Source organism: Pseudomonas sp. R11F (assembly GCF_050312575.1).
In the GTDB taxonomy this organism is placed as follows: domain Bacteria; phylum Pseudomonadota; class Gammaproteobacteria; order Pseudomonadales; family Pseudomonadaceae; genus Aquipseudomonas; species Aquipseudomonas palleroniana.
This window is the reverse complement of sequence record NZ_JBNPJU010000070.1, coordinates 55383-104209: the sequence shown is the minus strand read 5'-3', so window position 1 is coordinate 104209 and position 48827 is coordinate 55383. Positions and strand designations below refer to the sequence as shown.

37 protein-coding genes (1 of these 37 only partly in view) are annotated in these 48827 nt (G+C 61.9%); 16 read left to right on the top strand and 21 right to left on the bottom strand.

Annotated features, from left to right (window positions below; all coding sequences use genetic code 11):
- Positions 1–62: 62 nt before the first annotated feature.
- The 7 genes from ACQRBV_RS23340 to ACQRBV_RS23310 form a co-directional block, all read right to left on the bottom strand.
- On the bottom strand, positions 63–1544 hold the full coding sequence (locus ACQRBV_RS23340; protein WP_411983913.1) for a mannitol dehydrogenase family protein: 1482 nt from the start codon (positions 1542–1544) through the stop codon (positions 63–65).
- A 16-nt stretch (positions 1545–1560) separates the two neighbouring features.
- A complete protein-coding gene (locus ACQRBV_RS23335; RefSeq protein ID WP_060757055.1) occupies positions 1561–2664 on the bottom strand; it encodes an ABC transporter ATP-binding protein in 1104 nt (367 codons plus the stop codon).
- A gap of 37 nt (positions 2665–2701) precedes the next feature.
- Positions 2702–3532 (bottom strand): carbohydrate ABC transporter permease, encoded by an 831-nt coding sequence (locus tag ACQRBV_RS23330; protein WP_060757054.1) that lies wholly within the window; start codon positions 3530–3532, stop codon positions 2702–2704.
- A 10-nt stretch (positions 3533–3542) separates the two neighbouring features.
- Entirely contained in the window at positions 3543–4433 is an 891-nt protein-coding gene (locus ACQRBV_RS23325) for a carbohydrate ABC transporter permease (RefSeq protein ID WP_060757053.1), read from the bottom strand.
- Positions 4434–4523: 90 nt separating this feature from the next.
- The gene (locus ACQRBV_RS23320; protein WP_411983914.1) at positions 4524–5834 is read right to left on the bottom strand and encodes an ABC transporter substrate-binding protein; all 1311 of its coding nucleotides are present in this window, start codon (positions 5832–5834) and stop codon (positions 4524–4526) included.
- A 177-nt stretch (positions 5835–6011) separates the two neighbouring features.
- Positions 6012–6917, bottom strand: coding sequence for an AraC family transcriptional regulator (locus ACQRBV_RS23315; protein WP_060757051.1), 906 nt, complete (start codon positions 6915–6917; stop codon positions 6012–6014).
- Positions 6918–6989: 72 nt separating this feature from the next.
- A complete protein-coding gene (locus ACQRBV_RS23310) occupies positions 6990–8279 on the bottom strand; it encodes a glycosyltransferase (protein ID WP_411983915.1) in 1290 nt (429 codons plus the stop codon).
- Between the two features lie 156 nt (positions 8280–8435).
- On the opposite strand from ACQRBV_RS23310, the gene tpx reads away from it, so the two are divergent.
- The 7 genes from tpx to ACQRBV_RS23275 all read left to right on the top strand — a co-directional run bounded on the left by tpx (position 8436) and on the right by ACQRBV_RS23275 (position 21333).
- Positions 8436–8936 carry a thiol peroxidase gene (gene tpx / locus ACQRBV_RS23305; RefSeq protein ID WP_090371392.1) on the top strand — a complete coding sequence of 167 codons (501 nt, stop codon included), beginning with the start codon at positions 8436–8438 and terminating at the stop codon, positions 8934–8936.
- A 231-nt stretch (positions 8937–9167) separates the two neighbouring features.
- On the top strand, positions 9168–10475 hold the full coding sequence (locus ACQRBV_RS23300) for an MdtA/MuxA family multidrug efflux RND transporter periplasmic adaptor subunit (RefSeq protein WP_411983916.1): 1308 nt from the start codon (positions 9168–9170) through the stop codon (positions 10473–10475).
- Complete coding sequence (locus ACQRBV_RS23295; RefSeq protein ID WP_060757047.1) at positions 10472–13573, top strand: MdtB/MuxB family multidrug efflux RND transporter permease subunit; 3102 nt, start codon at positions 10472–10474, stop codon at positions 13571–13573. The genes ACQRBV_RS23300 and ACQRBV_RS23295 overlap by 4 nt, the downstream gene beginning before the upstream one ends.
- Positions 13570–16677 carry an efflux RND transporter permease subunit gene (locus ACQRBV_RS23290; protein ID WP_244383685.1) on the top strand — a complete coding sequence of 1036 codons (3108 nt, stop codon included), beginning with the start codon at positions 13570–13572 and terminating at the stop codon, positions 16675–16677. The genes ACQRBV_RS23295 and ACQRBV_RS23290 overlap by 4 nt, the downstream gene beginning before the upstream one ends.
- Positions 16674–18149 carry an efflux transporter outer membrane subunit gene (locus ACQRBV_RS23285; RefSeq protein WP_060757045.1) on the top strand — a complete coding sequence of 492 codons (1476 nt, stop codon included), beginning with the start codon at positions 16674–16676 and terminating at the stop codon, positions 18147–18149. Before ACQRBV_RS23290 ends, ACQRBV_RS23285 begins: the two co-directional genes overlap by 4 nt.
- Before the next feature lie 287 nt (positions 18150–18436).
- Positions 18437–20533 carry a putative bifunctional diguanylate cyclase/phosphodiesterase gene (locus ACQRBV_RS23280; protein ID WP_244383684.1) on the top strand — a complete coding sequence of 699 codons (2097 nt, stop codon included), beginning with the start codon at positions 18437–18439 and terminating at the stop codon, positions 20531–20533.
- Between the two features lie 53 nt (positions 20534–20586).
- Positions 20587–21333 carry an SDR family oxidoreductase gene (locus tag ACQRBV_RS23275; RefSeq protein WP_060757043.1) on the top strand — a complete coding sequence of 249 codons (747 nt, stop codon included), beginning with the start codon at positions 20587–20589 and terminating at the stop codon, positions 21331–21333.
- Here the strand turns inward: ACQRBV_RS23275 and mapR are convergent.
- From mapR to ACQRBV_RS23260, 3 genes are all read right to left on the bottom strand, one after another.
- On the bottom strand, positions 21330–22739 hold the full coding sequence (gene mapR, locus ACQRBV_RS23270) for a GntR family transcriptional regulator MpaR (RefSeq protein WP_161550227.1): 1410 nt from the start codon (positions 22737–22739) through the stop codon (positions 21330–21332). The two genes, ACQRBV_RS23275 and mapR, sit on opposite strands and share 4 nt — an antisense overlap.
- 282 nt (positions 22740–23021) lie before the next feature.
- The gene (gene ccoG, locus ACQRBV_RS23265) at positions 23022–24431 is read right to left on the bottom strand and encodes a cytochrome c oxidase accessory protein CcoG (protein WP_411983917.1); all 1410 of its coding nucleotides are present in this window, start codon (positions 24429–24431) and stop codon (positions 23022–23024) included.
- A gap of 185 nt (positions 24432–24616) precedes the next feature.
- Positions 24617–24856 (bottom strand): DUF3203 family protein, encoded by a 240-nt coding sequence (locus tag ACQRBV_RS23260; protein WP_090371374.1) that lies wholly within the window; start codon positions 24854–24856, stop codon positions 24617–24619.
- A gap of 123 nt (positions 24857–24979) precedes the next feature.
- On the opposite strand from ACQRBV_RS23260, the gene ACQRBV_RS23255 reads away from it, so the two are divergent.
- Positions 24980–25474 (top strand): MgtC/SapB family protein, encoded by a 495-nt coding sequence (locus tag ACQRBV_RS23255; RefSeq protein WP_090371370.1) that lies wholly within the window; start codon positions 24980–24982, stop codon positions 25472–25474.
- On the opposite strand, the gene ACQRBV_RS23250 is transcribed toward ACQRBV_RS23255, so the two are convergent.
- Positions 25452–25628, bottom strand: a complete 177-nt coding sequence (locus tag ACQRBV_RS23250; protein ID WP_411983918.1) for a hypothetical protein — start codon at positions 25626–25628, stop codon at positions 25452–25454. The two genes, ACQRBV_RS23255 and ACQRBV_RS23250, sit on opposite strands and share 23 nt — an antisense overlap.
- Before the next feature lie 207 nt (positions 25629–25835).
- Here ACQRBV_RS23250 and ACQRBV_RS23245 point away from each other — a divergent pair, with 207 nt between their 5' ends.
- From ACQRBV_RS23245 to ACQRBV_RS23230, 4 genes are read left to right on the top strand one after another with little or no spacing between them, the layout of a single operon-like run.
- Positions 25836–27824 (top strand): alpha-1,4-glucan--maltose-1-phosphate maltosyltransferase, encoded by a 1989-nt coding sequence (locus tag ACQRBV_RS23245; RefSeq protein WP_060757038.1) that lies wholly within the window; start codon positions 25836–25838, stop codon positions 27822–27824.
- A gap of 47 nt (positions 27825–27871) precedes the next feature.
- Positions 27872–31225: a maltose alpha-D-glucosyltransferase gene (treS, locus tag ACQRBV_RS23240; RefSeq protein ID WP_411983919.1), complete on the top strand. Its 3354-nt coding sequence runs from the start codon at positions 27872–27874 to the stop codon at positions 31223–31225.
- Positions 31222–33459 carry a 1,4-alpha-glucan branching protein GlgB gene (gene glgB, locus ACQRBV_RS23235; RefSeq protein WP_104993507.1) on the top strand — a complete coding sequence of 746 codons (2238 nt, stop codon included), beginning with the start codon at positions 31222–31224 and terminating at the stop codon, positions 33457–33459. Before treS ends, glgB begins: the two co-directional genes overlap by 4 nt.
- A 51-nt stretch (positions 33460–33510) precedes the next feature.
- Entirely contained in the window at positions 33511–34692 is a 1182-nt protein-coding gene (locus tag ACQRBV_RS23230) for a GGDEF domain-containing protein (protein ID WP_104993508.1), read from the top strand.
- A 3-nt stretch (positions 34693–34695) separates the two neighbouring features.
- Here the strand turns inward: ACQRBV_RS23230 and ACQRBV_RS23225 are convergent, their stop codons facing one another.
- The 6 genes from ACQRBV_RS23225 to ACQRBV_RS23200 form a co-directional block, all read right to left on the bottom strand.
- Positions 34696–36882, bottom strand: a complete 2187-nt coding sequence (locus tag ACQRBV_RS23225) for an ATP-binding protein (protein ID WP_411983920.1) — start codon at positions 36880–36882, stop codon at positions 34696–34698.
- 167 nt (positions 36883–37049) lie between these two features.
- On the bottom strand, positions 37050–37904 hold the full coding sequence (locus tag ACQRBV_RS23220) for a CAP domain-containing protein (protein ID WP_060757033.1): 855 nt from the start codon (positions 37902–37904) through the stop codon (positions 37050–37052).
- Between the two features lie 81 nt (positions 37905–37985).
- Complete coding sequence (locus ACQRBV_RS23215) at positions 37986–39311, bottom strand: MFS transporter (protein WP_411983921.1); 1326 nt, start codon at positions 39309–39311, stop codon at positions 37986–37988.
- A gap of 58 nt (positions 39312–39369) precedes the next feature.
- Complete coding sequence (gene lhgO, locus ACQRBV_RS23210; RefSeq protein ID WP_411983922.1) at positions 39370–40563, bottom strand: L-2-hydroxyglutarate oxidase; 1194 nt, start codon at positions 40561–40563, stop codon at positions 39370–39372.
- Positions 40564–40666: 103 nt separating this feature from the next.
- A complete protein-coding gene (locus ACQRBV_RS23205; protein WP_060757030.1) occupies positions 40667–41377 on the bottom strand; it encodes a FadR/GntR family transcriptional regulator in 711 nt (236 codons plus the stop codon).
- A gap of 54 nt (positions 41378–41431) precedes the next feature.
- Positions 41432–42613, bottom strand: a complete 1182-nt coding sequence (locus tag ACQRBV_RS23200; protein WP_411983923.1) for an MFS transporter — start codon at positions 42611–42613, stop codon at positions 41432–41434.
- 113 nt (positions 42614–42726) lie between these two features.
- Between ACQRBV_RS23200 and ACQRBV_RS23195 the strand changes: the two genes are divergently transcribed.
- Together ACQRBV_RS23195 and ACQRBV_RS23190 are read left to right on the top strand one after the other, a co-directional pair.
- A complete protein-coding gene (locus tag ACQRBV_RS23195; protein ID WP_411983924.1) occupies positions 42727–43632 on the top strand; it encodes a LysR family transcriptional regulator in 906 nt (301 codons plus the stop codon).
- Positions 43633–43653: 21 nt separating this feature from the next.
- On the top strand, positions 43654–44322 hold the full coding sequence (locus ACQRBV_RS23190; RefSeq protein ID WP_411983925.1) for a GNAT family N-acetyltransferase: 669 nt from the start codon (positions 43654–43656) through the stop codon (positions 44320–44322).
- Between the two features lie 28 nt (positions 44323–44350).
- Here the strand turns inward: ACQRBV_RS23190 and ACQRBV_RS23185 are convergent, their stop codons facing one another.
- Positions 44351–44947 (bottom strand): TetR/AcrR family transcriptional regulator, encoded by a 597-nt coding sequence (locus tag ACQRBV_RS23185; protein WP_104993515.1) that lies wholly within the window; start codon positions 44945–44947, stop codon positions 44351–44353.
- Between the two features lie 83 nt (positions 44948–45030).
- Between ACQRBV_RS23185 and ACQRBV_RS23180 the strand changes: the two genes are divergently transcribed.
- Positions 45031–45630, top strand: a complete 600-nt coding sequence (locus ACQRBV_RS23180; protein WP_090371346.1) for an NAD(P)H-dependent oxidoreductase — start codon at positions 45031–45033, stop codon at positions 45628–45630.
- Between the two features lies 1 nt (position 45631).
- Here the strand turns inward: ACQRBV_RS23180 and ACQRBV_RS23175 are convergent, their stop codons facing one another.
- Both ACQRBV_RS23175 and aroA read right to left on the bottom strand, forming a co-directional pair.
- Entirely contained in the window at positions 45632–46021 is a 390-nt protein-coding gene (locus tag ACQRBV_RS23175; RefSeq protein WP_060757024.1) for a hypothetical protein, read from the bottom strand.
- A 33-nt stretch (positions 46022–46054) separates the two neighbouring features.
- Positions 46055–47311 (bottom strand): 3-phosphoshikimate 1-carboxyvinyltransferase, encoded by a 1257-nt coding sequence (aroA, locus tag ACQRBV_RS23170; protein ID WP_411983926.1) that lies wholly within the window; start codon positions 47309–47311, stop codon positions 46055–46057.
- 358 nt (positions 47312–47669) lie between these two features.
- On the opposite strand from aroA, the gene ACQRBV_RS23165 reads away from it, so the two are divergent.
- Positions 47670–48299, top strand: coding sequence for a lytic polysaccharide monooxygenase auxiliary activity family 9 protein (locus ACQRBV_RS23165; RefSeq protein ID WP_060757022.1), 630 nt, complete (start codon positions 47670–47672; stop codon positions 48297–48299).
- Between the two features lie 6 nt (positions 48300–48305).
- Here ACQRBV_RS23165 and ACQRBV_RS23160 read toward each other — a convergent pair whose 3' ends face one another.
- Positions 48306–48827, bottom strand: partial view of a UPF0149 family protein gene (locus tag ACQRBV_RS23160; protein ID WP_411983927.1) — the 3' portion only. The gene runs 33 nt beyond the window's last position; 522 of the gene's 555 nt are visible here — the last part of the coding sequence; the start codon falls outside the window, past its right edge; it ends in the stop codon at positions 48306–48308.

Here is a 48827-nt window from a genome sequence, read left to right as displayed (position 1 = left end):
GCACCAGTCAATACAGACTTAACTGACCCACCGCTATCGGGAGCAAGCCCCCTCCCACAGTTTCAAGCCGGTTTCTTCAGCAGGTGCTCCAGGGTTCGGGTGACGCCGTGATCGCGCAAGCTGGAAAAGCACCGCTCAAACGCTGCCACAAACTCAGGCGAATTGGGAATAGCCGTGCCGAAAATCTCTTCAACCGCGAGCAGGCGCCGGCTGATCGAGGCGTCATCGCTTACCAGCCCCTGGCAGAATTCGGCACGCGGGTCGGGGATCTTGTAGCTCACGCCATTCTCATCCACACCCTTCAAATACAGCGCCCAGGCGGCGACTACCAGTGCTGCGCGTTCAGTCTCCCGGCCGTCGGCAATCAGGCGATTGATCGTCGGTACGGTGAACTTGGGAAACTTCGACGAGCCGTCGGAACACACGCGCTCCAGCTGGTCGGCGATCGCCCGGTTGGAAAAGCGCTCCACCAGGCTCTGTTTATAGTCGCTCAGGTTGATGCCCGGCACCGGTGCCAGGTTCGGCGTGACGTCCAGGTCCATGTAGGCACGCATATAGGCCACAAACAGCGGGTCGTTCATGGTCTCGTGCACAAATCGGTAGCCCTTGAGAAAACCCAGGTAGGTCAGCGCCAGGTGGCTGCCATTGAGCAGGCCGATCTTCATTTCTTCATACGGTGTGACGTCGTCGGTGAACTGCACGCCGACCTTCTCCCACGCCGGGCGGCCGTTGACGAAGCGGTCTTCGAGTACCCACTGCACAAAGGGTTCGCACACCGCTGGCCAGGCGTCATCGATGCCATGCTCATCATGCAGTTGCAGGCGATGGGCGGTGCTGGTCATCGGGGTGATGCGGTCGACCATGGCGTTGGGAAAACTCACGTTGGCCTTGATCCAGTCGTGCAGCTCGGCGTCGTGCAAGGCGGCAAACGCCAGCAGTGCTTTGCGGGTGACGGCGCCGTTGTGCGGCAGGTTATCGCAGGACATCACGGTAAATGCCGGAATGCCCGCCGCACGGCGTTGGGTCAACGCCGCGCAGATGAACCCGAACACCGTTTTAGGTGCGTTCGGGTGGGCCAGGTCGTGCTGGATCTGCGGCAGATGGGCCATGAAATCGCCAGTGCTGTCGTCGATGCAGTAGCCGCCTTCGGTGATGGTCAGCGAAACAATGCGAATCTCGGGGCTGGCCAGTTTGTCGATCAGCGCCCGGGCACCGTCTTCGGCCAGCAGCATGTCGCTGATCGAGCCGATCACGCGCACTTCGGTGTCGTCGGTATCCCCCAGTTCATACAGGGTGAACAGGTAGTCCTGGCCGGCCAGGTCGTCGCGGGCCTTGCGATCCTCGCTGCGCAGGCCGACGCCGCAGATGCTCCAGTCCAGGCCCTCGCCGGTATTCATCAGGGCATCGGTGTAATACGCCTGATGCGCACGGTGGAAACCGCCGACGCCAATATGGGCGATGCCGTGGGTGGTGTCGGCAATCGCATACGCCGGCAGTTTCACCTGCGGCGCCAGTTGAGTGAGGTGCTGTTTATTCAGTTTCATCACAAGTCTCGCGAAATCAGGCGGCGGCGCGCAGTGGGCGGGCCACGGCGACACCCTCGGTATCGAACAGATGGCAGTGCGCCGGGTCCAGGTGCAGGTGCAGCGTTTCGCCGTACTGGCTGGCCATGTCGCCGCGAATGCGCAGGGTCAAGGGCTCGCCGCTGGCGGTCACGACATGGCAGAAGGTGTCACTGCCCAGGCGTTCGCCGACGTCGGCGGTGACGGTCAGCGTGGTCTGGCCGGGTGCGGCGATTTCCAGGTGCTCCGGGCGAATCCCCAGGGTCACGGCACTGCCTACGCTCAAGCTGGCGCTGCTCAAGGGCAGGTTGATCAGGGTGCCGGCGTCCAGCTGCACGGCGCAGCCTTGGCTGTCGACGCGGGTGACCTGGCCTTTGAGGAAGCCCATTTTCGGCGTGCCGAGAAACCCTGCCACAAACAGGTTGGCCGGCCGGTGATACAGCTCCAGCGGCGAGCCGACTTGCTCGATGCGGCCGCTGTTGAGCACCACCACCTTATCGGCCAGGGTCATGGCTTCGACCTGGTCATGGGTCACGTAGATCATGGTCGCTTGCAGTTCCTTGTGCAGGCGTGCCAGTTCCAGGCGCATCTGCACGCGCAGCGCGGCGTCGAGGTTGGACAGCGGCTCGTCGAACAGGAAGATCTTCGGGTTGCGCACAATCGCGCGTCCAATCGCCACGCGTTGGCGTTGGCCGCCGGACAGTTGCTTGGGCTTGCGCTCCAGCAACGGGCCCAGTTCGAGAATGCGCGCCGCTTCGCTGACTTTGCTTTCAACCAGTTTTTTGTCGACACCGGCCAGGTCCAGGGCAAACGACATGTTCTTGCGCACACTCATGTGCGGGTACAGCGCATAGGTCTGGAACACCATCGCCAGGTCGCGCTTGGCCGGGGTCACTTCGGTGATGTCGCGGCCATCCAGTTCGATGGTGCCTTCGGTCACTTCCTCCAGGCCGGCGATCAGGCGCAGCAGGGTCGATTTACCGCAGCCCGATGGGCCGACGAACACCACGAATTCCTTGTCATTCACTTCCAGGTCGACGCCCTTGATGATCGAGAAGCCTTCGAAGCCTTTTTGCAGATTGTTGATTTTCAGGTTGGCCATGATGGGCCTCCATCTTCAAATTATTATCAGGAAACCGTTACTTCACGGCGCCGAAGGACAAACCGCGCACCAGCTGTTTCTGGCTGATCCAGCCAAAGATCAGGATCGGCGCACAGGCCAGCGTCGACACGGCCGACAGCTTGGCCCAGAACAAGCCTTCGGGGCTGGAGTACGAGGCGATCAGCGCGGTCAGCGGGGCGGCGCTGGACGAGGTCAGGTTCAGCGACCAGAACGCCTCGTTCCAGCACAGGATCAGCGACAGCAACACGGTGGAGGCCAGGCCGCCCTTGGCGATCGGCAGCAGCACGCGGACCATTTCCTGCCACAGGGTGGCGCCATCCAGGCGGGCGGCTTCGAGGATGTCCTTGGGGATGTCCTTGAAGTAGGTGTAAACCATCCAGACCACGATCGGCAGGTTGATCAGGGTGTAGATGATGATCAGCGCAATCCGCGTATCCAACAGGCCAAAGCTCTTGGCCAGCAGGTAGATCGGCATCAATACCCCCACCGGCGGCAGCATCTTGGTGGACAGCATCCACAGCAGCGTGCCTTTGGTGCGCTGGGTTTCGTAGAACGCCATGGAGTAGGCGGCCGGCACCGAGATCAGCAGGCACAGGGCGGTAGCGCTGAAGGAAATCACCACGGAGTTCCAGGCGTACGCAAAGTAATTGCTGCGCTCGTTGATGTGCAGGTAGTTCTCCAGCGTCGGCGTGAAGATGAACTGCGGCGGCGTGGCAAAGGCATCGATTTCAGTCTTGAAGCTGGTCAACACCATCCAAAAGATCGGGAAGAAAATCAGGATCGCGATGGCCCAGGCCAGCGTGCCGAGCAACACACTTTGCAGGCGGCGGGATTGTTGAAGCGTCATGGCGCGGCCCTCAAGGCTTGTCAGTCAGGTTTTTGCCGATCATCCGCACCAGGATGATCGCCGCGATATTGGCGATGACCACGGCGATCAAGCCGCCGGCCGAGGCCATGCCCACGTCGAACTGCACCAGCGCCTGGTTGTAGATCAGGTAGGCGAGGTTGGTCGAGGCGTAGCCCGGGCCACCGTTGGTGGTGGTGAAGATTTCGGCGAACACCGAGAGCAGGAAGATGGTTTCGATCATCACCACCACGGCAATCGGGCGCGCCAGGTGGGGCAGGGTCAGGTGCCAGAAGATCGCAATGGCGCCGGCACCGTCCAGGCGCGCCGCCTCCTTTTGTTCCTGGTCGAGGGATTGCATGGCGGTCATCAGCAGCAAAATGGCGAAGGGCAGCCATTGCCACGACACGATGATGATGATCGACAGCAACGGGTAGTGCGCCAGCCAGTCCACCGGCTCGGCTCCGAACAGCTTCCACACGGCGGCGAGAATCCCCGAGACCGGGTGGAAAATCAGGTTCTTCCAGATCAGTGCACCGACGGTGGGCATGATGAAGAACGGCGAGATCAGCATCACCCGCACCAGGCCGCGACCGAAGAACTCACTGGCTTCCAGCAGGGCACTGATCAGCACGCCGAACACCACGCTGATCAGCAGTACGCTGCCCACCAGTAGCAGGGTGTTGGTCGCGCCGGGCAGGAAGCCCGAGTCGGTGATGAAGTAGGTGAAGTTTTCCAACCCCACGAATGAGTTTTCGCCGGGGTAGAGCAGGTTGTAGCGGATCAGCGAAAAGTACAGGGTCATGCCCAGCGGTACGATCATCCACAACAGCAGCAAGGCCACCGAAGGGCTGACGAGGAACCAGCCGGGGTTGGCCAGGCGATTTTTGGCGGGTGTATTCATGGTATTCAAGGCCAGTACAGAGCGAGAATCGGAGTGCGGTCAGGGTGGGAGGGGCAAACCCCCTCCCACATTGACGGTGAGATGCCTGGGTTACTTGGGGTAACCGGCCCGCTTCATTTCACGCTCGGTGGTGGTCTGCGCTGCGGTCAAGGCCTGGTCCACCGTCTGCTGGCCCGTCAGCGCACCGGAGAAGAACTTGCCGACCTGGGTACCAATCGCCTGGAACTCAGGAATGGTCACCAACTGGATACCGATATACGGCACCGGCTTGAGCGTCGGTTTGGTCGGGTCGGCGACTTTCAGCGATTCCAGCGTCACCTTGGCGAACGGCGCGGCCTTCATGTATTCGTCGCTGTAGGTCGACTTGCGCGTGCCTGGCGGCACATTGGCGATGCCGTCGGTCTTGGCCACCAGTTGGCTGTATTCCTTGGAGGTGGCCCAACTGGTGAACACCTTGGCGGCGTCCTTGGCTTTGGAACTGGTCGGGATCGCCAGGCTCCACGAGTACAGCCAGGACGTGCCTTTATCGGTTTTCTCGTGGGGGGCGAAGGTGAAGCCGACGTGGTCAGCCACCTTGCTCTGGGTTTTGTCGGTGACGAATGAGCCGGCCACGCTGGCGTCGACCCAGATCGCGCATTTGCCACTGTTGAACAGCGCCAGGTTTTCGTTGAAACCGTTGCTGGACGCACCGGGCGGACCGGATTTCTTCATGTTGTCGACGTAGAAGGTCAGCGCGTCCTTCCACTCAGGCCCGTTGAATTCCGGCTGCCACTTCTCATCGAACCAGCGTGCGCCGTAGCCGTTGGCCAGGGTGGTGATCAGCGCCATGTTCTCGCCCCAACCGGCTTTGCCACGCAGGCACAGGCCGTACTGCTCTTTGGTCTTGTCGGTGAGTTTGGCGGCGAATTCGCCGATCTGGGTCCAGGTGGGGTGTTCGGGCATCGTCAGCCCGGCGTCCTTGAACAGGTCGGTGCGATAATAGGTGATCGAGCTTTCGGCGTAGAAAGGCAACGCGTACAGCGAGCCTTTGACCGACAGGCCGTCACGCACCGAAGGGAATACGTCGTCGAGGTCGTAGGACGCCGGCAGATCCTTCATCGGCTCCAGCCAGCCTTTGGCGCCCCAGAGTGCGGCTTCGTACATGCCGATGGTCAACACGTCGAACTGCCCGCCCTGGGTGGCGATGTCGGTGGTCAGGCGTTGGCGCAATACGTTTTCTTCGAGCACCACCCAGTTCAGCTTGATCTCCGGATGCTCGGTCTCGAAGGTTTTCGAGAGCTTTTGCATGCGGATCATGTCGCTGTTGTTGACGGTGGCGATGGTCAGGGTTTGCGCGCCAAGGCTGACGGCGCTGAGGGTCATGCAGGTAAAGGCAAGCAGAGATTTTGCTGTGAACTTCATCGCGCACTCCATTTCCGCGCCCAGAGGGCTACAGAAGGACAGTTATTGTTGTTGTGTCTTCCCACAGAGAGTCAGGAAGAGTGTGCGTTGATTACAGCCTTGAAATGGGGAGGTGACAAATCCTTGGGAGCACTTCGACTGATACTTTTTTGCACTCGCTGCCGGTGACTGAAAGCTTCAGGCCAGGTTCTGCTCAGTCAACCGCTGCACCGCCAAACGCCGATAGTGGGATGGGGTCATGCCCTTGAGCTGCTGAAAGCGTCGGTTGAAGTTGGAGATGTTGTTGAAGCCGGATTCAAAACACACATCCGTCACCGCTTTATCGCCGTCGGCCAACAGTTCGCAGGATTTGCTGATGCGCAGTCGATTGACGAATTCGATAAATGTGCGCCCGGTGGCCTGTTTGAAGACCCGTGAAAAATAGGTCGGCTTCATTCCCAGGTAGTCCGCCACTTCCTCCAGCGGCAGCTCGCGTGCGTAGTGGGCAAAGATATAGTCCACCGCGCGGTTGGTGCGGTCGATGCTGTGTTCATCCGCCAGTTGTGGGGTGGTGACGCCCGAGAGCAACTGGTAGTCCTCGCAGGCGCTGAGCACCTCCAGCAGGATAAAGAAGTGCCCCAGGCGCGCCATGCCTTGGGCGTCTTCGATACGTTGCATCAAGGTCATGGCTTGGGCGATGGTCTTTTTGCAGCGAAATTCGATGCCGTACTGTGCCCGCTCCAATAGCGGCGCCAAGGTCTTGAGTTCGGTAAAGATCTGGCTGCCGTTCTCCAGCAACTCATCGGTGAAATTCACCAGCATGTCGCGCTTGGGCACCACCTCGTCTTCCTCCACCTGGCTGATCCAGTTGTGGGGCAGGTTAGGGCCGGTGAGGAACAGGCTTTCCGGGTAGAAATTGCCGATATAGTCCCCGATAAACACCTTGCCGGAGCTGGCGACGATCAGGTGCAGCTCGTATTCCTTGTGGAAGTGCCAGCGCACCAGGGGGCAGGGGAAGCCATGCTGGCGATAGATGATGGACAGGCCGTTGTGGTCGTCCATCAGCTCGTAGGAAGGGTCGGTGATTCGCGTTGCTCGGGTCATGCTGCCGTCGCTTTATTGTGGTTGCTGCGTAGGATAATGCCCCGTTGCATGCAACCTCGCCAGCCTCGGCGTTTAAGGCAGGCGGTTTTTTGCCTCGATCCACTGGGACATGTACTGGGTGCTTTTATGGGCATGGTGACGCAGCATGCTGCCGGTGAAGTTATCCCGGCGATGGGCCGCAAGCCGGCTGCGGCACTCCTCCAGGCACGCCACCAACGCCGGGCCGTGGACGTTCTGATCATAGCGCCGGGCCAGTAGCTGGCGGCCGTTTTCCTGGGCCTGGGTCCAGCGCTCGCGGTCTTGATACAACGCCACGGCCGCCGCAGCCAGGGCGGATGCACTCTGCTCGATCATGCCGGGCCAGGGCTGCTCGTCGCCCATGGCTTCGGCGCCGACCGGCGTGGTGATGTTCGGGGTGCCGCAGAGCATGGCATCCGCCAGTTTGCCTTTGATGCCGGCACCGAAGCGCAAGGGCGCCAGGCAGATACGCGCTGCGGTCATCACTTGCAAGGCATCTTCGGCCCAGTTCATCACATGGAAACCCTGGGCTGGGTTGTGCAGGGCCGTGGCTTTGGGCGGGGTGTAGGCGCCGTAGATATGCAGCTGGGCGCCGGGCAATTGCTGGCGGATCAGCGACCAGAGGCTGTTTTTCATCCAGAGCACCGCATCCCAGTTCGGGGCGTGGCGGAAGTTGCCGATGCTGAGGAAGTGCGCACGGTCTTCAAAGGGCGCAAAGGGCTCGGTAGGGGGTGCCATCATCAGCGGGCACCAATGGAGCAGGGCCGCCGGCACCTTGAACTGCTCGGTGAGCAGGCGGATTTCCAGGTCGGAGATCATCAGGCTGATGTCACAGCGGTAAATCGCGGCGATCTCGCGCTTGGCCAGGTCGGTGTCGGCCATGCCTTGGAATGCCGGTTGCAAATCGGCGCAGAACAGGGCGCTGAAGTCATCACCGTCGGGGTCAGCCTTGAGGTGCTCCTTGAGACGCTGATGGCGCGCGTCGCGCAGGCTTTGCAGGTCTGAGGTTTCCAGTACGCGCAGGGCATCCGGGCAGCATTTTTCCACGCGCCAGCCGAACTGTTCTTCCATCATGAAACGGTCGAACAGCACGATATCCGGGGCCAGTTCGCGGATAAAGTCATCGAAACTGCTGTTATTGAGTTCGATGTTGCGTTCGGCAATGCCCAGTGCCGGCAGGTCGGCCTTATGTTCGCCAATGGTGGCAGGGCTACTGAAGGTAATGTCCCAACCTTGCGTAAGAAAACTCTCCAGGATCTGCATCATGTGCCCGCCTGCGGCAGAAGAACGGGGTTCCGGCCAGACGTAACCAATGACCAGGACTTTGGTGGCGGGCTGATTCATCAACGACGAGTTCCTTGAGGGGCGGGCGAAAGCGCGCAATTAAACCACAACGGCACGACATGACAATTTGTGTACGGCGGTAGGTAGCGACGGGACTTTGTGGTTAACTTCCGCCTCTCGAATTCGTTTCAATAAACCAGCATAAGGATTCTGTTCATGGCTCAAGTCACCCTTCGTGGTAACCCTGTGCAAGTTGAAGGCGAACTGCCGCAAGTCGGCTCCCAGGCCCCAGACTTCACCCTGACTGCCGCTGACCTGTCGGACGCCACCCTGGCGACCTTCGCCGGCAAGCGTAAAGTGCTGAATATCTTCCCAAGCGTCGACACGCCGACCTGCGCGACTTCGGTGCGCAAGTTCAACGCCCAGGCCAATGACCTGAGCAACGCTGTCGTGCTGTGCATCTCCTCGGACCTGCCATTCGCCCAAGCGCGCTTTTGCGGTTCCGAAGGCCTGGAAAACGTGAAGAACCTGTCGGACTTCCGCAGCGCTGCGTTCTCCGAAGACTACGGCGTGAACATCGTTGATGGCCCGCTGCGCAGCCTGACCGCGCGTGCCGTGGTGGTACTGGACGAAAACAACAATGTGCTGCACAGCGAGCTGGTTTCCGAAATCGGCCAGGAACCGAACTACGAAGCAGCCCTGGCTGTTTTGAAGTAACTGTTTCTGCGCGTGACTGTCGTTTTGCAGTAACACGCGTGATGCATGCTTGCGGCCTGGCCTAGTCCAGGCCGTTTTTATTTGCGTCTCAGATGCTTAGCGAAATAGCGGGCCGACTAAGCTCAGAAGTTAAAACTTGTAAGTCCAAGGTAAATAGCCGGTAAAGGCGCTTTTCTTAATGCGCCCCAGTGCTTATCTTTCAGCCTCCCAAAGAAGAAGCTCTCGCGCCCAATGGTTGATCAATCCATGCAATCCTCCCCCCGTAAGTCCCGCCGCTGGTTGTTCGGCCTGTTTGTGCTGCTGGTCATCGCCGGCCTGTGCTGGAAGTTCTGGCCTGGCAGCAGCCACAAGGACGCCGCCGCACCGAAGTCGGAAGGCCGCGCCGGCAAGTCGGGGATGATGCGGCCGGGCTTTGGCGGCTCCACCGGCCCGATTCCGGTGCGCGTGGCGCCGGCGGTGCAGGGGGAGTTCCCGGTGTACTACAAGGCATTGGGCACGGTCACCGCGCTCAATACCATCAATGTACGCAGCCGGGTGGGCGGTGAGTTGGTGAAGATCGCCTTTGAAGAAGGGCAGATGGTCAAGGCAGGCGACCTGCTGGCGGAAATCGACCCGCGCAGTTACCAGAACGCCTTGCTTCAGGCCCAGGGCACGCTGTTGCAGAACCAGGCCCAGTTGAAAAACGCCCAGGTCGATGTGCAGCGTTATCGCGACTTGTATGCCCAGGACAGTATTGCCAAGCAAACCCTGGACACTGCCGAAGCGCTGGTGCTGCAATACCAGGGCACGGTCAAGACCAACCAGGGCGCGGTAGACGACGCCAAACTCAACCTCGAATTCACCAAGATCCGCGCCCCCATCACTGGGCGAGTGGGCTTGCGTCAGGTCGACGTGGGCAACCTGGTGTCAGCCAATGACACCACCTTCCTTGCAGTGATCACTCAAACCCAGCCGATCAGCGTGGTCTTCACCCTGCCGGAAAACACCCTCGACACCGTGCTCGCCCGCTATCACGCCGGCAACCAGCTGCCCGTGGAAGCCTGGGACCGTGGCGACGTAAAGAAACAGGCCGTCGGTGTGTTGCAGAGCCTCGACAACCAGATCGACGTCACCACCGGCACCCTGAAATTCAAGGCGCGCTTCGATAACAAGGATCAGGCGCTGTTCCCCAACCAGTTCGTCAATGTGCACCTGCTGGCCGACACCCTGCACAACGTGGTGCTGGCTCCGTCCGCCGCGATCCAGTTCGGCAATAACGGCACCTTTGTCTACAAGCTCGACGGCGACAAGAAGGTCAAGATGCAGCCGTTGGTAGTCGGCGATTCCGATGGCGACAACACGGTGGTCAAGGAAGGTCTGGTCGCCGGTGACCGTGTGGTGTTGGAAGGCACCGACCGCTTGAAGGATGGCAGCGAAATCGAAGTGGTCAACGACAGCAGCGAAGTGCCTACGACCCCGACCGAGCACCTGCAAGGCAAACCCGCGGCAAAAGAGAAGACCGGTGCTGACGCCGGCAAGGCGCAAAAGGTCGGTTCATGAACCTGTCGCGGCTGTTTATCCTTCGCCCGGTCGCCACCACCCTGAGCATGCTGGCCATTGTCCTGGCCGGCATCATCGCTTATCGCTTGCTGCCGGTATCGGCATTGCCCCAGGTGGACTACCCGACCATTCGGGTGATGACCCTGTACCCCGGCGCCAGCCCGGACGTGATGACCAGCGCCGTCACCGCGCCCCTGGAGCGCCAGTTCGGCCAGATGCCCGGCCTGACCCAGATGGCATCCACCAGCTCCGGCGGCGCGTCGGTGCTGACCCTGCGTTTCAACCTCGACATCAATATGGATGTCGCCGAGCAACAGGTACAGGCCGCGATCAACGCCGCCACCAACCTGCTGCCCAAGGATCTGCCGGCACCGCCGGTGTACAACAAGGTCAACCCGGCGGACACTCCGGTACTGACCCTGGCCATCACCTCCAAGACCATGTTGCTGCCCAAGCTCAATGACCTGGTCGATACGCGCATGGCGCAGAAAATTGCCCAGATCAGCGGCGTCGGCATGGTCAGCATCGCCGGTGGCCAGCGCCAGGCCGTGCGCATCAAGGTCAACCCTGAAGCGCTGGCGGCCAACGGGTTGAACCTGTCGGACGTGCGCACCCTGATCGCCGCGTCCAACGTCAACCAGCCCAAGGGTAACTTCGACGGGCCGACCCGTGTGTCGATGCTCGACGCCAACGACCAGTTGGTCTCACCGCAGCAATATGCCGAACTGATCCTGGCCTACAACAATGGCGCGCCGCTGCGCCTGAAAGACGTGGCACAGATCGTCGACGGCGCCGAAAACGAGCGTCTGGCCGCCTGGGCCAACGAAAACCAGGCCGTGCTGTTGAATATCCAGCGCCAGCCGGGCGCCAACGTGATCGAAGTGGTGGACCGCATCAAGGCGCTGTTGCCGAGCATCACCGACAACCTGCCGGCCGGTCTCGATGTGACGGTATTGACCGACCGCACCCAGACCATCCGTGCCTCCGTCACCGACGTGCAACATGAACTGCTCATCGCCATTGCCTTGGTGGTAATGGTGACCTTCCTGTTCTTGCGTCGTTTCAGCGCCACGATCATTCCGTCGATCGCCGTGCCGCTGTCGCTGGTCGGCACCTTTGGCGTGATGTACCTGGCGGGCTTCTCCATCAATAACCTGACGCTGATGGCCCTGACCATCGCCACCGGTTTCGTGGTGGATGATGCGATCGTGATGCTCGAGAACATTTCGCGTTACATCGAGGAGGGCGAGACGCCACTGGCGGCGGCACTCAAGGGGGCCAAGCAGATCGGCTTCACCCTGGTCTCCCTGACCCTGTCGCTGATCGCGGTACTGATTCCGCTGCTGTTCATGGCCGATGTGGTCGGGCGGCTGTTCCGTGAATTCGCCATTACCCTGGCGGTGGCGATCCTGATTTCCCTGGTGGTGTCCCTGACCCTCACGCCGATGATGTGCGCACGTCTGCTCAAGCGCGAACCCAAGGAAGCCGAGCAGGGCCGCTTCTACAAGGCCAGCGGCGCCTGGATCGACTGGCTGATCGAAGCCTATGGGCGCAAATTGCAGTGGGTGCTCAAGCATCAACCGCTGACCTTGCTGGTGGCCGTCGCCACCCTGGGCTTGACGGTATTCCTGTACCTGGTGGTGCCCAAGGGTTTCTTCCCGGTGCAGGACACCGGCGTGATCCAGGGGATTTCCGAGGCGCCGCAGTCGATTTCCTTTGCGGCCATGAGCCAGCGCCAGCAGGAATTGGCCAAGATCATCCTGGCTGACCCGGCGGTGCAAAGCCTGTCGTCCTACATTGGCGTGGATGGCGACAACGCCACCCTCAACAGCGGCCGCTTGCTGATCAACCTCAAGCCCCATGGGCAGCGCAACTTGAGCGCGGCCCAGGTGATTACCCGCCTGCAACCGCAAATCGACAAGCTGGTGGGGATCCGCCTGTTCATGCAGCCGGTGCAGGATCTGACTATCGAAGACCGCGTCAGCCGCACGCAATACCAGTTCAGCATGTCCTCACCGGACGCCGAGCTGCTGGCGCTGTGGAGTGACAAACTGGTGCACGCTCTCAGCCAGCTGCCGGAGCTTACCGACGTCGCCAGTGACCTGCAGGATAAGGGCTTGCAGGTGTTCCTGGTGATCGACCGCGATGCGGCCTCGCGCCTGGGCGTCAGCGTGTCGACCATCACCGATGCGCTGTACGATGCGTTCGGCCAGCGGCAGATTTCCACCATCTACACCCAGGCCAGCCAATACCGCGTGGTCCTGCAGGCCCAATCCGGTGAAACCCTGGGCCCGGCGGCGCTGAACCAGATCCACGTGAAAACCACCGACGGCGGCCAGGTGCGGCTGTCGAGCCTGGCCCATGTGGAACAGCGCCAGGCCCAACTGGCGATAGCCCACATCGGCCAGTTCCCGGCGGTGATGATGTCGTTCAACCTGGCCCCTGGCGTCGCGTTGGGCAAAGGCGTGGAGCTGATCAACCAGACCCAGAAGGACATCGGCATGCCGATCGGCGTGCAGACCCAGTTCCAGGGGGCGGCCCAGGCTTTCGAAGCGTCGCTGTCGAGCACCTTGCTGCTGATCCTGGCGGCGGTGGTCACTATGTATATCGTGCTGGGCGTGCTGTACGAGAGCTACATCCACCCGATCACCATCCTGTCGACCTTGCCGTCGGCCGCCGTGGGGGCCTTGCTGGCGTTGCTGCTCAGCGGCAATGACCTGGGCATGATCGCGATCATCGGCATCATTCTGCTGATCGGTATCGTGAAAAAGAACGCGATCATGATGATCGACTTCGCCCTCGACGCCGAACGCAACCAGGGCCTGGACCCACAGACGGCGATCTATCAGGCGGCGCTCTTGCGTTTCCGGCCGATCCTGATGACCACCCTGGCCGCGTTGTTCGGCGCGGTGCCGCTGATGCTGGCCACCGGCTCCGGTGCGGAGTTGCGCCAGCCGCTCGGGCTGGTGATGGTCGGTGGTTTGCTGGTGAGCCAGGTCCTGACCCTGTTCACCACGCCGGTGATCTACCTGTACTTCGACCGCCTTGGCCGTCGCTGGCGCAAAGAGCCGCAAAGCCTGGAGCCGGTTGAGTCATGAACCTGTCCGGACCTTTCATCCTCAGGCCGGTCGCTACCATGCTGCTGAGCCTGGCGATCCTGTTGCTGGGCGGCGTGAGTTTCAACCTGTTACCGGTGTCGCCGCTGCCGCAGATCGACTTCCCGGTGATCGTGGTGTCGGCCAGCTTGCCCGGTGCCAGCCCCGAGGTGATGGCATCGACCGTGGCGACGCCGCTGGAGCGTTCGTTCGGCGCGATTGCCGGCATTACCACCATGAGCAGTTCGTCGAGCCAGGGCTCTACGCGGGTGATCCTCGCGTTCGACTCCGGGCGTGATATCAACGGCGCCGCACGGGAAGTCCAGGCGGCGATCAACGCCTCGCGCAACCTGCTGCCCAGCGGCATGCGCAGCATGCCGACCTACAAGAAGATCAACCCGTCGCAGGCACCCATCATGGTGCTGTCGCTGACCTCCGATGTGCTGCAAAAGGGCGAGCTGTACGACCTGGCTTCGACCATCCTGTCCCAGAGCCTGTCCCAGGTGCCGGGTGTGGGCGAAGTGCAGATCGGTGGCAGCTCCCTGCCTGCGGTGCGTATCGAGCTTGAGCCCAAGGCCCTCGACCAGTATGGCGTGGCCCTGGATGACGTGCGCAACACCATCGCCAATGCCAACCAGCGCCGGCCCAAGGGCTCCCTGGAAGACAGCGAACGCAACTGGCAGATCCAGGCCAACGACCAGTTGGAAAAGGCCAAGGACTACGAGCCGCTGCTGATCCGCTACCAGAACGGCGCTGCCCTGCGCCTGGGCGATGTGGCCAAGATCAGCGATGGCGTGGAAGACCGCTACAACAGCGGCTTCTTCAACAATGATGCGGCGGTGCTGTTGGTGATCAACCGCCAGTCCGGCGCGAACATCATCGAGACGGTGCGCCAGATCAAGGCCCAGTTGCCGGCCTTGCAAGCGGTGCTGCCGTCCAGCGTCAAGCTCAACCTGGCCATGGACCGCTCGCCGGTGATCACCGCCACCCTGCATGAAGCCGAGATGACCTTGCTGATTGCGGTGGCCCTGGTGGTGCTGGTGGTGTACCTGTTCCTGGGTAACTTCCGCGCCTCGCTGATCCCGACCCTGGCGGTGCCGGTGTCGTTGGTGGGGACCTTTGCGGTGATGTACCTGTTCGGCTTTTCGCTGAACAATTTCTCGCTGATGGCGCTGATCCTGGCCACCGGGCTGGTGGTGGACGATGCCATTGTGGTGCTGGAGAACATCTCCCGGCATATCGACGACGGCGTGCCGCCGATGAAGGCGGCCTACCTGGGCGCCCAGGAAGTCGGCTTTACGTTATTGTCGATGAACGTATCGCTGGTGGCGGTGTTCCTGTCCATCCTGTTTATGGGCGGTATCGTCACCAGCCTGTTCCGTGAGTTTTCCATCACCTTGTCCTCGGCGATCATCGTCTCGCTGGTTGTGTCGCTGACCTTGACCCCGATGCTCTGCGCCCGTTGGCTCAAGCCCCATGTCAAAGGGCACATGACCGGTTTGCAGCGCTGGAGCCAGCGGGTCAACGACCGCATGGTCGCGGCGTATGCCACCAGCCTGGACTGGGTGTTGCGTCATCGGCGCCTCACACTGCTGAGCCTGTTGATCACCGTCGGGGTCAACATTGCGCTGTACGTGGTCGTGCCCAAGACCTTCATGCCGCAGCAGGACACCGGCCAGTTGATCGGGTTTGTGCGCGGTGACGACGGGCTGTCGTTCGGCGTGATGCAGCCGAAGATGGAAACCTTCCGCAAGGCGATCCTCAAGGACCCGGCCGTGCTCAGCGTGGCCGGGTTTATCGGCGGCAACAACGGTACCAATAACGCGGTGATGCTGGTGCGCCTCAAGCCCATTGCCGAACGCAAGATTTCGGCCCAGGCAGTCATCGAGCGTTTGCGCAAGGATGTACCGTTGGTGCCGGGCGGGCGCCTGTTCCTGATGGCCGACCAGGACCTGCAATTTGGCGGCAGCCGTGACCAGAGCAGTGCGCAGTATTCCTACATCCTGCAAAGCGGGGATCTGGCCGCGTTGCGCGAGTGGTTCCCGAAAGTGGTGGCGGCGTTCCACTCACTGCCGGAACTGACGGCCATCGACGCCCGTGAAGGCCGTGGCGCCGCACAGGTGACGTTGATCGTCGACCGCGACCAGGCCAAGCGCCTGGGTATCGACATGAGCATGGTCACGGCGGTGCTGAATAATGCTTACAGCCAGCGGCAGATTTCCACCATCTACGACAGCCTCAACCAGTATCAGGTGGTGATGGAGGTCAACCCGAAATATGCCCAGGACCCGATCACCCTCAATCAGATGCAGGTGATCACCTCCACGGGCGCGCGGGTGCCGTTGTCCACCATCGCTCATTACGAAAACAGCCTGGCCGCCGATACCGTGCGGCACGAGGGCCAGTTCGCTTCGGAAAACATCGCCTTCGACCTGGCGCCTGGCGTGACGGTGGAGCAGGGCACTGCCGCCATCGAACGAGCGGTGGCCAAGGTCGGTTTGCCGGAAGATGTGATCGCCAAGATGGCCGGCACGGCCGATGCGTTTGCGGCGACCCAGAAGGGCCAGCCGTTCATGATCCTCGGCGCGTTGGTAGCGGTGTACCTGGTGTTGGGCATTCTGTATGAAAGCTACATTCACCCCCTGACGATCCTGTCGACCTTGCCGTCGGCGGGGGTGGGCGCATTGCTCTCCATCTATTTGCTGGGCGGCGAATTCAGCCTGATCTCCTTGCTGGGGCTGTTCCTGTTGATCGGGGTGGTGAAGAAAAACGCGATCCTGATGATCGACCTGGCCCTGCAACTGGAACGTCATGACGGCATGAGCCCGCTGGAATCTATTCGCAGCGCCTGCCTGTTGCGCCTACGGCCGATCCTGATGACCACGCTGGCCGCCATCCTCGGTGCCTTGCCGTTGCTGCTCGGCGCCGGCGATGGCGCGGAAATGCGCCAGCCTCTGGGCCTGACGATCATCGGCGGGCTGGTGTTCAGCCAGATCCTGACCCTTTACACCACTCCGGTGGTCTACCTCTATCTCGACCGCGCGCGCCACCGTTTCAACGCCTGGCGCGGCGTGCGTACCGATGCTGCCTTGGACACTGCGCTATGACCGATTCAACCTTTGCCCAATTGGCCATGAGCATGCCCCGTGGTTCCCGCCTGGCCGGCCTGGTGCTCTGCGGCGCTTTGCTCAGCGCCTGTGCCATCGGCCCGGACTACAAGCGCCCGGACGTTGCCGAGCCCGCGCAATTCAAGCAAGCCCAGGGCTGGCGCCAGGCGACCCCCAGCGACGCCCTGGCCCGTGGGGCCTGGTGGGAGTTGTACGGTGATCGCCAACTGAATGAGCTGGTGGAACGCCTGAATAATTCCAACCAGACCGTGGCCCAGGCCGAAGCGCGTTTTCGCCAGGCCCAGGCCCAGGTGCGCAGCGCCCGCGGTGCGTTTTTCCCCACGGTTGACTTGAGCGTCGGGAAAACCCGCGCCAGCCAGGGCACCGGCAGCAGCAGCGCCAGCCTCAGCAGCTCCAGCAGCGGCATCCGCGACACCCTCAACGCCCAACTGGGGGTGAGCTGGGAGGCGGATGTGTGGGGCAAGCTGCGCCGTGGCCTGGAGGCCAACGAAGCCACCGCCGAGGCCAGCTCGGCGGACCTGGCGGCGATGCGTTTGAGCCAGCAGTCAGAGCTGGTGCAGGACTACCTGCAACTGCGCGTCATGGATGAACAGACCCGTCTGTTGCAAGCCACGCTGGAGACTTACCAGCGCTCGCTGAAAATGACCGAAAACCAATACCGCGCCGGTGTGTCGGACAAGGCGGCCATCGCCCAGGCGCAAACCCAGCTCAAGACCACCCAGGCCAGCCTGATCGATCTGATCTGGCAGCGCGCGCAGCTGGAAAATGCCATCGCCGTATTGATCGGCGAAGCTCCGGCCAACTTCAACCTGGCTGTGAGCAAGAGCATTCCGACGCTGCCGCAGGTGCCGGTCAGCGTGCCTTCACAGTTGCTTGAGCGTCGCCCGGACATTGCCTCCGCTGAACGTTCGGTAATCGCCGCCAACGCCAATATCGGTGTGGCCAAAGCCGCTTACTACCCGGATTTGACGCTGAGTCTGGCGGGCGGTTATTCCAGCAGCACCTATGCTGACTGGATCAGCCTGCCTAACCGCTTCTGGTCGGTGGGGCCGAAACTGGCCATGACCCTGTTCGATGGCGGCCAGCGCTCGGCGGAAGTCGACCGTACCGTGGCTTCTTATGATGAGACTGTGGCCAAGTACCGCCAGACGGTGCTCGATGGTTTCCGTGAAGTCGAAAACTACATGGTGCAGTTGAAGGTGCTGGAAGACGAGGCGGTGGTCAGCAACGAAGCGCTGCAATCGGCCCGCGAATCGCTGCGCTTGACCGAGAACCAGTACAAGGCAGGGCTGATTGGTTATCTGGATGTGGTCACGGTGCAGGCGACAGCCTTGAGTAATGAACGCACCGTGTTGACCTTGCTGCAGACTCGGTTGGTGGCGAGTGTGCAGTTGATAGCGGCGTTGGGCGGGGGATGGGATGGGCATACGTCGGCAGAGGGCAAGGACTGATAGGGGCCGAACCGTTGTTGCGGTAACGGGGCCCCGGCGGCCGGCTTTTTGGAGCGACTGGAATGTAGAAGCGAGCTTGCTCGCGAAAAACCTCAACGATAACGCGGGTTGCCTGAATGAACGCGGTGCCTGTGAATTCTTCGCGAGCAAGCTCGCTCCTACAGGGGCAAATGCCACTAGTGGCATTTTGACGATTAAGCGAGCCGCCGATAATTTTTCTCGCTACAATCGCCGCCTTTTCCATCTGGTACGGGTTTTTTTCAGCCCCGTCGGTTCTGAGAAAACCCATGCTCATCGGTAGTTATTCTCCCTCTTTGGTGGTGATCTCCCTGTTCGTGGCGATCCTGGCGTCCTATACCGCACTGGACATGGCCGGCCGCATCGCGACCACCCAGGGCCGTGCGGTGTATTTATGGATGACCGGCGGCGCATTGGCGATGGGCGTGGGGGTGTGGTCCATGCATTTTATCGGCATGCTGGCTTTGCGCCTGCCGTTTGCATTGGGATTCGACGTCGAGATCACCGCGCTATCGTTGCTGATTGCGGTCTTGTCCAGCGGCTTTGCCCTGTGGCTGGTCAGCCAGCAACGCCTGCCTGTTTGGCAACTGGGGTTCGGTGCGTTGGTGATGGGCGCGGGCATCAGCAGCATGCACTACACCGGGATGGCGGCCATGCGCATGACCCCGGGTATCGACTACGACCCCAGCCTGTTTGGCGCGTCTTTGCTGATCGCCGTGGTGGCCTCGGGCGCTGCGTTGTGGATCGCCTTCAACCTGCGGCGCAATACGCCCTATGTCCGCTTGGCCCGCGCAGGCGCGGCGGTGGTCATGGGGGTGGCCATCGTCGGCATGCACTACACCGGAATGGCGGCCGCCCAGTTTCCCGAAGACAGTTATTGCGGCGCCGCATTGTCGGGGTTGAGTGGCAAAGGCCTGGATAATCTGGTGCTGGTCACCAGCCTCTCGGTACTGATCATCGCCTTGTTGACCTCCTTGCTAGATGCTCGCCTGGAGGCACGTACCGCCGTGCTGGCCGACTCCCTGACGCAGGCCAACCAGGAACTGACCCACCTGGCCTTGCACGACATGCTCACCGGGTTGCCCAACCGCATGTTGCTTTCCGACCGCATCCAGCAAGCGATGCAGACGGTGAACGAGCAAGGTGGCTGCTTCGCGTTGATGTTTATCGACCTGGACGGTTTCAAACCGGTCAACGATGCCTTCGGCCACCACATGGGGGACCAGTTGCTGCGCGAAGTGGGTGTACGCTTGCGCGAAGACCTGCGCAGCCAGGACACCCTGGCCCGTATCGGTGGCGATGAGTTCGTGCTGCTGGTGCAACTGATGCAACCGGACGACGCCATGAGCCTGGCCGCGCGCCAGGTCGACCTGATCAACCGGACGTTCAGGGTGGCCGAGCATGACCTGCAGATTTCCGCCAGCGTCGGTATCGCGTTGTTCCCGGGCAATGGCAATAGCCCCGAAGACCTGTTGATGAACGCCGATGCCGCCATGTATCACGCCAAGGGCATGGGCAAGAATGGCTACAGCTTCTTCGATGTCTCGATGAACACCAATGCGCGCAAACAACTGCAGTTGTTGCAGGACTTGCGCAACGCAATCGAACAGCAGCAGTTGCGCCTGCATTACCAGCCCAAATTCGATGCGCTCAGTGGTCGGGCGGTGGGTGCCGAAGCCTTGCTGCGTTGGGAGCATCCGCAACAGGGCTTGTTGTTGCCCGCCACCTTTATCGAATTGGCGGAAAAGACCGGCTTGATCATTCCCATCGGTGACTGGGTGCTCAATGAAGCCTGTCGGCAGATGGCCCTCTGGCGCGCCGAGGGCTATCAGGATTGGCGGATCGCGGTGAACCTGTCGGCATTGCAGTTCTGCCATGCCGGGTTGGTCAAGAGTGTGGCCGCCGCCCTGGCCCGTCACCAATTGCCGGCCAACAGCCTGACCCTGGAAATCACCGAGACCACCGCGATGAGCGACGCCGATGCCAGTATGGCGGTATTGCAGCAGCTCTCGGACATGGGCGTCGACCTGTCCATCGATGACTTCGGCACCGGCTATTCCAGCCTGATGTACCTCAAGCGCCTGCCGGCCAACGAGTTGAAGATCGACCGTGGGTTCGTGCGTGACCTGGAGCACGACAGCGACGATGCGGCGATCGTCTCGGCGATCGTCGCGCTGGGCCAGGCCCTGGGGCTGCGAATCGTTGCCGAAGGCGTGGAAACGGATGTTCAGCAAAGCTTTCTGACGCGCCTGGGCTGCAACGCTCTGCAGGGCTACTTTTTGGGCCACCCGTTACCGGCCGACAGGTTCATGGCGGATATCCGGCGGGCCGAAGACGCGGCAGCGCCTGACAAGAACGAGGTGTGACAGGTATTCTGGATTCAACCCTAAACGTTTGGTTGAATCAGGAGGCAGCACCCATGGATAAAGTCGTCATTATCACCGGAGGTAGCCGAGGGATCGGCGCCGAGACGGCACTGTTGGCTGCCCGGCAGGGTTATCGCATCTGCATCAACTATCAGTCGGATGAAGCCGCGGCCCTGCGCGTGCTGGAACAGGTCCGCGCGCTAGGGGCACAGGCGATCGCCGTGCGGGCGGATGTCAGCATTGAAGATGAGGTGATCGCGCTGTTTCATCGCGTGGATACCGAGCTGGGCCGTGTCACCGCGCTGGTCAACAACGCCGGTACCGTGGGGCACAAGTCGCGGGTCGATGAGATGTCCGAATTCCGCATCCTGAAAATCATGAAAACCAACGTGCTGGGCCCGATCCTGTGTGCCAAGCACGCGCTGCTGCGCATGTCGCCAAGGCACGGAGGGCAGGGCGGCAGTATCGTCAACGTGTCGTCGGTGGCGGCGCGGCTGGGTTCGCCGGGTGAGTATGTCGACTATGCGGCGTCCAAGGGCGCTCTGGATACCTTCACCATTGGCCTGTCAAAGGAAGTGGCGGGCGAGGGCATTCGCGTCAATGCGGTGCGCCCCGGCTACATTTTCACCGACTTCCATGCCCTCAGTGGCGACCCGGACCGCGTCAGCAAGCTGGAGTCCGGTATCCCGATGGCCCGTGGCGGGCGCCCGGATGAGGTGGCGGAGGCGATTATCTGGCTGCTGTCGGACAAGGCTTCCTATACCACGGGGACGTTCCTCGACTTGGGCGGCGGGCGTTAGAACGAGCGCACAATCCGCCCCAACGTCTCCATGGCCTTTTCTGAAGCCTCGGTCCAGGGGCTGCCGTAATTCAAGCGGATACAATTTCTGAACCGCTGGGTTGCCGAAAAAATCGGCCCCGGCGCAATGCTGATGCCTTGGGCCAAGGCCATCTGGAACAGCTTGAGCGAATCGGTCTGCTCCGGCAGTTCCAGCCACAGGAAATACCCGCCGGCCGGTTGGCTGACCCGCGTCTGTGCGGGGAAGTAACGGGCGATGGCGGCCAGCATGGCACTCTGCTGTTCTTCCAGGGCGTAGCGCAATTTACGTAAGTGTCGGTCATAGCCACCGTGTTGCAGGTAGTCGGCAATCGCCGCCTGCGCCGGCATGGAGGGGCACAGCGAGGTCATCAGCTTCAAGCGCTCGACCTTCTGTGCAAAGCGCCCGGCTGCCACCCAGCCGACGCGGTAGCCCGGCGCCAGGCTCTTGGCAAACGAGCCGCAGTGCATCACCAAGCCTTCGGTGTCGAAGGCTTTCGCCGGTTTGGGCGGCTGTTGCCCGTAGTACAACTCGGCGTAGACATCGTCTTCGATCAACGGCACCTGGTGGCTGCGCAACAGTTCCACCAACGCCTGTTTCTTGGCTTGCGGCAGTGTCGCGCCCATGGGGTTCTGAAAGCTGGTCATGGTCCAGCAGGCTTTGATCGGGTAGCGCTCCAGGGTTTGTGACAAGGCATTGAGGTCGATGCCGTCGCGCGGGTGCACGGGGATTTCCACGGCCTTGAGTTTCAAGCGTTCCAGCACTTGCAGGCAGGCATAGAACGCGGGCGCCTCGATGGCTACCAGGTCGCCCGGTTCGGTCACGGCTTGCAGGCAGAGGTTCAGGGCTTCGAGGGCACCGTTGGTGATCAGCAACTCCTCCATGGGCAGCATCAGGCCGCCGACCATGTAGCGCAGGGCAATTTGCCGACGCAGTTGCGGGTTGCCCGGCGACATGTCGGTGACCACCAGGCGCGGGTCCATCGCACGGCTGGCGCTGGTCAGGGAGCGCGCCAGGCGTGGCAATGGGAACAGCATGGGGCTGGGGAAGGCCGAGCCGAAGGGCACGGTATTCGGGTCCTTGATGGAGTCGAGTACCGAAAATACCAGTTCGCTCACATCCACTTCGGTGGACTCGTGCACGTGTTCGCTCACGACCGGTTCGGAAAACGGGCGGGGGGCATGGGTGTTGACGAAGTAGCCCGAACGCGGCCGTGCGCGGATCAGCCCGCGGCGCTCCAACAGGTAGTAGGCCTGGAACACGGTGGATGGGCTGACGCCGTAGGTCTGGCTGGCATAGCGCACCGATGGGACGCGCTGGCCGGGGCCGAGGACGCCGGTGCGGATCAGTTCTGCGATGTCGTCGGCGAATTTTTCGTAGCGTTTCATGGGGGCCTTGGGTGGTTTTTTAGAATGAGCACGGCTAAAGGTGTGGGACGGGGCTTGCTCCCGGTGCCAAGTTGAAACCTGTGGCGAGGGAGCTTGCTCCCGTGGCGGTCTGTCAGCCGACCGGGATGTGGGTCGTGTACATATCCATTGCTGCGGTAACGGCGGCTTAGGGTTCCGCCCTTACGGCGGGTCACTTTTGGAAGAGCGCCAAAAGTAACCAAAAACGCTTTGCCCCACCACTCGGCACCTCGCTCAGGCTCGGTGTGCCCGAACACTGGGTTTTCATCGGTTCATCGGCGCCACAAAGCGGCTATCGGCGGCGCTATGGATCCAGGGCTCGTCGATGTCCGTCACCTTGAAGCGCAGGGTCTGCGAGCTGGTTGTCGGTTTGTCCGCCAGCAGGACCACCGACACCGGTATATCGCTGATTTCCCCCGGTGCCAGGCTGATCTCGGTCTTGCCTTGCAGCTGGAAGCCTGCGGCGTCTTCCAGTTCCAGGCGGTAGTCCTGGCGCTGCTGGGTCTTGTTGATGACCTTGAGGCTGTAGATGTTCTCGATCAAGCCCTGGCTGTTCTCGCGGAACATGCCACGGTCCTTGGTGACATCCAGCGACACCATCGGCCGCCCCACCAGGGCCACCACCAGTGCGGCGATCATCACCAGCAGCACGGCACTGTAGCCGATCAGGCGCGGCCTGAGCAGGTGGGTTTTGCCGCCTTGCAGTTGATGTTCAGAGGTGTAGCTGACCAGGCCACGGGCATAGCCCATTTTGTCCATGATCGAGTCGCAGGCGTCGATGCACGCCGCGCAGCCGATGCATTCCATTTGCAAGCCGTCGCGGATGTCGATGCCGGTGGGGCAGACCTGTACGCACAGCTGGCAGTCGATGCAATCGCCCAGCCCGACGTCGGAGGGTTTGACCTCGCGTTTGCGCGGGCCACGGTGTTCACCACGGGCCGAATCGTAGGAAATGGTCAGGGTGTCCTTATCGAACATCACACTCTGGAACCGCGCATAGGGGCACATGTGCATGCACACCGCTTCGCGCAGCCAGCCCGCGTTGAGGTAGGTCGCGCCGGTAAAGAACAACACCCAGAACAGACTGACCCCGCCCATTTGCAGACTCAGCAGTTCGGCGGCCAGGGGGCGGATCGGTGTGAAATAGCCGACAAAGGTCAACCCGGTCAGCACACTGATGCCCAGCCATAAGGTGTGCTTGGCCGAGCGCCGCGCCAGTTTGTTGAGACTCCAGGGCGCCGCCTGCAGCTTGATGCGCTGGTTGCGTTCGCCTTCGGTGACCTTCTCGCACCACATGAACAGCCAGGTGAACGAACTCTGTGGGCAGGTATAGCCGCACCACACACGACCGGCGAATACGGTGATGGCAAACAGCCCAAAGGCGCAGATGATCAGCAACGCCGACAGCAGGATGAAGTCCTGGGGCCAGAAGGTCGCACCAAAAATGTGGAATTTACTCTCCGCCAAGTCCCACAGCACCGCCTGGCGCCCGCCCCAGTTCAGCCACACGGTGCCGAAAAACGCCAGGAACAGAAAGCCCGCACCGGCCATGCGCAAGGTGCGGAACAGGCCGGTGAAGCTGCGGGTATGGATCAGGTTGTCGCTGGATTTGGCCTTCACCTTCTTTGGGTGGATGGGCTCAAAGGTTTCCACGGTAGGGATTCTTTCGTTCATGGTCGTTCGCTCATCAGCCTCCATCAGGCCAATGAACTATGCGCATGGCGCTGTTTGCATAACAGACTCAGCTATGGCGATAAAAAGCGGATCAGATGGGCTGTGATGCAACGTCTGCGACAATCTGCTGCACCCAGTGCCATGCACAGTGCAGCGGTGATTCAGTGCAGCTGGATGCAGATCAGTCAAATCACCGAATCATCATCCGTCGCCTTCACATGCTTGCGACCATCCTGGGCGCCTGCAACGGTCAAGGCATCCGCCTCAGCTTCGGTGATGTAGAGGCGCCGGTCATCGAGTTGCACATAGGACATGGACTTTGCGCTGTCTGTGCTCACGGTCACGTCGGTGGCGTCGAGACGTTGCTCCTGGCCGCTTTCGTCGATCTTGAAGTAACAGGTCTGGTGTTCGATACGGACGGGCATGCTGATTTCCTTTTGATTACCCCGGATGACTTTTAGGACTCGCGGTTTGCCTGGGGTTCAAGGCAACTGACTGGCGGTCGCTGCTGTCCATCCGGTAACCATCATAAAAAAAGGACAAGCTTAATGGACACGTGGTTGCACGAAGTGTGGCGCACCCTGTTGGCCGAGTTCGCCGATATCGGCGATGCCAGGCAGCTCACCCAAGTCACTGTACGGCTGGTGATTGCCGCGATCCTGGGGGGCATCCTCGGCTTTGAACGGGAACAAAAAGGCAAGGCGGCCGGGGTCCGCACTCATATGCTGGTGGCCTTGGGCGCGGCCTTGTTCGTGCTGGTGCCGCAGATGTCCGGCAGCCAGGCGGACGCCATGAGCCGGGTACTGCAGGGGGTCATTGCGGGGATTGGCTTTCTGGGGGCCGGCACCATTCTCAAGGGCAAGGAAGATGAGGAGGGCCAGCACGTCAAAGGGCTGACCACCGCCGCAGGCCTGTGGATGACCGCCGCGATTGGCGTGGCGGCGGGAATGGGGCGTGAGTCCACGGCGGTGCTCAGTACGCTGTTGGCCCTGGCGGTGTTCAGCATCATGCCGCGGATCGTCAAGCTGTTGGAGAAAGACTGACGATTACCGGCGGCATGGTGGTCGGCGGTTCTTCCACCGGCGGCGGCTGGGTTTCCGGTGGTTCTTTCTCCGGGATCGGCTCCGGCTCTGTCGGTGGAAGCGTCGGTTTGTCGATATTCGGGTCCGGGGTTTCCGCCGGGATCGGGATAGTCATCGGTGTGGCCTCCTTTGTGCTTTGCTCTATCGGTGGACAGCCACCCGGGCGAATTGATTCCCCGCCCGATGGCGGCATATCCGCCTGAACTTTTAACACTGGCCCAGGCTCGGACCTATGACGGCCCGATCCAGGTTGAGCACTGGGCGTCTGGCCATTGGATCAAGCACACAAGCGCGTCCACAGGGCGTTAGGGGGAGAGGCTCGATGACTGCTGAAATACAGGCTCCAGAAGATTCCCGATTACCGCTGTCCCAGGCGCTGTTATTGCCCCGGATCGCGATTGAGAGCACCACACCTGTGATCGACGGCGGCGAGTTTGCCGTGAAAGCCGTGGTCGGGCAGCGCGTCAACGTCACCAGCAAGGTGTTTGCCGACGGCCATGACCAGCTTGCGGTGCTGATCCGCTGGCGCGCCCTGGATGAGCAGAGTTGGCACAGCGTGGTGATGACGGATGTCGGCAACAACGGCTGGGAAGGCGCGTTCACCGTCACGACCCAAGGCCCCCACGAATTTTGCATCGAAGCCTGGATCGATACCTTCGCCAGCTTTTGCTATGAGCTGCGCAAGAAGCATGAGGCCGGGGTGCCGGTCAGCCTCGAGTTGCAGGAGGGCCGCAGCCTGGTGCTGCAGGCCGCCGAACGCAGTGACAATGAGCTGCGCGACCGCCTGATGCTGCTGCATCACGAACTCTCCGGCTTGCTGGAAACCGAGCAGGTCGCGCAGTTCCTGCACGAAGACAGTGCACACCTGATGACCCAGGCCGACCATCGCGCCTACCTGAGCATCAGTAAGATCTACCCGATCGACGTGGAGCGCGAGCGGGCTCAATTCGCCAGCTGGTACGAGCTGTTTCCCCGCTCGATCACCGACGACCCGGCGCGTCACGGCACGTTCAACGATGTGCACTCACGCCTGGCGATGATCCAGGACATGGGCTTTGACGTGCTGTACTTCCCGCCGATCCATCCGATTGGTCGCAGCCACCGCAAGGGTCGGAACAACGCGTTGACGGCAGGCCCCGATGACCCTGGCAGCCCCTACGCGATTGGCAGCGAAGATGGCGGCCACGAGGCGATTCACCCGCAATTGGGCAGCCGCGACGACTTCCGCCGCCTGGTCCAGGCGGCTGCCGAGCATGGCCTGGAGATTGCGCTGGACTTCGCCATCCAGTGCTCCCAGGACCATCCGTGGCTCAAGCAGCACCCGGGCTGGTTTAACTGGCGCCCGGACGGCACGATCAAATATGCCGAGAACCCACCGAAAAAATACCAGGACATCGTTAACGTCGACTTCTATGCCGCCGATGCGATCCCTAGCCTCTGGACCGAGCTGCGCGACATTGTGGTGGGCTGGGTGGAAGAGGGCGTGAAGACCTTTCGCGTGGATAACCCGCACACCAAGCCGCTGCCGTTCTGGCAATGGTTGATCAGCGACGTGCGCGCCCAGTACCCCGAGGTGATCTTCCTGGCTGAAGCGTTCACCACGCCGGCGATGATGGCGCGCCTGGGCAAGGTCGGTTATTCCCAGAGCTATACCTATTTCACATGGCGTAATACCAAGGCCGAGCTGAGCGAATACTTCACGCAGTTGGGTCAATCGCCATGGCGCGAGTGCTATCGGCCGAACTTCTTCGTCAACACGCCGGACATCAACCCCGGCTTCCTGCATGAGTCCGGCCGCCCCGGCTTTTTGATCCGCGCCGCGCTGGCCACCATGGGCTCGGGGCTTTGGGGCATGTATTCGGGCTTTGAGCTGTGTGAAGCCGCGCCGGTGCCGGGCAAGGAAGAGTACCTGGACTCCGAGAAGTACGAGATCCGCCCACGGGACTTCACCGCGCCCGGCAACATCATCGCCGAGATCGCCCAGCTCAACCGCATCCGTCGCCAGAACCCGGCATTGCATACGCACTTGGGTTTGAAACTGTACAACGCCTGGAACGACAACATCCTGTACTTCGGCAAGCGCACTGAGGAGGGCGACAACTTCATCCTGGTGGCGGTCAACCTTGACCCCTACAACGCCCAGGAAGCGCACTTCGAACTGCCGTTGTGGGAGCTGGGCCTGCCGGACGACGCCCAGACCCAGGGCGAAGACCTGATGAGCGGCCATCGCTGGACCTGGTATGGCAAGACCCAGTGGACGCGGCTTGAACCGCATATGCCGTTCGGCATCTGGCGCATCAGCGTTGCTTGAGTCCTGTGGGATCCGGCCTGCACAAATAGCCTATTCAGGAGTTTCCAATGGCGAAGAGACCCAGTTCTGCCACGTTCATCAAAGACCCACTGTGGTACAAGGACGCGGTGATCTATCAGGTTCACGTCAAATCCTTTTTCGACGCCAATAACGACGGCATCGGCGACTTTGCCGGGCTGATCGACAAGCTTGACTACATCGCCGACCTGGGCGTCAACACGATCTGGCTGCTGCCGTTCTACCCCTCGCCACGCCGCGACGACGGCTACGATATCGCCGAGTACCAAGGCGTGCACAGTGACTACGGCACCCTGGCCGACGCCAAGCGTTTTATCGCTCAAGCGCATCAACGCGGGTTGCGGGTCATCACCGAGCTGGTGATCAACCACACCTCCGACCAGCATCCCTGGTTCCAGCGTGCGCGCAAGGCCAAGCCGGGTTCGGCGGCGCGGGATTTCTACGTGTGGTCCGATGACGACCAGAAATACGATGGCACCCGAATCATTTTCCTCGACACCGAAAAGTCCAACTGGACCTGGGACCCGGTCGCCGGCCAGTATTTCTGGCACCGTTTTTACTCCCACCAGCCCGACCTGAACTTCGATAACCCGCAAGTCATGAAGGCGGTGCTGTCGGTGATGCGGTACTGGCTCGACATGGGTATCGATGGCTTGCGCTTGGACGCCATTCCCTACCTGATCGAGCGCGATGGCACCAACAACGAGAACCTTCCCGAAACCCACGCGGTGCTCAAGCAGATCCGTGCGGAAATCGACGCCCATTACCCTGACCGCATGCTGCTGGCGGAGGCCAACCAGTGGCCGGAAGACACGCAGCTTTACTTCGGCGAACAAACGGGCGATGACGGCGATGAATGCCATATGGCCTTTCACTTTCCACTGATGCCGCGCATGTACATGGCACTGGCCCAGGAAGACCGCTTCCCCATCACCGATATCCTGCGCCAGACCCCGGAGATCCCCGCCAATTGCCAATGGGCGATTTTCCTGCGCAATCATGATGAGCTGACCCTGGAGATGGTCACCGACAAAGAGCGTGACTACCTGTGGAATTACTACGCGGCCGACCGTCGTGCGCGGATCAACCTGGGGATCCGTCGGCGCCTGGCGCCGCTGATGGAGCGCGACCGCCGCCGGATCGAGTTGCTCAACAGCCTGCTGCTGTCGATGCCCGGCACGCCGACCCTGTATTACGGCGACGAAATTGGCATGGGTGACAATATCTACCTTGGCGACCGCGACGGCGTACGTACGCCCATGCAGTGGTCCATCGACCGTAACGGCGGGTTCTCGCGTGCCGACCCGGCCAGCCTGGTGTTGCCGCCGATCATGGACCCGCAATACGGCTACCTCTCGGTCAACGTCGAAACCCAGACCCAAGACCCGCATTCATTGCTGAACTGGACCCGGCGCATGTTGGCGGTGCGCAAGCAGTCCAAGGCGTTCGGCCGGGGCAGCTTGAAAATGCTCTCGCCGAGCAACCGCCGCATTCTGGCCTACACCCGTGAATACACGGGGGAAGACGGAAGTACCGAAATCATCCTGTGTGTGGCCAACGTGTCACGCAGCGCCCAGGCCGCCGAGCTGGACCTGTCGGCGTTCGCCGGCATGGTGCCGGTGGAGATGCTCGGGGGCAACGCGTTCCCGCCCATCGGCCAACTGCATTTCCTGCTGACCTTGGCGCCCTATGGTTTCTATTGGTTCGTGCTGGCGTCGCAGAACCAGATGCCCAGCTGGCATGTGGAACCTGCGCAAAGCATGCCCGACTTCACCACCCTGGTACTGAAAAAACGCATGGAAGAATTACTCGAAGAACCGTGTCGCACCACCCTGGAACAGACCGCGTTGCCGACCTGGTTGCCCAAGCGGCGTTGGTTTGCCGGCAAGGACGCGACCATCGAGCGTGTGCATATTGCCTATGGCGTACGTTTCGGCGATCCCGCGCACCCTGTACTCCTCAGCGAAATCGACGTGACCAGTGGCGGCCAGGTCAGCCGTTACCAGTTGCCGTTCGGCTTCCTGCCCGAAGACCAGTTCACCAGCGCCTTGCCCCAGCAACTGGCCATGGCCCGCGTACGCCGGGCCCGTCAGGTCGGGCTGGTGACCGACGCGTTCAGCCTTGAGCACTTTGTGCGCGCCGTGATCCAGGGGTTGCAGGCCGGTTCGGTGCTGAATACCGCAGAAGGCGATCTGCGGTTCGAAGCCACCGAGCATCTGGGCAGCCTGGGGCTGACGGAGAGCGCCGAGGTGCGCTATCTCTCGGCCGAGCAGTCCAACAGCTCGGTGGTGGTGGGTGAACACCTGGTGCTCAAGCTGATCCGCAAGGTCAGCAGCGGCGTGCACCCGGAACTGGAGATGAGTGCTTACCTGACGGCCGCCAACTACCCCAATATCTCGCCGCTGTTGGGCTCGGTGATCCGCCGCGATAGCCAAGGCCAGGACAACCTGTTGATGATCGCCCAAGGCTATTTGAGTAACCAGGGCGATGCCTGGGCCTGGACGCAAAACAACCTGGAGCGGGCGCTTCGCGATGAGCTGGCTCAGGCCGTGTCCGAACAGGAGCAGCATTACAACGCCCTCGGCGAACTCAAGGATTTCGCCGGTTTGCTGGGGCAACGCCTGGGTGAAATGCACCAGGTACTGGCCAAGCCGACCGCCAATCAAGACTTCAAGCCTGAAGCCACCACGCTCAAGCACACCCAGGCCTGGGCCAAGGATGTCGGTGCACAAATCGAGCGTGCGCTGCAATTGCTCAAGCTTCATCAACACCAGTTGAACCCCGCCGACCAGGCGTTGGTCAGTGAACTGCTGGCGCAGAAAAAGGCCATTGCCGGGCATGTCCAGGCGCTGGCGAAAGCCACGGCGGGCGGGCTGCGGATTCGCGTGCATGGCGATTTGCATCTGGGCCAGGTGCTGGTGGTCAAGGGGGATGCGTTCCTGATCGATTTTGAAGGGGAACCGGCGCGGCCGTTGCATGAACGGCGTGGCAAGCACAGTCCCTACAAAGATGTGAGCGGCGTGTTGCGCTCCTTTGATTACGCGGCGGCGATGGCCCTGAGTGTGCAGGGGCAAGGCGTGGATAACTCGCCTGAAGCCGAGCAGGCGCGCAAACGCGTGACCGATCGCTACCTCAAGGAGGCCAGGCAAGCGTTCACCGAGGCTTATCAGGTGGCGACGTCTACACTGGCGCATGACTGGCAGGATGCCGGTGGCCAGGATGCAGCGCTGACGTTGTTCAGCCTGGAGAAGGCCGCGTACGAAGTAGCCTACGAAGCGGAAAACCGCCCGAGCTGGTTGCCGGTGCCCTTGCAGGGGCTGCACAGCTTGCTCAATGGGCTTGTACCTATATCGAAAAATGCACGCGGTGGAGAGATGTCATGAGTTATACGCACAAAGAACCGCTGCAGCCCAAGTTGACTGCAATGCCGGCGTCCAGGGACGTCGAAGCGCTGGTGCGCGCCGAGCACCCGGACCCGTTCTCGATCCTGGGACCGCACGATGACGAGCAAGGGGGCCAATTTATCCGCGCATTTTTGCCGCAGGCCCTGAGTGTCCAGGTACTGAGCCGTGATAGCGGCGAGCCGATCGGCAGCCTGGATCAGACCCAGGTGCCGGGGCTGTTTGTCGGGCAGTTCGGCACCCGCCAGGCCTACCTGCTGAAAATCCACTGGGCCGGTGGTGAACAGATCACCGAAGACCCCTACAGTTTCAGCCAGTTGCTCCTCGGGGAAATGGACCTGTACCTGTTTGCCGAAGGCAATCATCGTGACCTGGGCAGTTGCCTGGGCGCCCAGGTCACCACGGTCGATGGTGTGCAGGGCGTGCGTTTTGCCGTGTGGGCACCGAATGCCCGGCGCGTATCGGTGGTGGGCGATTTCAACATCTGGGACGGCCGCCGCCACCCGATGCGCCTGCGCCATCCCTCGGGCGTATGGGAAATCTTTATTCCACGCCTGCAACCGGGCGCGGCGTACAAGTTCGAGATACTCGGCGCCCACGGGATTCTGCCACTCAAGGCCGACCCCATGGCCCTGGCCACCCAGCTGCCGCCGGACACGGCATCCAAAGTCGCCGCCCCCTTGCAGGTGGACTGGCAGGACCAGGCGTGGATGCAGTCACGCAGCGAACGGCAGAAGAGCAGCGCCCCGTTGTCGATCTACGAACTGCATGTGGGCTCCTGGCAATGCGAGCTGGACGAGGCGGGCGAAGTAGCCCGCCAATACGGCTGGCGTGAACTGGCCGAGCGGTTGATTCCCTATGTGCAGTCACTGGGCTTCACCCATGTCGAGTTGATGCCGATCATGGAGCATCCGTTCGGCGGCTCCTGGGGCTATCAGGCGTTGTCGCAGTTCGCACCGAGCGCCCGATTCGGTTCGCCGGAGGATTTCGGCTATTTCGTCAATGCCCTGCACCAGGCGGATATCGGGGTGATCCTGGATTGGGTGCCGGCGCATTTTCCTACCGATACCCATGGCTTGGCGCAATTCGACGGCACGGCGCTGTACGAATACGCCAACCCCCTGGAAGGCTTTCACCAGGACTGGGACACCCTGATCTACAACCTGGGGCGTACCGAGGTCCATGGCTTCATGCTGGCTTCGGCCTTGCATTGGCTCAAGCACTTTCACGTCGATGGCCTGCGGGTGGATGCGGTGGCGTCGATGCTGTACCGCGACTATTCACGCAAGGCCGGCGAATGGGTGCCCAACCGCCATGGTGGACGGGAGAACCTGGAAGCCATCGACTTCCTGCGTCATTTGAACGATGTGGTCGCACTGGAGGCGCCAGGGGCGCTGGTGATCGCCGAGGAGTCCACCGCTTGGCCGGGCGTCAGCCAGCCCACCCAACAGGGCGGCCTGGGTTTCAGCTACAAATGGAACATGGGCTGGATGCACGATTCGCTGCATTACATCCAGCAAGACCCGGTGTACCGCGCTCACCATCACAACGAACTGAGTTTCGGCCTGGTGTATGCCTGGTCCGAGCGCTTTATCCTGCCGATCTCCCACGACGAAGTGGTGCACGGCAAACACTCGCTGATCGACAAGATGCCCGGCGATCGCTGGCAGAAGTTCGCCAACCTGCGGGCCTACCTGAGTTTCATGTGGATGCACCCGGGCAAGAAACTGCTGTTCATGGGCTGTGAGTTCGGCCAGTGGCGCGAGTGGAACCACGACCAGCAACTGGACTGGTACTTGTTGCAGTACGCCGAGCACAAAGGTGTGCAGAAGCTGGTGGGTGACCTGAACCGCCTGTACCGCGAGGAGCCGGCGCTGCACGAACAGGACGATGTACCCCAGGGCTTCCAGTGGCTGATCGGCGACGACGCGATCAACAGCGTCTATGCCTGGCTGCGCTGGAGCAAGGAGGGCCGGCCGGTCCTGGTAGTGGCTAACTTCACCCCCGTGCCGCGCGAAGCTTATAGCGTTGGCGTACCGTTTGCCGGGCGTTGGAGCGAGGTGATCAACAGTGATGCCGACACCTACGCCGGTTCCAACTACGGCAATGGGGGCACCGTGTTCACCCAGGAAGAACCGCGCCATGGGCAACCGGTGTCTCTGTCGTTGAATTTGCCGCCGCTGGGGGTGTTGATTTTGCGTCCTGAAGGGCTTTGAGGGCTCTGGCATCGGAGAGACGGTTGTCCCAGCTGCTGGCCGGATGCCACAATGCTGGCTCTATCATGGCAATCGAAGCAGGCTGACTTCATGAGCAACCTTGGGCATGGGCTGGACCCGGATTGCGTGATCGAAGAGCAGGTGCGAACGGACCGTTTGCACCAGCTGTTTCGCCAATCGTTCGCCGCGATCTTCGGCAGTTTCCTCGGCGCCGCCATGCTCTGCTGGCTGTGTTGGGACCGCTTCAACCACCAGGTCATGCTGATCTGGCTGGTGGCGTTGTCGGTGTCGTCACTGTTGCGCCTGAAAATGTTCATGGACTGGTTTCGTTGCCCTGATATCGACCGTACGCCCGCACGCTGGGAACGACGTTATGCGGTCACGTTGATGTTGTCGGCCGGGATCTGGGGCATGGGCGCGTTGGCGGTCATGCCCCCCGACGACCGTGTGTCCCAGGTGCTGGTGATGTTGTTTACGGTGGGCATGTCGGTCAGTGCGGTTTCGTGTTATTCGGCCTATCGCTACATGACCCTGGGCGCCATGGCCCTGGTGTTATTGCCATGTACGCTGTGGTTGCTGTTTCAGCCGACCCTGATGCAAGTGGGGGTGGCGATCGCAGTGCTGGTGTTTTCAACCTTCGTGGTCAGCGCTACGCGTAAATTTTCCGATGCCCTGGAAAAGGCCTTTCGCCTGACCCGGCAAATGGAACGCGCCCATAACGCCTCCACACGGGCCGCCCAGACTGATGAACTGACCGGGCTGATGAATCGCCGTGCGTTCTTCGAACACGCGCAGCAGCGGTATGCGCAATGTCGCGATAACCAGCAGCCGGTGTGCGCATTGATGATGGACATGGACCATTTCAAGAGCGTCAACGACACCTACGGCCACCAGGCTGGTGATCACGTGCTGCGGCAGATTGGTGGGGTGATCAGTGCATCGTTGCGCCATTCGGATGTGTATGGTCGCCTCGGCGGCGAAGAGTTTGCGGTGTTGCTGCCCAATACGTCGCTGGAAACCGCGCGCGATATCGCTGAGCAATTGGTCAAGACGATTTCCGGCCTGACGGTCGAGCCGGTGCAGGGCCTGACGGCCAGTCTCGGCGTGGCCCTTGTACGCAGCCCTGATCAGGACCTGCACAGCTTGATGAACAGCGCAGACAAGGCGCTGTATCGCGCCAAGGCCATGGGGCGTAACCAGGTGGCTGTGGCGGAGTGGGGCGTGGCGGAGTAGGGCTCAGTCCCGGCGCATCGATTTGGCCAGCGTCCATGCCACCTGATCGGCGGAATAGGGCTTGGCCAGGAATTCGAAGCCCTCATAGCCACTGTCGGCCAGCTCTTCGCTGTAGCCTGAGGTGAGTACCACCGGCAGGTCTGGCCGTCGCTGGCGCAGCAGCTTGGCCATGGCCACGCCGGTCATGCCGGGCATCACCACATCCGAAAAGATGCCGTCGAAGGCCATCGCGTCCTCACCCGCCAGCGCCAGTGCCTGTTCGGCATCGGTAGCCCAGGTGGTCCGGTAGCCCAGGTCCTGGAGGATCTGGTTGGCGAAACGGCCGACTTCGAGGTTGTCTTCGACGATCAGGATATGCCCCATGGCCATGTCCCGCAGTGGGCTGTGTGCCAGCTCCGGCGCCGAGTTCTGGGCGACCGGCGCTTCCACCTCGGGCAGGTAGAGGGTAAACACCGTGCCTTGGCCCAGGGTGCTGGCCACGTCGATGTTACCGCCGGACTGCTTGGCAAACCCGAACACCTGGGACAGGCCCAGCCCGGTGCCTTTGCCGACGGCCTTGGTGGTAAAGAACGGTTCGAAAATACGCTCGAACGTCTCACGCGGGATGCCCGTGCCCGTGTCGGTGAGGGACACCGTCACGAACGGCTGTTGGACTGGGGCATCGCCACGGATGCGCGGCAGCGCTGAGACGCACGCGACGCGCAGGGTCAGGGTGCCTTGGCCACCCATGGCATCGCGTGCGTTGAGGGCAATGTTGATCAGCGCAGTCTCGAACTGGCTGGCGTCGACACACACATGGCAGGGACGCCCAGGCACTTCGACCTGCACATGAATGCGTGAACCGGTGACGCTTTCGAGCATCTCGCCGATATTTTGCACGCGCCGGCTCAGGTCGAAGGCTTCCGGGTTCAGCGGCTGGCGGCGGGCGAACGCAAGCAACTGGCTGGTGAGCTTGCTGGCCCGCTCGACGGTGTCGGAGACGGCGCCGAGGTAGCGCCGGCGGCGTTCCTCGGACAGCCCTGGCTGGCGCAGAAAATCCACGGACGAGCGAATGATCGTCAGTAAATTGTTGAAGTCGTGAGCCACGCCACCGGTCAATTGGCCGATGGCTTCCAGCTTTTGCGATTGGTGCAGCGCGGCTTCAGCCTGGGTGAGTGCGAGGGTGCGCTCTTGCACCCGTTGTTCCAGGGTGGCGTTCAGTTCGGTGATGGCCGCCAACCCCTCGCGCACGGCCGCGTCAGCGCGTACGCGCTCGATATGGGCCCAGGAGCGCTCGGTGACTTCACCCACCAGCGCCAGGTCATACGGCGACCAGACGCGCGGGGTTTTGTGATGCAACGCCATCAGGGCCGTCAGGCGACCCTCCTTGATCAGCGGGAAGCACACCGTCGCCGTGGCGCCCAGGGCCTGGTAGCGGGCCGACTCCTCGGGCGTGAACTCTATCCGGTTGTCGCGAATCACCAGGGGTTCGCCCGAGTGCAGTTTGCGTACTGCGCGTGCCCCAAACGAGGCCAGGCGATAGCGCCCGACAATGCTGGGCGAACCGGGCGCGGCCCAGTTGCCGCGAATGGTGAAGCCGTCTTCATCGGCATCCATATCGGCATAGGCGCAATTGGAGACCTGCAAGTGCTCGGCCAGCAGGCGCGTGGTGAGGCTCATGATCGCCTGCGCGTCGGTGGCGCCGGCCACGGCATTGCCGATGGCATCCAGCGCGGCGAGGCGGCGGGCGAGGAAGACGGTGGTGGTGGTTTCGGTGACGGTGTCGAGCAGGCCCACGACCTTGCCTTGGGAGTCGCGGATCGGGCTGTAGCAAAAGGTGAAATACGCCTGCTCGGGGCCGGCGCCACGCTCGATCACCAGGGGATAGTTTTCGATGTAGGTGGCATGGCCTTGATAGGCCGCGTCGGCGATCGGGCTGATTTCGTGCCAGGCCTCTTGCCATATCTCACTGAACGGGCGTCCGAGGGCAAACGGCTTGTCGCCCAGAATCGGCACAAAGGCGTCATTGTACAGCGTCGTCAGGGACGGCCCCCAGACGATGGCCTGCGGGAAGCTTGAAGCAAAGCACAGCGCGACCGTGGTCTTGAGCACGTCCGGCCATTGCTCCAGTGGCCCCAGTGGGGTACTGGCCCAATCATGGCGGCGCACCTGCTCGGCCATGTCGCTGCTGCTTTGCAGCCAATTCATCATTGCACTAACACCTTGTTTGCCACGTACTGTCGATGCCTGAAAGGCAGCCTGACAAGCAACAGACCGGAATCAACGCGGCCAGTTCAGCGCGATTATCCAGGAGATGGCAATTTGATGTCGTCTTTATTTGAGTCGACACCCGCCCAGCATGCCGGGCGGGTGTGCCGCTACTGTTGTGCGCCGAAATCCGCCGTCCAGTAGATCCCCGCATCACTCTTCGGGTCCATGGCGTAGGCCGCACCCAGCTCGCGGAATTGCGGGTTCATCAGGTTCGCGCAATGCCCTGGGCTGGCGAGCCAACCGTCTACCACCTTGCGTGGCGTATCGAGGCCGGCGGCGATGTTTTCGCCGATGTTCTTCGCGCTGTACCCGGCCAGCTCGGCCCGATCGCCCGGAGTGCGGCCGTCGTGGTCCAGGTGGTCGAAGAAGTTGCCGTTGGCCATGTTGCGGGTATGGCTGTTGGCGGCCCCCGCGAGGTCGTCATTCCACGTCAGTGGCGTGGTCGCGTTGAAGGCCTGGGTGCCGCACTGGCGCGCCTGGGCGCGAGCGGCATTGATCAGGTTGAGCAGTTGCTTGCCTTCGGTCGACCAGTCACCCAGGCCGCTGGTCAGCAGCGGACGGGCCAGCACGATGCGCCAGTCCTGGCCGCTGTTGCTCACGCCGATGTCGACGAATTGCGGGTCCAGCACTACGCGGCAGAAGCTCTCGCGCACGGCTTTCATCGCCGCTTGCGCATCCTTGGGCCCGGACAGGCTGATGGCTTGCACGTTGACCATCGGATACGCCGCCCGCGCCAGCGATTGCTGCAAATCGCCGACATTGGTCGCCGGCAGTACCAGCCGTGTGTCGCTGGTCAGCGGCGGCAGTTCCTGGGAACCCTGGTCACCACAGCGTTGCACCTGGCTGCGGTACTGGTTGATCTGTTGTACCAACTGACTTTCTTCATTCGCCATCGCGCTGGCGCAGAACACCGTAGTGGCGGCCAGCGTCGTCAGGCCCATCATCAATGACAGAACGCGCATGGACGTTACCCTTGAGCTTGAAAGTGCCCATGATGCGCGATCCGGGTGCATCCATGCACCCATTGATCTGAACTTTTTGCCTCAGTTCTTGAATGTCGAGTGTTTGCGACCCTGGTCGCACAAGGCGAACACCACTACCAGCAACGCCGAAACAGCGAGGATGATCACCACGCCATCGGTGGAGTGGGTGGCCGACGCCGCCACCATTGACAGCGCACCCAAGGGTGCCAGGCCGCCGGCGATGGCGGTGCCGATTTCACGTCCGGTGCCGAAGCCCGAGGAGCGCGTCTGGGTCGGGAACTGGCGGCTCAGGAACGAGCCCTGTGGGGCAAACATCATCGGTGCGAGAATGCCGGTGCCAACGCCGATGGCGAGGTAGATCATCAGGCTTTCGCCACTGTTGAGCAGGGCCAGGAACGGGTAGGCGAACAGCAGCGAAAACACCCCGCCGAGCATCAGTACGGTCTTGCTGCTCCACTGGTCGCACAGCCAGCCGAAGCAGGGCACCGCGACGATGGCGATCAGGCTGGCGATCGTCACCGACAATGAGGTGACATGCACATCGACACCTTTGAACTGGGTCAGGTAGGCCAGGGAGAAGGTCTTGAAGATGTAGCTCAGGGCGTTATAGCCAACGGCCACAAAGAACACCACCGCCAGCCCCTTCAGGTCGTTCTTGAACAAGGCCTTGAGCGGCGAAGCCTTGACCTTGACGGCCTCTTGGCTCAGTTCCTTGAACTGCGGGGTTTCCGGAATGCTGTTACGCACCCACAGGCCGATCCCCACCAGCACGATGCTGCACACGAACGGAATGCGCCAGCCTCCGGCCAGCAGGAACTCATTGCCGTTCATGGTGAGCAAGTACACGGTGAGTGACGACAGCAACAGGCCCAGGTTCAGGCCCAGCGCCGGCCACGCCCCCTGGCTGCCGCGTTTGCCTTGGGAGGCATGTTCATAGGACGTCACTGCGGCACCCGACAGCTCGGCACCGGCGCCCAGGCCTTGAATGATGCGGATAAACACCAGCACGATCGGCGCCCAGATACCGATGGAGGCGTAACTGGGGATCAGGCCGATCAGTGTGGTACACACGCCCATCAGGCAGAAGGTCAGCACCAGCACTTGCTTGCGGCCGAACTTGTCGCCTAGGTAACCAAACAGGATGCCGCCGAACGGGCGGGCGATAAAACCGATGGCAAAGGTGGAGAACGCCATCAGCGAAGCGGTCTTCGGGTCGCTGTTATCGAAGAAAATCTTCGAGAACACAATAGCCGCCATGGTGGCGTACAGATAGAAGTCATACCACTCCAGCATGGAGCCGAAGATGGTCGCGGCGGCGACTTTGCGCAGGCGTTTGCGGGTTTGCTCGGGCGTTTCGTGGGTGGCGATAGAGACGGGGGCCGTCATGCTGTACTTCCTTCTGAGTCTTTATAGTTATTGTCAAATGGACGCGTATTGCCGGGTGCTACTGGGGAGTGAACAGGCGGTCGGCGATCATTGCGCCGATGGGCATGGCTGACGTGGCGGCCGGCGAGGGCGCGTTGCAGACGTGCAGCATTCGTGGGGTTTGGGCGAACAGGAAGTCGTGCACCAGGCTACCGTCGCGCATCACCGCCTGGGCGCGAATACCGGCTTCGCAGGGCAACAGGTCGTCGAGGGTCAGCGATGGGCAGTATTTGCGGCACTGCTCCAGATAGCCGGACTTGAACAGTGAGTTCTTCATCTCGGTGGTGCCCGAGCCGAGGTTTTGCCAGAGGGTTTTCCAGAAACCGGGGAAACTGGCGTACTGCGCCACGTCGCGCCAGTTCACCGAGAACTTGCGGTAGTTCTCGCGGCCCAGGCCCAGCACCGCGTTCGGGCCGACGGTCACGCTGCCGTCGATCATGCGGGTCAGGTGCACGCCGAGAAACGGCAACTCCGGGTCAGGAATCGGGTAGATCAGATGGTTGACGAGGGTGTTTTTCGACGCGGGCAGGCGGAAGTACTCGCCACGGAACGGGATGATCTGGTGATTGATCGCTACCCCGGCCAGGGTGGCCAGACGGTCCGACTGCAAGCCGGCGCAGACCACCAGGTGCCGAGCCTGCCAGGTTTCGCCGAGGGTGCTGACGCTGACTTTGTCGGTGTCCTCGTGGATCGCGGTGACGGTGCGTTCCAGGCAGATCTCGCCGCCGCCGCGACGGATCACTTGGGCCATGGTTTCGCACACCTGGCGGTAGTCGACGATGCCCGTGGCGTCGAGAAACAGCGCGCCCAGGCCGACGATGTTCGGTTCACGCTGACGCAACTGGTCGGCGTCCAGGCGTTCGACATGCATGCCGTTGAGCTGGGCGCGGGCGTACAGCGCTTCCATCCGCTGCATTTCCAGGGGGCTTGAGGCCACCAGCATCTTGCCGCACACCTCGAACTTGATGCCGTGCTCGGTGCAGAACTGTTTGGTAGCTGTGGCGCCGCGCTTGCACAGGTCTGCCTTGAGGCTGCCCGGTGCGTAGTAGATGCCGGCGTGGATGACACCACTGTTGTGACCGGTCTGGTGCCTGGCCAGCACCGGTTCTTTTTCCAGGATCACCACCGAAGCGCCCGGTTGGCGCTTGAGCAGCTCCATCGCGGTGGCCAGGCCGACGATGCCGCCACCGATAATGCAAAAGTCGTGAATCATTGCGTGAAATACCTACCGTTATACATTTTGGTCTGCTTATCAGGTTGTCAGACTAATGTTTTTGTTAAAAAAAGGGCGTGTCCAGGACACGCTATTCATAGGATCAGGCGGTAGTCGGCAGTTCCAGGCTCAGGCGCCGGGCTGCGGCTCGCAAATGCGCCTCGGCACTGGCGGCGGCGCGTTGCGCATCACCGTCGACAATCGCCTGGTAGAGCCGTTGGTGTTCCTGCGTCGCATCAGCGGAGCCGGTGGCAAAACGCGACGCCGAGTTTTCCCAGGCGGTTTTGCGGGCGCTGGCCAACTGGCTACGCAGGAAATCGTGAAAGGCCACGAAGTAGTCATTTTTACTGGCGTCGGCAATGGCGCGATGGAACTCCACATCGGCGATGGCGGCGGCTTCGAAGTTATCGCGGTTGTCCTGCATGGCCTGCAAGGCGCCTTTCATGCGCTGCAGGTCAGCCTCATCGCGGCGCCGGGCAGCGATTGAAGCGGCTTGGGTTTCGATCCACAGACGCACCTCGAACATTTGCGCCAGGTCTGGACGGCGGCCATCTTGCTGCGGAAAACGGAACACTGTACCGGCCGGCGTCTGTGAAATGAACGAACCCAGGCCCCTTCGTGCGGTGATGACGCCATCGGCCTTGAGCTGTGCGATGGCTTCGCGCACCACGGAACGGCTGACGTTGAGCTGCTCGGCCAGTTGCTGCTCTGTGGGCATGCGGGACTCCGGCGGCAGTCGGCCGGAATCGATTTCTGCGCGAATGGCGCTGACAACCCGTACGACCAGCGAGTCGGGGCGTTGGAGCTCAAGCATGGGACAGCCTTGTTGATCAGGTTGTCAGACAATAGTCGTTACGATTTTATCTTGTCAATATTTGTGTCGTATTACGACCGCCAACAGGATCAGCCCCAGCGCGACGCTGAAGGTCGCATGCAGGCCGTTGGCGACCGATTGTGCGGGGGCATTCGTAACATCCGGCGTGGCCCAGGCAAACACTGCGCCGAGGGCCGAAGTGCCGATAATCAGGCCCAGGTTGCGCGACAGGTTCAGCAGGCCCGAGACCGTGCCTCGGTGGGTCGCGTGCACGTCGCTCATCACCGCGGTGTTGTTGGCCGCCTGGAACAGGCTGTAGCCGCAGGTCAAAACCACCAGTGCCGTCAGGTACGCCGGCAGGCCGCTGGCGCATGACAACAGCAGGGCGCCACAGAACAACAAGCCCAGGCCGGCAAGGGTCATGCGGCGGCTGCCGAAGTGGTCGGTGAGACGGCCCGCCGGTACGCCGGCGCAGGCCGCCACGCAGGGGCCAACGGCCATGGCCAGGCCCATCCAGGTCGCATCGAGCCCCAGGCCACGGGACAGATAAAACGGGCCGACGACAAAGGTCGCCATGATCACGGCGGCAATCAGCGCGCTCATCGCCAGGCCGGCGCGCAACGGCCCATCGGCCAGTGCGACACGCCAGCCCAGGCCGGTGGCATCCGATCTGCGCAGCCGATCAGCCGGCAGGTAGCGATAGGCGAGGGTGGTCGCCAGCATGCCCAATGGCAGGCCGACCAGAAACAGCGCCCGCCAACCCCACAGGCTGAGCAGTACTCCGCCGATGCTCGGACCCAGGGCGGTACCCAGCGCCGACATTGTGCCGAGCAACCCCATGACACGGCCCGTGTGCGCTTTGGTGACGGTGTCGCCGACCAGCGCCAAGGTCATTGCCATCATGCTCGCCGCCCCCAGCCCCTGCAGTCCCCGTGCGACCACCAGCCATGGCAGCGACGGCGCGGCCGCACACAACCCGCAGGCCAGCGCAAACAGCAGCAGCCCGATCAGCAATAAGCGCCGGCGCCCCACGCGATCACCCAGGCTGCCGGCCGCAACAATCACCGCCGTGATTGCCAGCAGATACACCAGTACCACCCACTGCACGGCATGAAATGACGTCTCGAACACCTGCGCCAACGAGGGTAAGCCGACATTGGCAATGCTGGTGCCGAGCGAGGCCAGCAACATGGACAAACACAGGCTCCAAAGAGCGCCTCGGGAGGAGGTCTGCATGGATGATTCCTTGAATGAAAGCGGATGTCACCAATCTACGACCTCGTTTAACATGGCGGAAGGCGCATGGTTTGCAGTTAATACGTGCGTATAACGCCTTGTCAGGAGTGCCGATGCCCGATCTCAATCTGCTGATTACCCTGGACGTCTTGTTGAGCGAAGGCAGCGTCGCCGGTGCCGCCAAGCGCCTGGGCTTGAGCCCGTCGGCCATGAGCCGGGCACTGGCGCGTCTGCGCGAAACCACCGGCGACCCGTTGCTGGTCCGCGCCGGTCGCCGACTGGTGCCCACGCCACGTGCCCAGGCATTGCGCGAACAGGTCGGCAGCCTGGTGCAGCAGGCCCAAGGCGTGCTGCGCCCCGCACAATCCGTGGATATGCGACGCGTGACGCGCAGCTTTACCCTGCGCACCAGCGAGGAGTTCGTCGAAAGCTTCGGCCCTGCGCTGCTCGCGCGCATCGGCCGGGACGCGCCGGGCGTGCGGCTGCGCTTCATCAATAAAACCGACAAACACACGGACTGGCTCCGCGACGGCAGTGTCGACCTGGAAACCGGCGTGGTCGACGCCGGCGCCGGCCCCGAGGTGCTGACCCAGGCGCTGTTTCGCGACCGGTTGATCGGGGTGGTGCGCAGCGGCCATGCGCTGAGCCAGGGTGAAATCAGCGCTGCGCGTTTTGCCGAAGGCGGCCACGTGTATGTCTCGCGGCGCGGCCAGGACCGTGGCCAGATTGACGATGCCCTTGAAGCGCAGGGCTTGAGCCGGCAGATCTGCACGGTTGTGGCGGGGTTCTCCACCGCTGTCGCCCTGGCCCGCGCCAGCGATCTGATCGCCAGCGTGCCCGAACGCTACACGGCCAATCAGCCCGAGGGGCTGTTCCGGTTTACCTTGCCGGTTGCGCTACCGCCTTTCACCGTGGCGATGCTCTGGCACCCACGTCAGGACGCCGACCTGGCCCATCGCTGGCTGCGCGGCTGTTTGCGTGAGGTGTGCCTGCAACAGGTACAATCGCCGTTGCCTTGACGCGAAACCCCAGGAATTTGCATGTTCAGCCTTACCCGTTACACCACGCCGTGCCCCGAAGCCATCAATGGCCAGATCCTGCAGATGGTGGTGGACAACCTCACCGACATCAGCAGTGTCGCGTTGCCGCCGAGCAACTTGCTCTACAACATCTACCAATACGCCATCGGTTTTGAGGTGCACCTGTACCTGGAGGCCTTGGATGGGGCAAAGGGCATCGCCGTCGAACTGGTCGTGGCGATGGAGGAGGAACAGGTGGTGGGCTTTTGCCTCTATCTGCCGGTGAAGGATGATCCGCACGCCTGCGGTATTGCCTTCATGGCCGTGCAAGCCGGGTATCGGCGCCAGGGGATCGCGCGGGCGATGCTGCAGGACGTACTCGCACGCTACCCCCATGCCGAGCTGGCGTGCGCCGTGGAAAAGGTCGCGACCTTCGAGGCCATGGGGTTTCAAGTGCGCGGCGCGCGTGGCACGCAGGTGCTGATGAACACTCGCGACTATGGCACCGACGGCCTGATGGGCGTGATGGATGTCGCGGCCATCTACCGCTCGTTGGAAGTGCGGCAGATTCACACCTACCTGCTGCAAAAACACGGCAAGCGCGCCATGGTCGATGCCGAGAAGCAGCGCGATCGCCATCTGGATCAATTGGCGCGCAAGGTGCAGTTGTTTCTACAGGCTCGCGGTTGAAACTCGCGCCCTTGCGGCAGATGTACGTTTAACTGCGATTGACCATCGCGAGGATCGTCGCCAGCAGTTCCTGTTGCGCCTCTTCACGGCTGAGTTCGCCGCTGGCGGCGGCCTGGGACAGGGCTTCCGCTGCCCCCAGCATGGCCCGCAGCCCGGCTTGGGAAACCTGCCTGCCAGGGGCAAATGGTGACAGCGCCTCACGGCATTTATCGAGGAAGATCGCCTCGTATCGTCGCTTGAGCGCCTCCAGTTCCGGCGAGCTGCTGAGTGCGGCGATCACCCCGGGAATCTCCCGACCTTGCAGTAACACGCAATCGACGTAACACGCGGCGATCACCCCGGCCCGATCTTCCAGGGTGGCCGCGCTGGCTTCGATGGCCTCGGCAAAAAGCTGATTCTGCCGCCCGTCAAAATCTTCATACAGCGCAGCCAACAACCCCGCCCGCGTGACGAAATGGTCATACACCACCGGCTTGGTGACACCTGCCAGTTCCGCCAGGCGACCCAGCGTGAGCGCGTCGGTGCCTTCTTCGCGCACCAGTTGCCAGGCCACTTCGAGCAATTGGCGAAAGCGATCTTCGCGAGACAAGCGTCGACGTGGGGCAGGGGATTCATGACTTGACATGCTTATATACCAAACGTAACTTACTAGAGGTAACTTACTAAAAGTAATTTAGGTGCAGCCTAAACCGAAAGGGAGTCATTGTCATGCACGCTTTGATCGTTGTTGCTCACCACGACCCGGCATCGCTCACCCACAGCCTGGCGGCGCAGGTCGCTGCTGGCCTCACTGCGTCCGGGCACAGCTATGAAATCGCTGACCTTGCGGGCGAAGGCTTCGATCCGCGCTATACCCTGGCCGATCACCAGGTGCATCGCGCCCGTGCCACCCCACCGGCTGACGTGCTTGCCGAACAGGCGCGTATCGACCGCGCGGATGCCTTGGTGCTGGTGTTTCCGATTTATTGGTGGTCGTTGCCGGCTTTGCTCAAGGGCTGGGTGGACCGCGTGTTCGTCAACGGTTGGGCGATCGATTACGGCCCGGATTTGCCGGTGGTGAAAAAGCTGCGCCATGTGCAGGTGCACTTGCTCGCAGTCGGTGCGGCGGATGAGGGGGCGTTTGAGCGGCACGGTTACGCCCAGGCCATGCGCACGCAAATCGACTACGGCATCTTTGATTACTGCGGGGCGCAGGTGGTGACATCGCAGCTGTTGCTGGAATCGGAAAGTGGCACTGCGCAGGCGCATTTGCAGACGGCGAAGGCCATCGGGCAGAGGGTGTTTGAGGACGAGCCGGTCGCCAGCTGATTCAGCCTTCGCGAAACAGGTCGTGGGCATCCAGCAAGCGGTAGGCAATTTCCGGGCGTTTCTCCATGCCGCGACGAATCGCTGCCGGGATCGCCTGCCGGGTCTTGCGACACATACCCGGCAGTTCATCGATGACGATCTGGATCCCGCGCATGCTCTTGACCTCGGTATGCCCCGGCGCGATATGCAGGCGGATGCCCAATAACTCGTACATCCGCTGTTGCATGTGTTCCAGGTCTTGCAGGCTCTTGAGGTCTTCGAGGCGTTCGATCAGGCGTTTCTCTTCCTGGCGCGTCAGATGCAGGATACGTAAGTCGGCACCGGGCACGTCCAGCAATTGTTCGCGATCGCAAACGCAGGCGCCGGGTGGGCAGGGTTGGCGAATTGTCATGTGCACGACCTCCCCATTCCGACGCCGCCGGCTTCAGTAGCTCAGCGTAACCCCAAGGCTACCCAGGGCCTTCCAGTATTCAGGATAGGTCTTGGCCACGCAGTCGGGGTCTTGGATGCGGATACCTGAGACTTTCAGCCCGGCTAGGGCAAAGCACATGGCGATGCGGTGGTCGGCGTGGGTGTCGATCAGCGCCGCGCATGCGGTGCCGGCGAGTGCCGGGTCGCTTGCCACCAACAGGTCGTCGCCTTCGATGGTCGCCAGGCCCGGGCGGATTTCGTTGAGGCCGTCGTGCAGGGCCTGTACGCGGTCGCATTCTTTCACGCGCAGGTTGGCCAGTTCCGTGAAGCGGACCGGCGTGTTGTTGAAGGCTGCGAGCACCGCCAGGGTCGGGATCGCGTCCTGCATCTGCGAGCCGACGACCTCGGCCTGCATGTTCGGGAATTGCGCGATCACGGCCTGGGCCTTGGCGTCCGGCTGGGTGAAGTCCTGCGCCGCCACGCCGATATCGATGCGACCACCGGTCAACACTTCAGCGGCCCACAGATAGGTGGCGGCGGAGGCGTCGGGTTCGATCAGGTAGTCATGCGCGGCATAGCCGGTCGGAGCCACGCGCCAGGTGCTGTCGTCGACCACCTCGACCTGCGCGCCGAAGGCCCGCATGCAGTCCAGGGTCAGGTCCACGTAGCCACGGGCGCCGATGTCCTTGCCGGTCAACGCCACATCAATCGGTGCTTCGCCGCAGGCCGCGAGCATCAGCAGGGCCGACACGTACTGGCTGGATAAACCGCCATCGATCTCGAAACGCTTGGCTTGCACCTTGCCCACGCCGTGCACCGTCACCGGCGGGCAGCCGGTGGGGCTGTCGACGCGGATACCGTTCTGGCCAAGGGTCGCCAGCAGCGGGCCGATCGGGCGTTTTTGCATATAGTCGTCGCCGGTCAGTACCACGGTGCCTTGCACGGTGGCCACGGCGGCGGTGAGAAAACGCATGGCGGTACCGGCATTGCCGAGGAACAACGGTTGTGCAGGCAGTTGCAGTTTGCCCGTGCTGGTGACGACAAAGGTGGTGTCGTCCGGCTCATCAATGGTCACGCCCATCTGGCGCAGCGCCACCGACATATGGCGGGTGTCATCGCTCTTCAGCGCACCACTCAGGCGGCTGGTGCCGTTGGCCAGGGCCGCCAGCAACAGGGCGCGGTTGGTAATGGACTTGGAGCCGGGGGGCGCGACCTTGCCGTTCAGGGGGAAGTTGGGCGGTGTCACGGTCACGGTTTTCTGCGAACTCAAGGTACAAGGCTCCTGGTCAAGGCAAGGTGGCTGGCGCGGCCAACGGGCGGACCCGAATAATCGGGTATAGGCGCGGTGCTTGTCGAGCGGGGATCACCGCCGAGCGGTATTTTCCGCAGTGCGGTCGGTGCTCGGGTGGTTCAGGCCGCTACCGGTCCCAGGACAAGAGCTGTAGGTGGATGCCCCCTTGCAAGGTAGGCACATACCCAAATCCGGCGCAGGACAAATGCGTCTGCTCAATGGGACGTGCGTGCCATGTAACTTTTCCTACGCTGTGGCTCGGTGGACAAGCGCGGGTGGTGGGGTAAGTTCAGGTCGCTCTCCATCCCGGGGAGTTTTCAATCAAGGAGTGACTGAAATGAACAAACCCCAGACTCAACTCAAGCATGGTCGCGTCGTGACCCCGGCCAGCCGTGGCTCGGTTGCGGTGGAACGCGGGCTGCTGGGCAACTGGCAAGTCAACGAAATGGAAGGCGGCAAGAATTTCCCGGCACTCAACGCCGGGCCGTTTCCCGCGCCTTATCAAACCGATGACCAGAGTGTCACGCCACCTGCCGATGGGCATATCCTGAGCGGCGGCAAGACTGACGATCGCGACTGCCTCAACTTCACCGATGAAGAGATGAGCAAGAAGCTCAATACGCCGTTTACCTGGCCGTTGTTGAACGTCGAGGCCGGCCAGGTGTTCAAGGTGCAGTGGGAATACACCGCGCCCCACGTCACCCGGGGCTACCGCTGGCTTATCACCAAGGATGGCTGGGACCCGAAACAGCGCATCAGCCGCGCTCAGTTGGAAGCCAAGCCGTTTTTCGAGGATTTCTACACCCAAGTGCCGTACTACCAACATGCCGACGCGCTCAAAGCCAAGGTCGAGCATCAGGTGACGCTGCCCAAGGGCAAGAAGGGCCGGCACGTGGTGGTGCTGATGTGGATCGTGGCCAACACCGGCAATGCGTTCTACCAGGCGTTTGATCTGGACTTCAAATAAGCCGGCTTAACGCTTGGCCAACCAGTAATCATGTAGCGCCCGCGCAGCCGGTTCGATTTCGCTGACCCGCTGTTGATGGGCGCCTACATCCAGGTCTGCCGGCAACTCGAAGTTATCCTGCTCGGCGCACCAGGAGATCTTTTCCAGCGGCGCGGCTTCGGCAGCCGGCAACTCTGGCCAGTTGCCGATGGCCGCACCACGGATGTAACCAAAGCACCACTCTTCGGCGAGCGTGACGGCTTGGCCCTGATGGTCGGTGTCATCAAAACGTGCCTTGAACGCCTGGGCGTCGGTCGCCAACTGCGCCGCCAGTGTATTCATATGCCGTACGCACAGTTCCAGGAAGCGCTGGGCCTCGTCCACGCTTTCCCAGTCGGGATTTTGCCCACCCCAGATCGCCGGAAACCACTCGCCGACTTCCACCTGCGCGGGGCTGGAGACCAACGCCGTGAAATAGCCGTCGAGTTCGGCCAGGTTCAGCACCGAATGATCGTCGCCGTACTTGAGCAGGGTGTCTTCGAGAAATTC

Bases quoted from the DNA above. Each gene is read 5' to 3' on its own strand.
- ACQRBV_RS23340 (WP_411983913.1), bottom strand. From the start codon at position 1,544: ATGAAACTGAATAAACAGCACCTCACTCAACTGGCGCCGCAGGTGAAA.
- ACQRBV_RS23335 (WP_060757055.1), bottom strand. From the start codon at position 2,664: ATGGCCAACCTGAAAATCAACAATCTGCAAAAAGGCTTCGAAGGCTTC.
- ACQRBV_RS23330 (WP_060757054.1), bottom strand. From the start codon at position 3,532: ATGACGCTTCAACAATCCCGCCGCCTGCAAAGTGTGTTGCTCGGCACG.
- ACQRBV_RS23325 (WP_060757053.1), bottom strand. From the start codon at position 4,433: ATGAATACACCCGCCAAAAATCGCCTGGCCAACCCCGGCTGGTTCCTC.
- ACQRBV_RS23320 (WP_411983914.1), bottom strand. From the start codon at position 5,834: ATGAAGTTCACAGCAAAATCTCTGCTTGCCTTTACCTGCATGACCCTC.
- ACQRBV_RS23315 (WP_060757051.1), bottom strand. From the start codon at position 6,917: ATGACCCGAGCAACGCGAATCACCGACCCTTCCTACGAGCTGATGGAC.
- ACQRBV_RS23310 (WP_411983915.1), bottom strand. From the start codon at position 8,279: ATGAATCAGCCCGCCACCAAAGTCCTGGTCATTGGTTACGTCTGGCCG.
- tpx (WP_090371392.1), top strand. From the start codon at position 8,436: ATGGCTCAAGTCACCCTTCGTGGTAACCCTGTGCAAGTTGAAGGCGAA.
- ACQRBV_RS23300 (WP_411983916.1), top strand. From the start codon at position 9,168: ATGGTTGATCAATCCATGCAATCCTCCCCCCGTAAGTCCCGCCGCTGG.
- ACQRBV_RS23295 (WP_060757047.1), top strand. From the start codon at position 10,472: ATGAACCTGTCGCGGCTGTTTATCCTTCGCCCGGTCGCCACCACCCTG.
- ACQRBV_RS23290 (WP_244383685.1), top strand. From the start codon at position 13,570: ATGAACCTGTCCGGACCTTTCATCCTCAGGCCGGTCGCTACCATGCTG.
- ACQRBV_RS23285 (WP_060757045.1), top strand. From the start codon at position 16,674: ATGACCGATTCAACCTTTGCCCAATTGGCCATGAGCATGCCCCGTGGT.
- ACQRBV_RS23280 (WP_244383684.1), top strand. From the start codon at position 18,437: ATGCTCATCGGTAGTTATTCTCCCTCTTTGGTGGTGATCTCCCTGTTC.
- ACQRBV_RS23275 (WP_060757043.1), top strand. From the start codon at position 20,587: ATGGATAAAGTCGTCATTATCACCGGAGGTAGCCGAGGGATCGGCGCC.
- mapR (WP_161550227.1), bottom strand. From the start codon at position 22,739: ATGAAACGCTACGAAAAATTCGCCGACGACATCGCAGAACTGATCCGC.
- ccoG (WP_411983917.1), bottom strand. From the start codon at position 24,431: ATGAACGAAAGAATCCCTACCGTGGAAACCTTTGAGCCCATCCACCCA.
- ACQRBV_RS23260 (WP_090371374.1), bottom strand. From the start codon at position 24,856: ATGCCCGTCCGTATCGAACACCAGACCTGTTACTTCAAGATCGACGAA.
- ACQRBV_RS23255 (WP_090371370.1), top strand. From the start codon at position 24,980: ATGGACACGTGGTTGCACGAAGTGTGGCGCACCCTGTTGGCCGAGTTC.
- ACQRBV_RS23250 (WP_411983918.1), bottom strand. From the start codon at position 25,628: ATGACTATCCCGATCCCGGCGGAAACCCCGGACCCGAATATCGACAAA.
- ACQRBV_RS23245 (WP_060757038.1), top strand. From the start codon at position 25,836: ATGACTGCTGAAATACAGGCTCCAGAAGATTCCCGATTACCGCTGTCC.
- treS (WP_411983919.1), top strand. From the start codon at position 27,872: ATGGCGAAGAGACCCAGTTCTGCCACGTTCATCAAAGACCCACTGTGG.
- glgB (WP_104993507.1), top strand. From the start codon at position 31,222: ATGAGTTATACGCACAAAGAACCGCTGCAGCCCAAGTTGACTGCAATG.
- ACQRBV_RS23230 (WP_104993508.1), top strand. From the start codon at position 33,511: ATGCTGGCTCTATCATGGCAATCGAAGCAGGCTGACTTCATGAGCAAC.
- ACQRBV_RS23225 (WP_411983920.1), bottom strand. From the start codon at position 36,882: ATGATGAATTGGCTGCAAAGCAGCAGCGACATGGCCGAGCAGGTGCGC.
- ACQRBV_RS23220 (WP_060757033.1), bottom strand. From the start codon at position 37,904: ATGCGCGTTCTGTCATTGATGATGGGCCTGACGACGCTGGCCGCCACT.
- ACQRBV_RS23215 (WP_411983921.1), bottom strand. From the start codon at position 39,311: ATGACGGCCCCCGTCTCTATCGCCACCCACGAAACGCCCGAGCAAACC.
- lhgO (WP_411983922.1), bottom strand. From the start codon at position 40,563: ATGATTCACGACTTTTGCATTATCGGTGGCGGCATCGTCGGCCTGGCC.
- ACQRBV_RS23205 (WP_060757030.1), bottom strand. From the start codon at position 41,377: ATGCTTGAGCTCCAACGCCCCGACTCGCTGGTCGTACGGGTTGTCAGC.
- ACQRBV_RS23200 (WP_411983923.1), bottom strand. From the start codon at position 42,613: ATGCAGACCTCCTCCCGAGGCGCTCTTTGGAGCCTGTGTTTGTCCATG.
- ACQRBV_RS23195 (WP_411983924.1), top strand. From the start codon at position 42,727: ATGCCCGATCTCAATCTGCTGATTACCCTGGACGTCTTGTTGAGCGAA.
- ACQRBV_RS23190 (WP_411983925.1), top strand. From the start codon at position 43,654: ATGTTCAGCCTTACCCGTTACACCACGCCGTGCCCCGAAGCCATCAAT.
- ACQRBV_RS23185 (WP_104993515.1), bottom strand. From the start codon at position 44,947: ATGTCAAGTCATGAATCCCCTGCCCCACGTCGACGCTTGTCTCGCGAA.
- ACQRBV_RS23180 (WP_090371346.1), top strand. From the start codon at position 45,031: ATGCACGCTTTGATCGTTGTTGCTCACCACGACCCGGCATCGCTCACC.
- ACQRBV_RS23175 (WP_060757024.1), bottom strand. From the start codon at position 46,021: ATGACAATTCGCCAACCCTGCCCACCCGGCGCCTGCGTTTGCGATCGC.
- ACQRBV_RS23165 (WP_060757022.1), top strand. From the start codon at position 47,670: ATGAACAAACCCCAGACTCAACTCAAGCATGGTCGCGTCGTGACCCCG.